Source organism: Saccharopolyspora karakumensis, from assembly GCF_004349225.1.
Classification (GTDB): domain Bacteria; phylum Actinomycetota; class Actinomycetes; order Mycobacteriales; family Pseudonocardiaceae; genus Saccharopolyspora; species Saccharopolyspora endophytica.
In genome coordinates this window covers 1-56,901 of sequence record NZ_SMLA01000027.1, presented here as the reverse complement: position 1 = coordinate 56,901, position 56,901 = coordinate 1, and the positions used below count along the sequence as shown (strand labels likewise).

Genomic DNA, 56,901 nt, shown 5'->3' with positions numbered 1-56,901 from the left:
AACTTCGCTCCGATGTCGCGGTTGCTGAGCCCGTGAGCCAGCTGGCGCAGGACGATGAGCTCCCGCTCGGTCAGTCGCGGATCGCTGGACGGCGAGTTCATCGATTCGACCATGGCGGCGGCCGAGCGGGAGTCGAAGGAGCTCTCCCGCCGGGCCACCGCGCGGATGGAGCGGACGAGCTCGGTGGTGTCGACGTCCTTGACGACGTAGCCCCGCGCACCGCGGTGGATGGCCTCGACGACCAGTCCGCCGTCGAGGAACGTCGTCAGCACCAGCACCCCGAGCCCCGGGTGCAGCTCGGTGAGCCGCCCGCACAGGTGCAGCCCCTCGGTGTTGTCGCCGGTGGAGAGCTTGAGGTCCAGCAGCACGACGTGCGGGCGGGCGGCGGCGACCACGTCGACGGCCTCGGCAGCGGTGGCGGCCTCGCCGACCACGTGCAGGTCCTCCTCGCGTTCGAGCACCGAGCGCAGGCCGTGCCGGACGATCGCGTGGTCGTCGACGAGCACGATCCGCACCTGACCGGTCGGGGTGCGCTGGTCGGGGACCGGCGGGGTCATGACATCACCTCCCGGGTCGAGGACAGCGGCACCCGCAGCTGCAACGCCACACCGCCCATCCGCGAGCGGCGGATGCCCAGCGTCCCGCCGAGCTCCTGCGCGCGGGCGGCCATGTTGGCCAGGCCGCGGTGCCGGCCCGCCAGATCGGTCGCCGAGGACAGCTTCAGCGATCGCCGCAACTGCGCGGGATCGCCCGTCCCGTCGTCGGAGATCGTCAGCCGCAACTGCCGCGGCTGGTAGACGAGCTGCACGACGGCCCGGCTCGCTCCGGCGTGCGAGACGACGTTGAACAGCGCCTCGCCGGTGAGCCGCAGGATCGAGCTCTCGTCCTCCGGTCGCAGCGGAGCGGGGCTGCCCGCCACCCGCACCTCCACCGTCAACTCGCTGGACAGGTGCACGGTGGACAGCTGCTTGAGAAGCACTGGCAGCGAACCCGGGGGTTCCTCGGCGCCGTGGTGCAGCGCGTAGATCGCCGCGCGCAGGCGTTCGACGGCCTGCTGGGTGAGTCCTTTGGCGGGGGCGAGCTTCTCGGCGACCTGCTGGGCCTGCGGGCCCATCTCGGCGAGTTCGGAGCGGCACACCTCGACGGTCATGCCGGCGCTGAGGACGTACTGGGTGACGGTGTCGTGCAGCTCGCGGGCGATGCGGTGGCGCTCGTCGTCGAGGGCCTGGCGCTGCATCGCCTCCACGAGGCGCCGCTGGGTCTCCTGCAGTTCGGCGTTGCGGGCGGCGAGGTCCCGGGCCTGCTGGGCGGCGGCCTCCGAGAGCTGTTCGGTGCGCCCGCGCAGCTGTGCGGCGGCGTGGAACAGGAACGAGTTGTGCACGGCGACGGCGGCCTGGTTCGCCAGCACCCGCATGATCGCCAGGTCGGTGTCGGCGACCTGCACGTCGCCCGGCCAGCCGACGATGCCGCCAACGGGCTCGTCGTCCAGGGTCATCGGCGCCCGCACCCAGCCGGGGCCGGCGGGGGCGAGCTCGATCTCCCACGGCCGGGCCCGGATCACGTCGAGCTGCTCGCGCGCTGCCGGTGGCAGGCGGTCCTCGTCGTCGACGAGTTCGCCGTGGTGCAGCAGCAGGAACCGCGGCCGGGCCGCGCGCAGGGCTCCGTCGGCGATGCCCAGCAGGAGCCGGTCGGCCTGCAGGTGCTCGGCGGCGGCGCGCACCACGGCCTCGACGAGCGTGCGGGGGCCTTCGACGGTGCGCACGAGCGCGCCGGAGATGCGGTCGAGGGCCTGCACCGCGCATTCGAGACGCTCGGCGGAGCGCACGTACTCCGGGTAGAACGAGCGCTTGCCGGAGCGCAGCCCGGTGAGGACGCCGAGGTCGTCGCCGAAGTCGCCGCCTGAGGTCCCGGCTTCACCGCTCACAGCGCCGCCCGGAACAGTCCCGCGATGTCGGTCGCCCGCGCTTCGCGCGGATTCGTCGTCAGGCAGGCGTCTTTGAGCGTGTTGCGGGTCAGCACCGGTATGTCCGCATCGGACACCCCGAGCGGGCGCAGCGTCTGCGGGACGCCGACGACGTCGGCCAGCTCCCGCACCCGGTCGGCGAGGGCGAAGGCCACCTCGACGGGCGGAACTCCTGCCGTGTCGATCCCGATCGCGGCGGCCAGCGGCACGTAGCGCGAGGGGTCGGCCTCGGCGTTGAAGCGGATCACGTGCGGCAGCAGCACCCCGTTGATGACCCCGTGCGGGGCGTCGAGCAACCCGCCGACCTGGTGGCTCATGGCGTGGGTGGCGCCGAGGATGGCGTTGGTGAAGGCCATCCCGGCCTCCAGCGCGCCCTGCGCCATGGCCACGCGAGGTTCGGCCTCGGTGGGCCGGAACAGGGTGCGGGCGAGGTTGCCGGTGATGAGCTTCGCGGCGTGCAGCGAGTGCTGCTCGGTGAGGGTGTTGTGCGCGCGGGAGACGTAGGACTCGATGGCGTGGGTGAGTGCGTCCAGGCCGGTGGCCGCGTTGAGCCAGTCCGGCATGCTGGTCAGCAGTCGCGGGTCGATCACCGAGATCTCGGGGACGAGGGCGCGGCTGAGGATGGTGATCTTGGTGGCGTTGGCGGTGTCGGTGATGATCGCGAACTGCGAGACGTCGGCACCTGTTCCCGACGTCGACGGCGCCATGACCAGCGGCGGGATCGGGTTGACCACCTGGTCCACACCTTCGTAGTCCAGGATCCGGCCGCCGTTGCCGGACAGGATCGCCACGCCCTTGGCCGCGTCGATCACCGAACCCCCGCCGACGCCGATGATCACGTCGGCGCCGGACTCGGCGTAGCGCCGGTGGGCGGCCTCGACCTCGTGGTCCTTGGGGTTGGGCGTGACGGCGTCCCACACGACCGCCCGCAACCCGACCGCGTCGAGGTGCCCGGCGGCCTCGGCGGCCCACCGGGCTTCGGTGAGGCCGCCGTCGGTGACCAGGAACGGGCGGCGCGCGCCCAGCCGCCGCGCGCAGTGCCCGAGCTCGGCCAGCGCACCGGGCCCGAACACGACCTCCGGGACGTGGAACTTCGCCAGGCCGGGCGAGTCGCCGCCCAGCGGCGTGATCTGGGGACCGGCCAGCTCGCCGACCTCGGCTTCGTTCGAGCTGGGCACCCGGCTTCGCACTGTCATCAGGCATCCTCCAGGCACCGGAGCGGGGTGTGCGCGGCGCGGACCACGACGATCACCGATCGGGCCGACGGGCCGAACCCCGACCCATCCTAGTCCGAAACGTGACTTGAACCACACCGCGAACCGCCGTCTGCCGGATTTCCGCTGACCGCGGGCGGCGCGGGTGCCGGCGGGACCCACCCGGTGGGGCGGGCCCCGCCGTCGCCCCCCGTGCGAACGACGCCGCCGATCAGGCGAGGCCGAACGCCTCCAACTCGGCGTCGGTGAGCAGCCGGGAGCGGATCAGGAACCGGACCCCCTCGGGAGCTTCCAGCGAGAACCCGCTGCCCCGGCCGCGCACGACGTCGATGGTCAGGTGCGTGTGCTTCCAGTACTCGTGCTGCGCCGCCGACATCCACACCGGGACCGCTTCCCCGTCCACCTCCAGATCTCCGAGGTGCACGTCCGAGCCGCCGGTGCGGAACTCCCCCGCCGGGTAGCACATCGGCGCGCTGCCGTCGCAGCACCCGCCGGACTGGTGGAACATCAGCGGACCGTGGTCGGCCCGGAGGCGGCGCAGCAGCTGCGCCGCCTCCGGGGTCACGGCGACCCTGGCGGGCTCCATCAGAAGAAGCCCAGCTTGTCCGGCGAGTAGCTGACCAGCAGGTTCTTGGTCTGCTGGTAGTGCTCCAGCATCATCTTGTGGTTCTCGCGGCCGATGCCGGACTGCTTGTAGCCGCCGAAGGCCGCGTGCGCCGGGTAGGCGTGGTAGTTGTTCACCCACACCCGGCCGGCCTGGATCTCGCGACCCGCGCGGTAGGCGGTGTTGGTGTCGCGCGACCACACCCCGGCACCCAGGCCGTAGAGCGTGTCGTTGGCGGTCTTGATCGCGTCGGCGTAGTCGTCGAAGCGAGCGACCGAGACGACGGGCCCGAAGATCTCCTCCTGGAAGATCCGCATCTTGTTGTGGCCCTCGAACACCGTCGGCTGCACGTAGTACCCGCCGGAGAGCTCGCCGCCGAGGTCGGCCCGCTCGCCACCGGTGAGGACCTTGGCGCCCTCCTGCTTGCCGATGTCGAAGTACGACAGGATCTTCTCCAGCTGGTCGTTGCTGGCCTGCGCGCCGATCATGGTTTCGGTGTCCAGCGGGTTGCCCTGCTTGACCGCCTTGGTGCGTTCCACGGCCTCGCCGAGGAACTTCTCGTAGATGCCGCTCTGGATCAGCGCCCGCGACGGGCAGGTGCACACCTCGCCCTGGTTGAGCGCGAACATCGTGAAGCCTTCGAGCGCCTTGTCGTAGAAGGCGTCGTTGGCCGCGGCCACGTCGTCGAAGAAGATGTTCGGGCTCTTTCCGCCCAGTTCCAGCGTCACCGGGATGATGTTCTCGCTGGCGTACTGCATGATCAGCCGCCCGGTGGTGGTCTCACCGGTGAAGGCGATCTTGCCGATCCGGTTACTGGAGGCCAGCGGTTTGCCCGCCTCGACGCCGAAGCCGTTGACCACGTTGAGCACGCCCGCGGGCAGCAGGTCGCCGATGATGTCGACCAGCACGTGGATCGAGGCCGGGGTCTGCTCGGCCGGCTTGAGCACCACGGCGTTGCCGGCGGCCAGCGCGGGAGCCAACTTCCAGACGGCCATCAGGATCGGGAAGTTCCACGGGATGATCTGGCCGACCACGCCCAGCGGTTCGTGGAAGTGGTAGGCCACCGTGTTGTCGTCGACCTCGCCGAGGCTGCCCTCCTGCGCGCGGATCGCTCCGGCGAAGTAGCGGAAGTGGTCGATGGCCAGCGGGATGTCGGCGGCCAGGGTCTCGCGGACCGGCTTGCCGTTCTCCCAGCTCTCGGCGACGGCCAGCCGCTCCAGGTTCGCCTCCATCCGATCGGCGATCCGGTTGAGCACGTTGGCCCGCTCGGCGACCGAGGTGCGCCCCCAGGCCGGGGCCGCGCCGTGCGCGGCGTCCAGCGCGCGCTCGACGTCGTCGGCGGTGCCCCGGGCGATCTCGGTGAAGTCCGCGCCGGTCACCGGCGTCGGGTTCGCGAAGTACCCGCCCTTGGCCGGGGCCACGTACTCACCGCCGATGTAGTGGTCGTAGCGGGATTCGTAGGCCACGACGCTGCCCTGCGTACCCGGCGCTGCGTACTTGGTCATGCGTTGCCTCCTGCACGAGAACTTCCGTTGTCGCGCGGAAGCGTGTCGCACCTCACGTTGCAACGAGGTTGCACCCCGGATCGCGCCCATCGGGTGCCTGACCGAACGGACGGTTTTGGTCCTGGTGGCGGGTGGCGCTCTTGTCCCCGGCGTCAGCGCGTGGTCATCATGACCACTCACGCGTCGACGCCGACGTCGGGACTGGAGGCAGGGTGCGCACCGAGGAGGATCCCACCACCGCGACGATGCTGGCCGACCCGCTGGAGTACGCATCGCTGCTGGGGCGCGTGTGGGACGCGGTGCTGCGCGGCGATCGCGCGCCCCGCTCACCGCGGACGCTGGTCTCGGAGTCCTGGCAGCGTTCGCTGGCCGCCGAGATCGACCCCGACTCCTGCGAGGCACCGGTGGTCTGCGAGCGCGACGAGGTCCGCGACATGCGCACCGAACACCCCCTGGCCGCAGCGATTCCCGTGCTGCGGCAGACCGTGCTCGACGTCGCCGATGAGGCGATGCACGTGATGATCGTGACCGACCGGGACGGGCTGATCCTCTGGCGCGAGGGCAACTCCGAGGTCCAGCGGCGCGCCGACCGGGTGCGGCTGAGCGAGGGAACCCGGTGGGCCGAGGAGGCCATCGGCACCAACGCGATGGGAACCACCCTGGCGGTGGGCAAACCGGTGCAGATCTACTCCGCCGAGCACCTGGTGCGCACCTACCACGACTGGACCTGCGCAGCGAGCCCCATCCACGACCCCGACACCGGTGACGTGCTGGGATCGGTGGACATCAGCGGACCGCTGCGGACCGTGCACCCGGCGATGGTGTCGCTGGTCAGCGCCGCCGCGCAGCTGGCCGAGAGTCACCTGCGCGCGCGGATGGCCGCGCGCGACGAGCAGCTCCGCGCCCGCAACATGCCGCACCTGCGGGCTCTGCGGGGCGAGGCGGGCGCGCTACTGACCCGCACCGGGCGGGTGCTGGCGGTGGAACCGGGCGCGTCGCTGCTGCCCGAGCGCGTCGACGTCACCGACGGCCGGGTCACGCTCGCCGACGGCCGCGAGGCGGTGCTGGAGCGGCTCGCCGAGGGATACCTGCTGCGGCTGCCCGGTTCGTCGGCGACGCGAACGCGTCCCCGTCCCGTGCTGTCGTTGTCGTTCCTGAACTCCGCGGGGCCGCGCGCGGTCCTCGACGGGCGCGAGGTCCCGCTGTCGTTGCGGCACGCGGAGATCCTGACGCTGCTGGCGATGCGCCCGGCGGGCCTGACCGCCGACCGGCTGGCGTTCCAGCTCTACGGCGAACGCGGCAACCCGGTCACCGCCCGCGCGGAGATCCACCGGTTGCGCACGCACCTGGGCGAGCACGTCATCGCCACCAAGCCCTACCGGTTGCAGGCGGCGGTCGACGCGGACTTCCTCACCGTGCGCCGCGCGCTGCACGACGGCGACATCCGCACCGCCTCGGAGACCTACCGGGGACCGCTGCTGGAAGCCAGCGAGGCGCCGGCGATCCGCGACGAGCGGGAGGAGCTGTTCGCCTCACTGCGCAACGCCGTCCTCGACCGCGGGGACGTGGCGGCGCTGTGGGCGCTGTTCCGCGACCACCCGACCGACGACCTGGAGGTGCTGGGCCAGCTCGCGCACCGGCTCCCCCACCACGACTCCCGCCGGCCGCTGGTCACCGCCCGGATGCAGCAGGTCCTCGCCGGCGAGCCCTGATCAGGCCCGCAGACCGGCGAGCATGACCTCCACGACCCGCTGGACCGACTCCACGCCTCCCGGGGTCGGCAGGTGCGAGGACAGCGCGCCCTCGACCATCTCGCAGATCAGGGCCAGGTCGTCCGGGCCGACATCGCTGCGGATGACGCCGGATTCCTGCGCCTCGCGCAGTCCCGGAGCCAGGATCGCGACCAGCTGACCGGCGTACCGGCGCTGGTCGGCGGGCGGGAGCTCGCGGAACAGCCGCACCAGCGGGCGCCGCGAGATCTGCTCGTCGAACAGCTCCTCCAGCACCTCGATGAAGTCGCATTCGGCGACGAGCTCGCGCAGCAGGTGCAGCTTGCTCTCGGCCACCGCGATCCCGAGGGCGTAGCGGTCGGAGAAGTGCCGGTAGACGGTGGCGCGGCCCAGTCCGGAGCGGCGGGCGATCTCCGACAGCGGCACCAGGTCGACGTCCTCGGCGAAGGCCTCGTCGGCGGTGCGCAGGATGGCTTCGCGGTTGCGGCGCGCGTCGGTACGGCGAGAGCTCAGCACCGCTCACCTCCGACAGGCCACACGGGGAACTAACTTACTAGCCAGTAGTGAGATCGTCGACCAGTTCAATGTCTCGTTTTGGCTCCATAGGCTCCCGGCTCAGTCGATGACGACGCCTGCCGTGGAGGTACCGCATGCCCGAACTCAGCCGCCGCACCCTGCTCGCCGGAACCGCTGCGGCGACAGGCCTGTCCCTGCTGGGCCCGCACGCGAACGCGGCCCGCCGCGTGCCCCTCACCCGCGAGGAGCACCGGGTGGTGGTCATCGGGTCCGGGTTCGGCGGTGGCGTCACGGCACTGCGGTTCGCCCAGGCCGGGGTGCCGGTGCTCGTGCTGGAACGGGGCAAGCGCTGGCCGACCGGCCCGAACGCCGACACCTTCCCCACCTTGGCCGCACCGGACGAGCGGTTCTTCTGGCTGGGTTCGGGACCGTCGCTGTTCGGGATCTCCCCGCCGCCGTTCGAGCGCTACACCGGCCTGCTGGAGCGGGTGACCGGCAACGGCATGGACATCATGTGCGCGGCCGGGGTCGGCGGCGGATCCCTGCTCTACCAGGGCATGACGCTGCAACCGACCGAAGAGGTCTTCAACGCGACCATGCCCGAGCGCCTCGACTACGCCCGGATGGACCGCGTCCACTACCGGCGGGTGGCCGAGATGCTGGGGATCGCCACCGCCCCGGACGAGCTGATCAACAGCGAGTCCTACGCCGCCTCGCGGATCTTCGCCCGCAACGTCGCGCGGGCCGGCTACTCGGTGGAGAAGATCCCGATGCCGATCGACTGGGACTACGCGCTGCGCGAGCTCCGCGGCGAGATGAAACCCTCCTACACCAACGGTGATTGCGCGTTCGGCGTGAACAACGGCGGCAAGCACTCCGTCGACGTCACCTACATCGCCCAGGCCGAGGCCACCGGCAAGGTCACCGTCGCCGAGCAGCACAACGTCACCGACGTGGCCAAGACCCGCGACGGGCGCTGGCAGGTCCACGTCGACCGGATCGCCACCGACGGCACCGTGCTGGAGCAGAAGATCATCACCACCGGTGCGCTGGTGATGGCGGCGGGCACGGCGGGCACCACCCGGTTGCTGATGCGCGCCGCCGCCAAGGACCAGATCCCGGACATGCCCGACGGTCTCGGTTCCAACTGGGGCTCCAACGGCGACCGCATCTACACCTGGACCAACTTCGCCGACGACTTCGGCGCGCCGCAGGGCGGCCCGGTGATCTACGGCAGCAAGGAGTGGGACGACCCGACGCTGGCCAACACTGTCATCCAGGCGTCGCTGCCACCGACGCCGAACCTGCGCACCACGATGCTGGTCGGTTACGGCGTCAGCTCCGGCCGCGGCCGGTTCGTCTACGACTCCGCGAAGGACGACGCCGTGCTGGACTGGCCGTCGCAGGCGGATTCGGTGCTGGCCGAGCGCATCGACGAACGCGTCGCCGCGATCGCGGGCAACGGCTCGGTCCGGCTCGACACCACCTCGCTGGTGCCCAACACCTGGCACCCGCTGGGCGGGGCGTCGATGAACGTGGTCTGCGACCTCGCCGGCCGGGTGAAGGGCCACCGCGGGCTCTACGTCCTCGACGGCGCCCTCATGCCGGGCAACACCGCCGCCTGCAACCCGTCTATGACCATCGCGGCCGTGGCCGAACGCGCCACCGACGAACTCCTCACCCAGGACGCCGGCGTCGTCTTCTAGCGGTCTGGCCCCGCGCCACCGAGTGGCGCGGGGCCGGCTCTCACCTCGCGGCGTGCGAGGCGTCGAGGAACTCCTCCCGGTGGATCTTGCGGGGAGCCATCCGCCGGCGCTTGAGCGCCTTGACCCCCGCCTCGACCATCCCCGGCGGACCGCACAGGTAGGCGCTGAGCCCCCCGGCAGGACCGGAAGTCCGCCAGCACGACGTCGGTCACGAGCCCGGTCGCACCCTCCCAGTCCTCTTCGGACAGGCACGGCCGGTACCCGAAGTGCGGGTGCTCGCGGGCCAGGTCCTCGAAGAACTCGACGTCGTAGGTCCTGCCTGCTCCGACCACCGTGGTAGAGGTGCAGTTCCGGTGCGAGGTCGTGGGCCAGCGCGTGCCGCACGATCGACTTCAGCGGCGCCAGCCCGGTGCCCCCGGCGGTGAGGATCGCCGGTTCCTCCTGCGCCACGGGCATTCCGAAGTCCCCGAGCGGCCCCTTGAGCTCGACGCGCTCCCCCACCGCCAAGCCTGCGAACATCCAGCCGTCGGTGGCGATCCCGCCGGGCGTGCGCCGGACGTGGAACTCCAGGCGCGAGGTCTCCGACGGCGGGTTGGCCATCGAGTACTGCCGCGCCAAACCCGTTCCCGGAACTCGGATCTCGGCGTACTGCCCGGGGTTGAAGGACATCGGTTCGTCGAGCTCGACGACCAGCCGCCGGATGTCCCGGGCGATGTCGTCGAGCACCACCACGGTCCCGGTGTGGTCGCGCAGCGGATGGCGCGGCACCCCGTCGTCGGGGTCGACCTGCTCGACGGGTTCCAGCACCAGCCCGGACATCGGCGTGGCCTGGCAGCCCAGGGCGATCCCGGGACTCCCGTTCGGCCGGGGTGAGCGTGTACTCCGAGGATTCGCGGTGGTCGACCTCGCCGGAGAGCACCTTCACCTTGCAGCTGCCGCACGTGCCCTGCGTGCAGGAGTGCGGCAACCAGATGTCCTCGCGCAGGCAGGACTCCAGGATCGACTGCCCCGCAGGGCACGTCGTCGACCGGTCCAGCGGATCGATGCGGACCTCGTGGGTCATCTCGGGCGCGGCCATCACACCTCCCACGCGGCGTGCAGCTCGACCGGGCCGCGGAAGCCCCAGCCCCAGAAGTCCACCTCGTGATCGATGGCGGCCTCCAGGTTCGGGATGGCCTCGAACAGCTCCTCCAGCGCGATGCGCACGACCTCGGTCGCGAAGTACGTTCCCGCGCAGGCGTGCTTGCCCGCCCCGAAGGCCAGGTTGGGAACCGGCGTGCGGTCCAGGTCCAACGCCGCTGGCGAGGCGTAGTCGTTCTCGTCGTGGTTGGCCGAGCCGTACGACATCTTGACGTCCTCCCCACGCCTAAGGCCGGGGGGTTCCAACCAGCGCTGACGCCGGTTTGGGTTCCTGCTTCACAGACCGGCCAGCACCGAGGTCTCCACAGGCTGTGCCCGCCCGGCGGCCAACACGTTCTTGGCTGCGTTGACGTCTGCGTGCGCGGTGTGTCCGCAACCGGTGCACCGGAAGACCGCTTGGCTATTGCGGTTTTCCGAGTCCACGTTGCGGCACACTGCGCACGTTTGCGACGTGTACGCAGCGGGCGCCTTCACGATCTCGCTGCCCGTGCAGCGCGCGGCGTTACGCAGGGCCAGTTCGAGCTTGTGCCAACCCTTATCGAGGATGGCGCGGTTCAGGCCCGACTTCTGGGCGACGTTCCGGCCGTGTTCTTCGACAGACCCGGACGCCGAGCTGATCATACTACGAGTACGCAGATCTTCGAGCGCGACCAGCGCGTTGCGGTCGGTGAGTTCGGCCGCGACCTGTGAGCAGAAGTCCGCGCGCCGGTCGCGCTCACGCCGCTTGATCCGGCGCATCGATTCGAGGGTCTTGCGACGGTTCGCGCTGCCGCACCTCTGCCGGGAGAGCTGCTGCTGCAACCTGCGGTACCGCTTAACCTCGCCAGACGAGATGAAGTCGCGATCGATGAGCTTGCCGTCGCTGGTCGCGACAGCAACGGCCACTCCCCGGTCGATACCGACTCCCGTACCGGGCATGGCGTGCTGCTCCGGGGTTTGCTCACCGTCGTCGACGAGGAACGACACGAACCAATCGGAGCCGTCGCGCGACACGGTCGCGGACCGCACGGCACCGCCGAGCTGGCAGGTCATGCGGAAATGCACCCACCCGAGCTTGGGGAGCTTTACCCGCCCCCACCGCTTGTTCAAGCGCTCAACCTCGATGAGCTTTCCCATCGGGAACCGGAACGACGGGTTCCAACGCTGCTTGCCGCGCCACTTCACCCGGAAGGTTCCGTGGTCCTTGCAGGCACGCTCCAGGTCTTTCAGCGTCTGCTGGAGGATGTGTGACGGCGCGGTCTTGAGCCAATCATGCTCGGTTTTGGCGTCGGCGAGCTGCCCGGCCTGCTCGTTGTAGTTCATCCAGGCACCGCGCTCGCGGTACCGGCGACGCTGGTCAAGGGCGGTGTTCCACACAGCACGGCAGATGTTGCCGAACTCCTCGCACTGCGCGGCCTGCGCAGTGGTGAGTTTCAAGCGGTAGCGGCGTTCTGAAAACATCGGTTCACCGCGCCTTCAGGTGGTCGACGAAGCGCCTGGTGGCTGACAGCGACGCACCGCCGACCGTGGCTGCGAAGTAGCTGTTGGTCCACAGCGTCGGCAGTTTCGACCGCAGCCACGGGAAGTCAATTCGCAGCACGCACGACCTACGACCCTTGACGGCCTTGACGAGCTTGTGCACGCCGTACTGCGGGTCGACTTCGACGATGAGATGAACGTGGTCCGGCATCGTTTCGAGCTCTACTAGCCACGCCCCCTTCGGTAGCCGCAGCCTGCCACCAGCCATAACAAGCCGGCCTGCGTTGTTGGTGAATCGCACAGCCTGACGACGATCACGATGAGACTTGTATCGAGGCACACCAACCGAGCACGCTCTTCCCACCAATGACTCGAAGTAGGACCGATATGCCCGATCGGCATCCCGCAAAGCCTGCTGCAAAATCGAAGCCGATACCTCGGCGAACCATCCACGTTTCGGCGTCTTCTTCGCATTAGTGATCAAACGCTTGGACAACTCCGACGCCGTCGGAAACATCTCACCCGCCGAATAGGCATCCCGACGCGCGGCGATGCGGTCGTTGAACACCACACGAGCGCACCCAAACGCCCGTACCAGCGCGGACTGCTGGCCCGGCGTCGGATACGGATGGAGGCGGCACCGAAGATACACACAGTGATCATCCGATCACCTGCTGACAAGGCCTCTTCCCTCGCCTCGGACTCGGCCACGGTCGCCGAGATCGCGGCCTGCTGGATCCTCACCAGCACTGGGTGCTTCGCCGCCGCCTATCGCACCGAGTACGGCTGCTCCCGTTCCGAAAAGCTGCAGAAGGAGGCGCCACACGCGTTGACTGTCGACATCGAGCTATCATTCGGGCGTGGTGGAAGAGGCTTTGCGCAGTTTGGATCGCTTGACCTTGCGGGAGCGCGCGCTGGTGGCGCTGCGCGAGGCGGTTCTGACCGGGCGGTACGGGCCGGGTGATCACCTCGGTGAGGTCGAGATCGCCTCGCAGCTGTCGATCAGCCGCGGCACGGTGCGCGAGGCGCTGCGCCATCTCCAGCAGGAAGGCCTGGTCACGCCCGGGGTTCGCGGCATGCTGCGGGTTCGCAGCCTGTCGGCTACCGAGATCGACGAGCTGTTCCGGGTCCGCTGCGCGCTGGAGGGCCAGGCGGTCGCCGAGATCGTCGAGTCGGACCGGCTGTCGCAGGTGGTCGGCGAGCTGCGCTCGGCGCTGGACAAGCTCGAGGCGGCCACCGGCGACCTCAGCGAGCAGCTGGAAGCCGACCTCGCCTTCCACGCCCAGCTCTGCGAGCTGTCGGGCAACTCGATCCTGCTCGACACCTGGCGCCACCTTGAGGGTCCGATCCGGGTGGTCGTGATGAGCGCGTCCACCGAGAACCGGCGCTTCCCGATGTCCGCCGACCACCACCGGCCGATAGTCGAGGCCGTCGAACGCGGCGACGCCCACACCGCCGTGCGCGTGCTCCGCGAGCACATGCAGGCCGCGGTCACGCTGCTCAACAGCAAGAGCTGAACCTGAGCGCGGGGCGGAAAATCCGTCCTTGACACGCCCCCGACCGGACTTATGATGACTGTCAACATTGACTGTTGACACTCAACATTCAGCCACCCGGTCAAGGAGGATCGCGATGGCAAGCTCCCCATCCCGGGCGTCGGTGCACGGCAGCCCGGAGAAGTTCAGAGTCGCCGTCGGCTGCGGGGTCGGCGCGACCATCGAGACCTACGACTTCATCGGCTTCGGAACCGCCGCCGCGCTCTACTTCGGCGACGCGTTCTTCCCCGGGTCCGACCCCCTGTCGGCCTCGCTGATGTCCTTCGCGACCCTCGGCGTCGGCTTCGCCGCGCGCCCGCTGGGCGGCATCATCGCAGGTCATCTTGGTGATCGGATCGGACGCAAGCCGGTGCTGGTGTCCTCGCTGCTGCTGATGGGCGTCGCCACCGTGCTCATCGGCTGCCTGCCCACCTACCAGCAGGTCGGTATCTGGGCGCCGGTGCTGCTGGTGGCCGTTCGCATCGTCCAGGGCCTCGCCTTCGGCGCGGAGTGGGGCGGCGCCATCCTGATGACCTTCGAGCACGCGCCCTGGCGCAAACGAGGTCTCTACACCGGCATCACCCAGGCCGGGTTCCCCGTCGGACTGCTGCTGGCGAACCTGGCGTTCCTGCTCAGCGCCGGACTCGGCGGCACGCTGACCTGGCGAGTCCCGTTCCTGCTCTCGGCGGTGCTGATCGTCGTAGGCGTCCTGATCCGCCTCAAGATCGACGAGTCGCCGGAGTTCGAGGAGCTCAAGGACTCCGGCGAGGTCGCGCGCAACCCGATCCTGGAGGTGCTGCGCGACGACTGGCGCAACGTGCTGCGCACGTTCTGCCTGCGCGTGGTCGAGACCGCGGGCTACGCGGTGTCGGTGACGTTCATGCTGTCCTACTTGGAGCTCGACACCTCGCCCACCTCGGGGTCTTTGAGCCTGCTGGCGCTGACCACGGCCGCGGGGGTCGGGATCCTGGCCACCGCGCTGTGGGGGCACTTCTCGGACGTCTTCGGCAGGCGCCCGATCTACCTGCTGGGATGCGTGGCCGCCGTGGCGTGGGGCGTGCCGATGTTCTTGATGGCCAACACCGGCTCCGCGGTGCTGATCGTGATCGCCTTCGTGATCAGCTACGCGATCTGCCAGAACTCGCTGGCAGGCGTCCAGGGCGCCTGGTTCTCGGAGCTGTTCGAGGCCAAGACCCGCACCGCCGGGGCATCGCTGGCCTACCAGATCTCCGCGGTCGTCTCGGGTTTCACGCCGATGATCGCCACCGCCCTGTACGCGCAGGCCGGCTGGCTCGGACCGGCGCTGCTGTTCAGCGGCTACGGCGTGCTGGGCCTGGTCGCGGCGGTGCTCACCCGCGAGACGTGGGGTCCTGTCCAGAAGGCGGAGGTCGCGGCGGTCGAGCGCGCCGCCACAGGCAAGGAGGAAGCAGTTGTCTGATCGAACGCGCAGGATCGCGGAGTCGGCGCGCCGCATCCGCAGGAACGCCCTGGACATGGGCGAGCTCCAGGGCCAGGGCTACATCGCCCAGGCGCTCGGGGTCGCCGACGTGCTGGCGGTGATGTACTCCGACCAGCTGCGGTTCCGGCCCGAAGACCCGGAGTGGGAGGACCGCGACCGGTTCCTGCTGTCCATCGGTCACTACGCGATCGCGCTGTACGCGGCGCTGGCCGAGGCCGGGGTGATCGACACCGACGAGCTGCAGACCTACGCCTCCGACGACTCGCGGCTGCCGATGTCGGCCATGGCCAGCTACACCCCCGGGGTGGAGATCTCCGGCGGCTCGCTCGGGCACGGACTCGGCGTGGCGGTCGGGATGTCGATCGGCTTGCGCCACAAGGGGAATCCGGCTCGGGTGTACAACCTGCTCTCGGACGGCGAGCTGGACGAGGGTTCCACCTGGGAAGCGGCGCTGGCCGCCTCGCACCACGGGTTGGACAACCTGATCGCCCTCGTCGACGTCAACGCGCTGCAGGCCGACGGCCCGACGGTCGACGTGCTGCGCACCGAGCCGATCCAGGCCAAGTGGGAGTCCTTCGGCTGGAACGCCGTCCGCGTGGACGGCAACGACATCGACGCCCTGGTGGCAGCGCTGGACGAGCTGCGCGCGCACCGCGGTTCGCCGTCGGTGCTGATCTGCGACACCCGGGTCGGCCGCGGTGTCCCGTTCCTGGAGACCCGGGAGAAGGCGCACTTCATGCGGGTCGAACCGCACGAGTGGCAACTGGCACGCGACCACCTGCAGGAGGCCGGCGCATGACGACCGCGACCAAGAAGGCCACCACGTCGGCGATGATCGCCTCGTTCGCCGACGAGGGCCTGAAGACCACCAAGGCCCCGTTCGGGTACGCGCTCGCCGGACTCGCCGAGCAGCGCCAGGACGTCGTGGGGCTCTCGGCGGATCTCGCCAAGTACACCGACATGCACGTCTTCCGCGAAGCCCACCCGGAGCGCTTCTTCCAGATGGGCATGGCCGAGCAGTCTCTGCTGGCGGCGGCCGCGGGGATGGCCGAGGTCGGCCTGACGCCCTTCGCCTCGACCTATTCGGTGTTCGCGACCCGGCGCGCCTACGACTTCCTGTGCTTGGACATCGCCGAGCCTGGGCTCAACGTCAACGTCATCGGCGGACTTCCGGGGCTGACCACCGGTTACGGTCCGAGCCACCAGGCCACCGAGGACGTCGCGATCCTGCGCGGCATCCCGGGGCTGACCATCGTGGACCCGTGCGACTCGGTGGACATCGAGCAGGCGGTCCCGCAGCTGGCCGATTCCCCCGGCCCCACCTACCTGAGGTTGCTGCGCGGTGCGGTGCCGACGGTGCTCGACGAGTACGACTACCGGTTCCAGCTGGGCAAGGCCGCTGAGCTGCGCACCGGCCGGGACGTGCTGATGATCTCCAGCGGGCTGATGACGATGCGCGCCCTGTCTGCGGCAGGCGAGCTCGCCGCCGATCACGTCGACGTGGCCGTGCTGCACGTGCCGACCATCAAACCCCTCGACCGGCGAGCGATCCTGGCCGCCGTCGGGCGGGACCGGCTGGTCGTGACGCTGGAGAACCACACGGTCGTCGGTGGTCTGGCCGAGTCCGTCGCGTCCTGCCTGGCCTTCGCCGGGGTCGCTGAGCGCATCGTGCCGATCGGCCTGCCCGACGAGTTCCTGGCCGCGGGGGCGCTGCCCACGCTGCACGACCGCTACGGGCTCTCGGTGCCGCAGATCCGCGAGCGCGTGCTCACCGAGCTCGGCTGACTCACCTAGGAGATCGCATGACCAACAACCGCACAGCCATCGTCACCGGAGCCGGTTCACGTCGCGGCATCGGGCAGGGCATCGCCCACGCGCTGGCCGGGCAGGGCTGGAACATCGCCGTCCTCGACGTCGACGAGGCCAGCGCGAAGGACACCGCCAACGCCGTCGCCGAGACGCACGCCGTGGCCGCGGTCAGCGCGGGCTGCGACGTGACCGACCGGGCAGCCGTGGACGCCGCCGTGTCCGTCGTGGAATCGGAGCTGCCGGAGATCGGTGCGCTGGTCAACAACGCCGGGATCACCTCACCCGTCCCGTTCCTGGAGGTCTCCGACGAGGAGTGGGACCGCGTCTTCGAGGTCAACGTCCGGGGAAGCTACCTGATGACCAAGCGTGTCGTCGGTGGCATGGCCGAGCGGGGCTTCGGCCGCGTCGTCAACCTCTCGTCGGTGTCGGCGGAGCGCGGCGGCGGGGTGTTCGGCGGCGTCGCCTACTCGGCGGCCAAGGCCGGACTGCTCGGGTTCTCCCGCGCGCTGGCCCGCGAACTGGGCCCGTCGGGTGTCACGGTGAACTCGGTGGCCCCGGGCCTGATCGACACCGACATCACGGCGGGCAAGCTCGACCCGGAGCGCAAGGCCGCGATGATCGCCGACATCCCGACTCGCCGCGCGGGCCGCGTGGCCGACGTCGCCGACGTCGTCGCGTTCCTGTGCCGACCGGAATCGGGCTACCTCACCGGTGTCACCTACGACATCAACGGCGGCTCGCACATCCACTGACCGGCCGGTGGGGTCCGCGCTTCGGCGCGGGCCCCACCGCTGGCATACTCCCGCCGGTGCGCAGGACGTTCCCCATCGCCGCCGTGTCGGCAGCGCTGCTGGCCGTGGTGCTCCTCGCGGGCCCGTCGATCACGCTGCACACCCAGGTGCTGAACCGCGAGACCTCCGGGGACGCGGGCGTGACCTACGAGCACTCGGGCGCACGGTGGTCCAGCGACCTCCTCCTGGTGAAGGTCCTCACGGTCACCGACACCCGCTGCGAACTCCGGCTGGGCCCCGACGCCGCGTCCTACCACTACCCCGTCGAACTCGCCTTCGGCTCCGAACCTCCGGCGCTGCGCGAGGTCACCTGGTTCCCCGACGCCGTCGAGATCACCGTCACCAGCGGAGAAACCCTCCGCGTCCCAGCCGACAACTTCCGCAGCGTCCGGTGACTCATCCCTCCCACCCGAGGGTCCCGAAGGAACGCGATTCGAGGTGACCGCGCAGGCCGGAGGCCGGGTAGCCGATGATGTCGCCGGGCAGCGCGTCGAGCGCGAACCACCCGAGCTCGTAGCACTTCTCAGGCTCCCGGTTCTGCCGGAGGTCGTTCTCGTCGATGCGAACCCCGACCTCCTCCCGCGCCTCCCGAACCGCGGCCTGGACCAGCGACTCCCCCGCATCGACCTTCCCCGAGGGAAGGTGCCACAACCCGTCCCCGAAGCTCCCGCGCCTGCGGCTGAGCAGCACACGCCCACCCCGCACCATGATCACGTGAGCATCGACCACCATCCGATGAACCACCACCCGATCCTCCCGCACCCCGAGTAGCACCAACGTCCCGACTTCCGCTGCGACCCGGGCTCAACCGAGCGCAGCTGACATGTCGGGCATCGCCAGTACGGTCCCGGCATGGACATCGGTTGCGACCCGACGCTCGACTGCGACGACGGCGGATCCCGAGGGCAACGAGTTCTGCGTGGGGCCCGGTCCGCGCTCATGAGGACCGGTGACGACGGGACTCGGCTGGTGGTTCTTCGCGGGCCTTCCGGCGCTGGGAAGTCCTCTGCGGCGCGCGCATTGCGTCGCCGGGCCGGTCGCGGCGTGGCCTTGGTGGAGCAGGACTACCTGCGCCGGATCCTGCTGCGCGAGCACGATCGGCCTGGTGGGGCGAACATCGAGTTGATCTCGAACACCGTTCGGTTCGCGCTGGATCGCGGGTTCCACGTGATCCTCGAAGGAATCCTGTCGGCTGCCCGCTACGGGGCGATGCTGCGTTCCCTCCGCGACGACCACGCGGGCCGGAGCTTCTTCTACTACTTCGACATCAGCTGGTCGGAGACCTTGCGGCGGCACGCGACGCGACCGAAGTCCGCGGAGTTCGGGGCCGCGGAGATGAGCGAGTGGTTCGACCAGGCGGGTCGGCTCGACCTGGTCGACGAACGCACTGTCTCCGAGACGCTCACCCTGGATGAGATCGTTGGACGAATTCAGCGAGAGGCTTTCTAGCGGTTGCAGGTGCCGCCGTCATTCGCCGAGCCGGACGACTCCTGCTGTCAGGCGCTTCACTCGGTCGGTGTCGCGGATGCCGTCGATCTCCACGATGCGGCCGTTCACCACGGTGAACGCCATGATCGACACCGGACGTCCGGACCTGGCGGTGACCACGCCCGGCAGGCCGTTGACGAGCACCGGGTGGAGCTCGGCACCGCGACTGGCGCGGGACTGCCGGGCGATCTTCTCCGCCCCTCGGTGCACCGCGGGCCGCCTTTCGCCGCCGTAGTCGGCGCGGAAGACGACGTCCGGGTCGAGCAACCGCACCAGCGCGTCGAAGTCACCGGCGTTCGCGGCGGTGAAGAACGCGTCCACGACCGCGCGCTGCCTGCCGATGTCCTGGTCAGGACTGGGTGGCGCGGCACCCCGGACGCGTCGCCGCGCGCGACTCGCGAGCTGCCGGGCCGCCACCGGGGTGCGGTCCACCAGCCGCGCGACCTCGTCGAAGGGCAGGTCGAACATGTCGTGCAGCACGAAGGCCAACCGCTCGGCCGGGCTGAGCGACTCCAGCACCACGAGCAGCGCGAGGCTGACCGAGTCGGCGAGCAGCGCCCGCTGCTCCGGATCCTCGCCCTCGACGGCGGAGACCACGGGGTCCGGCAGCGGGGTGGCGGCGGTGTCGACGAGCTCCTCGCGCCGACGGCGACGCGACCGCAGCAGGTGCAGCGCTTCGCGAGCGACGACCGTGGTCAGCCAGCCTTCGAGGTTGGCGATCTCGTCGGGCTCGGCTCGGCTGAGGCGCAGCCAGGCGTTCTGCACCGCGTCCTCGGCGTCGGTCACGGATCCGAGCATCCGGTAGGCCACCGCGCGCAGCTGCCCTCGCTGCTGCTCGAACCGCTGAACGAGCCGATCGTCTTCCGCCACCTGTCACACCGTCCCTCCGGCCGGGCTCATCACTGTGAACCCACCGATCCGCAGGATGTGACCACGAAGGAGAAGACCATGCCCGACAACGCCAGTGGTTTCGTCAGCGTCAGGTACATGGTCGATGACGTCGACAAGGCCGTCGACTTCTACGCGCGCCATCTCGGCTTCACCGTCCGGAACGATTTCGCGCCGGCGTTCGCCGACGTCACCAGGGGTGACCTCCGATTGCTGCTGAGCGGTCCGGCCAGCTCGGCGGGCCGGGCGATGCCGGACGGCGCGGTCCCCGGGCCCGGCGGGTGGAACCGGATCCACCTTATCGTCGACGACCTCGCCGCCGAGGTGGATCGGCTGCGCGCCGAAGGTGTTGATTTCCGCAATGACGTCATCAGCGGTCCGGGCGGTCAGCAGGTCCTGCTGCGCGATCCGTCGGGCAACGTGGTGGAGCTGTTCCAGGCCCGGTGACGCGTTGGCGCTGTTTCCCCGCCGTACTCAACGTATAGCGCACCCGGGGGCTTGCGGCAAGCCCCCGGGCATGCCGCAGAATCTCCGATCTGAAGCCGTGAGCTGCGAGGATGTCGCGGCACGGTGTGACCGGGGTTGAAAGATGATCGACGTCGTTGTCGCCGGTGCCGGTCCGACCGGTCTGATGCTGGCGGCGGAGCTGCGGCTGCACGGGGTGGGCGTGGTCGTGGTGGACAAGGCCGCGGAGCCCACGGACTTCGTGCGGGCGTTGGGTCTGCACGTGCGCAGCATCGAGGTCCTGGACCAGCGGGGCATGCTGGAGCGGTTCCTGGCCGAAGGGACGAAGTACCCGCTCGGAGGGTTCTTCGCCGCCGTCTCCAAGCCCGCGCCCGTGCGGCTGGACACCGCGCACGGCTACGTGCTGGGCATCCCGCAGACCACGACCGAGCGGCTGCTGGCCGAGCGAGCCGCGGAGCTGGGAGTTGACGTCCGGCGGGGCTGCGAGCTGGTCGGGCTCGATCAGGACGAGGACGGGGTGACCGCCGAGCTCGCGGACGGCTCGCGGTTGCGGGCGCACTACCTCGTCGGTTGCGATGGCGGTCGCAGCACCGTCCGCAAGCTGTGCGGCATCGGGTTCCCCGGCGAACCGTCCAGAGTGGACACCTTGCTCGGCGAGATGAAGGTGACCGCGTCACCGGAGACGATGGCCGCGGTGACCGACGAGGTCCGCAAGACCCAGAAGCGCTTCGGCGTCGGCCCTCTCGACGGCGAGTGGTGCCGGGTCGTCGTGCCCGCCGCCGGTGTGGCCCAGGACCGTTCGACGCCGCCGACACTCGAGGAGCTCACCGGTCGGCTGGAGGCGATCGCGGGCACCGACTTCGGCGCGCACTCCCCTCGCCGCCTCGCCCGCATCGGCGACGCGACCCGGCAGGCCGAGCGCTACCGCTCGGGTCGCGCGCTGCTCGCGGGCGATGCCGCGCACATCCACCCGCCGGTCGGCGGCCAGGGGCTCAACCTCGGTCTCCAAGACGCGTTCAACCTCGGCTGGAAGCTCGCCGCGGAGATCGCCGGGTGGGCACCGGCGGACCTGCTCGACAGCTACCAGGACGAACGGCACCCGGTGGCCGCCGCCGTCCTGGACAACACGCGCGCGCAGATGCAGCTGATGGCCACCGACCCGGGCGCGCGGGCGGTGCGGCGGCTGGTGTCGGAGCTGATGGACTTCGACGAGGTCAACCGGCACCTGACCGAGAAGATCATCGCGCTCGACGTGCGCTACGACTTCGGCGGGGAGCACGACCTGGTCGGCAGGCGCATGCGCGATGTCGAGCTCGGGCCGGGTCGCCTCTACGAGCTGATGCGAGCCGGGCGCGGACTGCTGCTCGACCGGACCGGCGAGCTCTCGGTCGACGGCTGAGACGACCGGGTCGATCACGTCGGCGTCGGCGACGAGCTCGACCTGCCCGCCGTCCTGCTGCGCCCGGACGGTCACGTGGCGTGGGTCGGAGACGATCAGCAGGACCTCCTCCCCCACCTGTCGACGTGGTTCGGGAAGTGACTCATTTCTCCCGTCGACACGCCCATGTTGGTGTCGGTGGACGAGTCAGACCCAAGATGTAGAGTGTCGCTCGCTGGTGGTTCACCGGGCCCGCGCGGGTCCGGTGTGGCAACAGGGAACCCGGTGCGAATCCGGGACTGCCCCGCAGCGGTGAACGGGAACGACCGCCGTCATCACGCACTGGATGCCACGCGTCCGGGAAGCGACGGCCAGTAGGACCGGTCTTGCAGACGAGACCGGACGCCCGTGAGTCCGAAGACCTGCCATCGGCGCGCGCACGCCCGTGCGCGCCGTCCGGGACCTCGCGGGAGGGTCCACGCGGACATGCGATGGTCTTCGCTTCCGTCGCGTCCTCGCGTGCTGCCGCCGGTTCCGGGCATTCCTTCCGAGCTCGCGAGGAGAGAGTCCCGGTGACCGACACCGCACTGTCCGAACCCATCCCGCTCACCGGCGGCCGCGTGTCCACTGTGGTCGAGCAGTCCTGCGCGGGACTCGCCGACGTGGACCCGTCGGCGGTGCTCGCCGAGGTCGAGCGCAACGTCTACCCCGGCATCGGCGACGCCGAACTCGGCGAGGCGCTGATCATGTCGGCGCGCACGCTGGTGGAGTCCGAGCCGAACTACTCCCTGGTCACCGCCCGGCTGCTGCTGGACAAGCTGCGCGGCGAAGCGCTGAGCCACCTGGCCGGTGCGCCGCAGCAGACCGACCAGGAGCAGATGCGCGACCGCTACGCCTCCTACTTCACCGACTACGTGCGGAGGGGCATCGAGCTGGGCCGGCTCGACCCGGAGCTGGCCCGCTTCGACCTGTCCCGGCTGGGCGCGGCGCTGGAGGCCGAGCGCGATCTCGCCTTCGACTTCCTGGGGCTGCAGACCCTCTACGACCGGTACTTCCTGCACCACGACGGCGTCCGCTTCGAGCTGCCGCAGGCGTTCTTCATGCGGGTGGCGATGGGCCTCGCGCTGCGCGAGGACGACCGCGACGCGCGTGCCATCGAGTTCTACCGGCTGCTGTCGTCGTTCGACTTCATGTGCTCGACGCCGACGCTGTTCAACTCCGGCACGACCCGCCCGCAGCTGTCGTCGTGCTTCCTGACCACTGTGGACGACGACCTCCAGTCGATCTTCAGCTCCTACCGCAACAACGCGCTGCTGGCCAAGTACTCGGGCGGGCTGGGCAACGACTGGACACCGGTGCGCGGCATCGGCGCCCACATCCACGGCACCAACGGCGAGTCGCAGGGGGTGGTGCCGTTCCTGAAGATCGCCAACGACACGGCGGTGGCGGTCAACCAGGGCGGCAAGCGCAAGGGCGCGGTGTGCGCGTACCTGGAGACCTGGCACATCGATGTCGAGGAATTCCTGGACCTGCGCAAGAACACCGGCGACGACCGCAGGCGCACCCACGACATGAACACCGCGAACTGGGTGCCCGACGAGTTCCTGCGCCGCGTCGAGGCCGACGAGCCCTGGACGCTGTTCTCCCCGGATGAGACGCCCGAACTGCACGAGCTCTACGGCTCGGCGTTCGCCGAGCGCTACCGGGACTACGAGGCGGCGGCCGATCGCGGCGAGATCCGCGTGTTCCGGCGGGTGCGGGCGGTGGAGCTGTGGCGGCGGATGCTGACCATGCTGTTCGAGACGGGGCACCCGTGGATCACCTTCAAGGACCCGTGCAACCTGCGCTCGCCGCAGCAGCACACCGGCGTGGTGCACTCGTCGAACCTGTGCACCGAGATCACCCTGAACACCGCCGCCGACGAGGTCGCGGTGTGCAACCTGGGGTCGGTGAACCTCGCCCGGCACGTCACCGCCGACGGCCTGGACCGCGACCGGCTCGCTGCGACCGTGCGCACGGCCGTGCGGATGCTGGACAACGTCATCGACATCAACTTCTACACGATCCCCGAGGCCGAGCGCTCCAACAGCCGGCACCGGCCGGTGGGGCTAGGTCTGATGGGATTCTCCGACGCGCTGCTGAAGCTGCGGATCCCGATGTCGTCGGATGACGCCGTGGAGTTCGCCGACCGCAGCATGGAGGAGATCAGCTACCACGCCATCGATGCCTCCAGCCGGCTCGCCGAGGAGCGCGGGCGCTACGCCTCGTTCGAGGGCTCGCTGTGGAGCCGGGGAATCCTGCCGCTCGACTCGCAGGAGTTCGTTCAGGAAGCCCGCGGGAGCGCGGATCTGGACCGGAGCTCGACGCTGGACTGGTCGTCGCTGCGGGAGCGGGTACGCGGCAGCGGCATGCGCAACTCCAACGTGATGGCCATCGCGCCGACCGCGACCATCGCCAACATCTGCGGCGTCGGTCAGTCGATCGAACCGCTGTACCGCAACCTGTTCGTCAAGTCGAACATGTCCGGCGACTTCACCGTCGTCAACCCGCACCTGGTGGCCGACCTCAAGCGGGACGGGCTGTGGGACGAGGCGATGGTGGCGGACCTGAAGTTCTACGACGGCTCGCTCGGGCCGATCGACCGCGTCCCGGACGAGCTGAAAGCCCTCTACGCCACGGCGTTCGAGATCGAGCCGCGCTGGCTGGTCGAGGCCGCGGCCCGCAGGCAGAAGTGGATCGACCAGGCGCAGTCGCTGAACCTGTACCTGGCCACGCCCAGCGGGCGCAAGCTCGACGAGCTCTACCGGCTGGCCTGGCGCAAGGGCCTCAAGACGACCTACTACCTGCGCTCGTCCAGCGCGACCCACGTGGAGAAGTCCACGCTGCGCGGTACCGACGGCAAGCTCAACGCCGTTCCCGCGGCGGCCTGCTCGGTCGAGGACCCCGATTGCGAGGCCTGCCAGTGATCCCCCAGGAGAAGGAGCTCATGAGCACCACCACCGGACTCGGCACCATCGACCGCGACGGCGGGCGGGTCGACGTCTCCGAGAAGGCGATGATCAACTCCCGGGCGGACGTCAACCAGCTGCTGCCGCTGAAGTACGGCTGGGCCTGGGACAAGTACCTGGCGGGGTGCAACAACCACTGGATGCCCACCGAGGTGTCGATGCAGGCCGACATCGCGCTGTGGAAGTCCCGCGACGGGCTCACCGAGGACGAGCGCACCATGCTCAAGCGCAACCTCGGGTTCTTCGCGACCGCGGAATCGTTGGTGGCCAACAACATCGTGCTCGCGGTCTACCGGCATCTCACCAACCCGGAGTGCCGGCAGTACCTGCTGCGGCAGGCCTTCGAGGAGGCCGTGCACACCCACACGTTCCAGTACATCTGCGAGAGCCTGGGGCTCGACGAGGGCGAGCTGTTCAACGCCTACCGGGAGATCCCGTCGATCGCCGACAAGGACGCGTGGGCGCTGCGCTACACCCAGAACCTGGAGAACCCGGAGTTCACGACCGGCACGCCGGAGGCCGATCAGGCGTTCCTGCGCGACCTCATCGCGTTCTACGTGATCTTCGAGGGCATGTGGTTCTACACCGGGTTCGCGCAGATCCTGTCGCTGGGCAGGCGCAACAAGATGGTCGGGATCGCCGAGCAGTACCAGTACATCCTGCGCGACGAGTCGATCCACCTGAACTTCGGCATCGACTGCATCAACCAGATCAAGCTGGAGAACCCGCACCTGTGGACCGCTGAGTTCCAGCAGGAGGCGCGCACGATGCTCCGCGAGGCCTGCGAGCTGGAGAACGCCTACGGCCGGGACACCATGCCCCGCGGGATGCTCGGGCTGAACTCCGAGGTGTGCGAGCAGTACATGCGGTTCATCACCAACCGCCGCTGCGCGCAGCTCGGCCTGGAGCCGGTCTTCCCGGAGACCGACAACCCGTTCCCGTGGATGTCGGAGACGATGGATCTGAAGAAGGAGAAGAACTTCTTCGAGACCCGGGTGACGGAGTACCAGTCGGGCGCGGCGCTCACCTGGGACTGACGCACCCGGGGGCGGTTCGGGTCCGAACCGACCGGACTTCGATCACCGACGGTTCGGACCAGAACTGCCCTCCGGATCAGGGGCGGGTGCGGTGGGCTGCGTCGGTCATGTTGCGCAGCGCCGGTTCGACCTGCGGGTAGTCGCGGGTCTTGAGACCGCAGTCCGGGTTGACCCACAACCGGTCGGCCGGGACGGCCTTGAGGGCGGCCCGCAGGAGTTCCTCCATCTCCTCCTCGTCCGGCACTCGGGGTGAGTGGATGTCGTAGACGCCCGGCCCCACGCCCCGGTCGAAACCGACCTCGTTGAGGTCGGCGAGGACCTCCATGCGGGAGCGGGCAGCCTCGATGCTGGTGACGTCGGCATCGAGCGCCACGATCGCGTCGATGACGTCGCCGAACTCCGAGTAGCACAGGTGGGTGTGGATCTGGGTCGCCTCGGCGATCCCGGAGGTGGCCAGGCGGAACGACTCCACCGCCCACTCCAGGTAGGCCGGTCGCTGCTCGGCCCGCAGCGGCAGCAGCTCGCGCAGCGCGGGCTCGTCGACCTGCACCACGCGGATACCGGCGGCCTCCAGGTCGCGGACCTCGTCGCGGATGGCGAGCGCGACCTGCCGGGCGGTGTCGGCCTGCGGCTGGTCGTCGCGGACGAACGACCACGCCAGCATCGTGACGGGCCCGGTCAGCATTCCCTTGACCGGCTTGTCGGTGAGCCGCTGCGCGTGCGCCGCCCACTCGAAGGTCATCGGGTCCGGTCGCCGCACGTCGCCGAACAGGATCGGCGGCCGCACGCACCGGGAGCCGTAGGACTGCACCCACCCGTTGTCGGTGGCGGCGAAACCGTCGAGCTGCTCGGCGAAGTACTGCACCATGTCGTTGCGCTCGGGTTCGCCGTGCACCAGCACGTCCAGGCCGATGTCCTCCTGCAGCGCGATGACCCGCTCGACCTCGTCGCGCATCCGCTGCCGGTAGGTGGCCGCGTCGATGCGCCCGGCGCGCAGCGCGGCCCGCGCCTTGCGGACGTCGGTGGTCTGCGGGAACGATCCGATCGTGGTGGTCGGCAGCGGCGGCAGGCGGAGCGACTTCTGCTGCGCTTCCCGCCGCTTCGCGTAATGGGTGCGACGGGAGTCCTGGGGGCGCAGCGAGTCGAGTCGCGCGCGAACGCGGTTGTCGCGCACCCGCTCCGCCCGCACCCGGTCGGCCACCGCCGCTCGCGCCTCGATCAGCTCGGTCTCGACGACCTCGCGGCCCTCGCGCAACGCCCGTCCGAGGGTGACGACCTCGCGGACCTTCTGCGCGGCGAACGACAGCCACGGCTTGACCTGCGGATCCAGATTGGTCTCGGCCTCGACGTCGTAGGGCACGTGCAGCAGCGAGCAGGACGTGCCGATGCTCACCTCACCGGCCGAGCCGAGCAGCGTCGCCGCCGCCGTCATGCACCGGTCGAGGTCGGCGCGCCAGATGTTGCGGCCGTCGATCACCCCCGCGACCAGCGACTTGTCCCGCAATCCGGGCGTGGCGGCGACTCGGTCCGCAGTGGACGGATCGGTGACCAGGTCCAGGGCGACGCCCTCGATCGGCGCGGCGGCGAGAACGCCGAGCGCGTCACCGGGATCACCGAAGTAGCAGGCGGTGAGGATCGCGGGGCGTTCGGCGAGGTCGCCGAGGCGCCGGTAGGTGTTGCGCAGCGCCTCGAGCTCCTGCGGCGTGCGGTCGGCGGCCAGCGCGGGCTCGTCGAGCTGCACCCACCGGGCACCGGCCCGGTGGAGTTCACCGAGCAGCTGCTCGTAGGCGTCGGTGAGTTCGGCGAGCTTGTCCAGCGGGTCGAAGCCCTCTTCGGAAGGTTTGGACAGCAGCAGGAAGGTCAGCGGCCCCACCAGCACCGGCCGGGTCTCCACCCCGAGCTCGCGCGCCTGGAGGAACTGCTCGACGGCGGTGCGGTCGGTGAGCGAGAAGCGCGTGTCCGGGCCGATTTCGGGGACCAGGTAGTGGTAGTTGGTGTCGAACCACTTCGTCATCTCCAGCGGCGGCACGGCCTCGGTACCGCGGGCCATGGCGAAGTAGGTGTCCAGCGCGCCGAGCCCCAGCTCGGCGTAGCGGCGCGGAACGGCGCCGAAGGTGACGGCGGTGTCCAGGACGTGGTCGTAGTAGGAGAACGTGTTGCCCGGCACCGAGTCGAGGCCGGCTTCGGCCAGACCTCGCCAGGTGTCCTCCCGCAGCCGGCGCGCGACCTCCCGCAGGTCCGCTTCGCCGCTGCGGCCCGCCCAGTAGGACTCCAGGGCGCGCTTGAGCTCCCGGTGCGGTCCGATCCGGGGATGTCCGAGTACGGTGGATCCGATCTTGCTGGTCAACGCTCTCTCCTCGCGAGCTCGACGTGATCGGTCGAGGACTTCGCGACGGGCACGCGCCGACCAGCGGACGCACGTCGCCCGCTGATCGTCCGCCAGGCCCTCCCGCGAGACCTCGGACCAGCGCGCACCGTCGGTGCGCGCGCGGGTGGCAGGTCTTCGGACTCGCGGGCACCCGGTCTCGTCTGCAAGACCGGTCCTACTGGCCGTCGCTTCCCGGACGCGTGACGTCCAGTGCTCATGACGGCGGTCGTTCCCGCTCACCGCTGCGGGGCAGTCCCGGATTCGCACCGGGTTCCCTCTTGCCTCGTCCCATCGCGCTCAACCGCTCGACCGGACGAACCACCAGCACCCTCAGGCTAACCATCCGCGGGCACGAAACAACCCCGCGCAGCTCCCGGCGGGGTCCCCGTCTCGGCTCTGAGCTCCCGTTCGACACCCGGAGGAGATCCCGATCACGCCGTGCTCAGCCGGTCTTGGCGGCACCGATGGTGAAGGGCGTGCCGAACGGGTCCTTGATCTCGGCGATGCGGCCGTAGGCCATGTCGTAGGGCGGCTGGACCACGCCGCCCGCGCCGGCGGCGCGTCGTGCGGTGGCGTCGGCGTCGTCGACCATGAACAGCGTGCCCCAGGACGAAGCGGTGGCCGACGGGTCGCCGAAGATGCCGCCGATCTCGTGGCCGTCGGGGCGGCGCAGGAACGTGAAGTCACCTTCGCCGAGGTGCCCTTCGCTGTCCGTGCTCAAGCCGAAGACCTTCGAGTAGAACTCGCGCGCCGGCCCCGGGTCCGGGGTGACGAGATCGTTGCGCAGCAACGTGTTCGGCTCGTTGACGAGGCGGGCCCCGATGTGGCGATTGCCGTGCCAGAGCCCGAACTGCCCGCCGACCGGGTCCTTGAGGATCGCCATCCGACCCTTGTCCATCACGTCCATGGGCGGGGTGATCACCTGACCGTCGGCGGCCTCCGCCTTGGACACGGTGCCGGCGACGTCATCGGTGGCGAAGTAGACGTTCCACCAGAACTCGGTCGCTCCCGGGTCGTGGTGGGGCATGAGCGCGGCGACTTCCCTGCCCCGGAGCAGGCACATCGTGTAGCGGCCCATCTCCTCGGACCCCACGTCGAACTCCCATCCGAAGACGGCGCCGTAGAACTGCATCGCACGATCGAGGTCCGGGATCCCCAGATCGATCCACGCGGGCGTCCCGTTGGGCTGCACCGCAATCACTTCCGCCATGACTCCTCCTCCGCTTCCGGGAACTGCCACGACGGTAACCAGCAGCCCCGACAAATCGCCTACCGAGCGCGGGAGCGTCACCCCGGGTGACGCGGACGAGCTCTCAGGACTTGATCGGGGACCACGCCCGCAGCCACGTGTCGGGATTGCTGAGGTCAGGGGTGGCCGTCGCGTTGCGCACGACCGGAACGCGCATCAGCACCCCGAAGTTGTCCGGGTCGACGATCCGGTGCTTGAGCCGCTCGTGGTTGCGCTCGCGCAGCTCGGGGTCGGTCAGGCAGCGGACCGCGCCGAACCCGCCGCGGGTGAACACACCGCTGCACAAGGTCAGGCTGCGCCGCACGTTGTAGGGGTTCGGGAAGCGCGCCAGCATCCCCACGTCCTCGATCAACCGGTCGTCGTGCAGCGTCGGGCGGTACTGCCGGGACTCCTCGGCGACCTCGAAGACCTCCCCGTGCCCGAGGTCGTCGACCTCGACCTGGCGCACCGGCAGGCCGAAGCGCACCTGGCGCCGCATCGGGTTCATCGCCGGGCTGCCCAGCAGCACCAGGTGCGCCTGCAGGTCGTGGGGGTCGATGCGGCGGGCGATGTCGAACCGCACGTCCGAGGCGGGGTTCAGCGCCCGGACGTGCCCGTAGAGCTCGATCAACGAGTCCCCGTCGGCGTAGGAGGACATCCCGATGTAGTTGCGCCGCTCGGGCGAGGCCAGCGGCGAGAGGTTCCGAGCCGGAACGCGCCCGGTGAGGATGCGCACCGGGCCGCCGTCGGGGAACCTCCAGAAGTCCGAGAACCCCTGCGCCGAGGCGGGTTCCTCCGCGTGGGACCGCAGCGCGTCGAGCTCCTCCTTGAGCGTCGCCCGGAGCAGGCGCTCCTGCTCGGTGAGCGAGGCCGTCGAGGGCAGTTTCCCGTTCCTCGAGGGGTTCTCGGACGCGAAGAAGGTCGCGTAGTCGCCGAGCCGGGGCGGTGGCGGCACCTTCACGCCGCCTTCCCACTGCGAGACGCTGGAGACGGCTACGCCGAGCACCCGCGCCAGCTTCCCCTGGGTCAGGCCGTGTGCCTGGCGCAGCTCCCGCAGCCGTGCGCCGAGTCCGGCCCGCTGTGCGCTCACCATCGCCGCCTCCTCGCGATCAGGACTTCGGTGCCCACTCGTAGAGCCGGTTCGCCGGGTTCTGCAGGTCGGGTGTGCCGGTCACGTGCCGCATCACCGGAACCCGCATCAGCACCCCGAAGCGGTCGAGGTCCTCGACGTTGTCGTGGAGGTAGGCGAGGTTGCGGACCTTGGCCTGCGGATCGGTCAGGCAGCGCACCGCGCCGAAGCCTCCTCTGGTGAACACCCCGCTGCAGAAGGTGAGCGTGCGGCGAATGTTGTTCGGGTTCGGGATCCGCGCGAGCATTCCGACGTCCTCGACGAGCTGATCGCCGCGGAAGCCCGGTTTGAGCCTGCGCTCGCCGTCGATCTCGAACACCGAACCGTCGGGGACGTCCTCGTCGGGGACCTGCCGGACCGGCCACTCGGCGGTCAGCCACTCCACCCACGGGTTGGCCGCGCCGCTGCCCAGGAACACCAGGTGGGCGCGCAGGTCGTCGTCGCCGAGGTTCTCGAGCCGGATCTCCACCTCGGAACGCGGGTTGGCCGCGCGCACCGTCCCGAACAGCTCCACCGCGGCGTCGAGGTCGGCGCAGCGGGCCAGCGACAGGAAGTTCGGCTCGCTGGGGGTGCCCAGCGGCGACCAGTGCTTCTCGCTGAGCCCGCCGGTGACGATGAGGACCCGCCCCCCGTCGGGGAAGTGCCAGAAGTCCTGCCCCGCTTCGACTTCCACGGGTCCGCGCATCTCGTCCAGCGCCGTTCGCAGGTGGTCGAGCTCCCGCTTGAGCCGCAGGCGTTCTTCGCGCTGCTCGCCGGTGAGCTGGTTCTCCGGTGGAACACCTCCGGTGGTGGCGCCCGCGGCGAAGAACGTCGCGTAATCGGCCAATCGGGTGAGCGGAGGGAGTTTCGCCCCGCTCTCCCAGGAGGAGATGCTCGACACCGCGACTCCGAGGGACCGGCCCAGTCGAAGTTGCGTCATACCGCGGGATTCGCGCAGCTCGCGAAGTCGCGAGCCGAGCCGTCCGGTTCCGCCCTGGTTCCCGGGACGGGCCATCGCGCCGTCTCCTTCACTCCGTTCGGATAATTTCACCAAACTTCACTGAACCGCTGAAGACCAGCAGATACTGACACCTCGGGGGCATAACGGCAAGTCGCTGCCCCACAAAGACATTGACGGTCTGTTGGAGTGATCGCATACTGACGGCGTCGCGTTTCACTCGGCGGAGAAGAACTTCAACGAAGAAGTGAAATTTCACCGCGCGGAGCGGGCGCTCGGCGTCTCGGATCCATCGGAGGCGCGGCCGACGGATCGTCGGCCGGACATGCGAACGCCCCCGGAAATCGTTTGGCCACGACCGGGGGCGCTGCGCGCACTCACGATCACCCTCACAACGGGAAACACCCGTGAAGGGAGCTCGCATGTTCACAATACTCCCGGAGGTGCTAGCGGCAAACGACCCACCGGTCGTCACCCCTGACACCGTTTCCTCCGTCCTGCAAGGAATGCTGATCGGCATCCTGGTCGCGCTGTTCGCGGCGGCGGTGGTGCTGGCCCGGGCGATGTCCGGCCTGGCGACCATCGCCCGGTCGGTGCTCGGCCCGCCCGCGGCCGTGTTCACCGTGCTGTCGGTGCTCGCCCTCGTCCTCCTCGCCGGGAACGCAGGGGCCGTTCCATGATCCACCGACCCGATCCGCACCTGGCGGGCCCGCCGAACCTCGGGTCCGCCTCCGGTGCGATCGGAGCACGGACCTGCGAGTTCGCCGCGGAAGGCAACTCGTCGGTAACAGATCGGACCGACCCCTCCCGATTTGTCCGAACCTCATTGCGCGGGTGCGTGACCTCGATTACGTTCCGGCCCATGCCTGCCGCGATCTCCTCAGAATTCCGCTCGGTCCCCGACATGCTGCGCGATCGCGTCCAGCGGTCGGGCGACAGCGAAGCGTTCCGCTACCCGGAAGGCGAGCAGTGGCGCTCGCTGACCTGGTCGCAGACCTGGGAAAGGGCGCGGGCGATCGCGCTGGGCCTGCACGCGATCGGCCTGGGGTCGCAGCAGCGGTGCGGGATCCTGGCCGGCACGCGGATGGACTGGATCCTCGCCGACATGGGCGTGATGTGCGCCGGCGGCGCCACCACGACGATCTACCCCACCACCACGGCCGAGGGCTGCGCCTACATCATCTCCGACTCCGGTTCGACGATCGTCTTCGCCGAGGACGACGAGCAGATCGCCAAGCTGCGCGAGCAGCGGGAGAACCTGCCCGAGCTGACCCGCGTCATCACCTTCGACGGCACCGCTGACGGCGACTGGGTGCTGAGCCTGGCCGACCTGGAGGCCCAGGGCCGCGCCGAGCACGAGGCCGAGCCGGAGCTGTTCGACCAGCTCGTCGAAGCGGTCGGCATCGACGACCTGGCGACGCTCATCTACACCTCCGGCACCACCGGCAACCCCAAGGGCGTGCGGCTCGCCCAGTCGAACTGGGTCTACGTGGCCGAGGCGATGCACGCCACCGGCGAGATGACCGCCGAGGACGTGCAGTACCTGTGGCTGCCGCTGTCGCACGTGTTCGGCAAGGTCCTGCAGGTCGGCCAGATCCGCACCGGCTACCTGACCGCGGTGGACGGCCGGATCGACAAGATCGTGGACAACCTCGGCGAGGTGCGGCCGACGTTCGTGGCCGGGGCGCCGCGGATCTTCGAGAAGATCTACAACAAGGTCGTCGTGCAGGCCAAGGAGGGCGGCGAGCTCAAGTACAAGATCTTCCGCTGGGCCTGCGCGGTGGGCCTGGAGATCTCCCGGCTCCAGCAGGACGGGCAGCAGCCGGGCCTGGGGCTGAAGGTCCAGTACGCGGTCGCCGACAAGCTCGTGTTCTCCAAGCTGCGCGAGAAGTTCGGCGGCAGGTTGCGGTTCTTCATCTCCGGGAGCGCCGCGCTGGCACCGGACATCGCTCGCTTCTTCCACGCCGCGGGCGTGCTGATCGCCGAGGGCTACGGGCTGACCGAGACCACCGCGGCCAGCTTCGTCAACCGCACCAACGACTTCCGCATCGGGACCGTGGGCCAGCCGCTGCCCGGCACCGAGGTCCGCATCGCCGAGGACGGCGAGGTGCTGCTGCGCGGCGGCGGTGTGATGCGGGGTTACCACAACATGCCGGAGGCGACCGCCGAGGTGCTCACGGCCGAGGGGTGGTTCCACACCGGTGACATCGGCGAGCTCGACGACCAGGGCCGGTTGCGCATCACCGACCGCAAGAAGGACCTGATCAAGACCTCCGGCGGCAAGTACGTGGCGCCGCAGTCGGTGGAGGGCAAGTTCAAGGCGCTGTGCCCCTACGTCAGCAACGTGGTGGTCTTCGGCGACAAGCGGCCCTACTGCGCCGCGCTGGTGACCCTCGACGAGGAGTCGATCGTCGAGTGGGCGCAGGCCAACGACCTGGGCGGGCTGTCCTACGCGGAGCTGGCCGCGCACCCCAAGGCGCACGAGATGGTGGCCGCCGCGGTCGAGGACCTCAACGCGACGCTGAACCGGCACGAGACGATCAAGAAGTTCACGATCCTGCCGCGCGAGCTGACCATCGAGCACAACGAGGTCACGCCGAGCCTGAAGATCAAGCGGAAGGCCGTGGCGGACAACCACGTCGAGGCCCTCGAGGAGCTGTACCCGAACACGGTGGAGACGCTGTAGGGAATCGCGCGAACGGGCCACGCCGATGAGGCCAGATCCTCCGGCGTGGCCCTTTCGCATGTCGGTGGGCGGTCGCACCATCTACAGACGTGTCGAGACTTGGCCGCCTGTGGAAGGGCGCGGTGCGAACGTGGGAGGTGTGCCGCGAGGCCGAGGAGCGCAGGCAGTTGCTGTGCCGGCCGTGGGAGGAGCAGATCCTGCACTGGTCGCGGCAGGAGGACGGCTGGGTGCTGCACGGCGAGTACCTGCCGCCCGACACGCGCTGGCGCTACGGCTCCACCAAGTGGGGCTGGTGCCCCCGGGCCGACGGCTGATCGCAACGGCTTCGGCGAAACGGGACCACTACTCCGTCAGCGTGGCATGTGTTGTGCCTACCGATCAGTAGCCTTACTGTACAGGAATGAACAGGACTGGACAGGTTCCCTTCGGGAAACGTGACCGGTTGATCGCCGAGCTCACCGAGCAGATCCGCTCGGGGCGGCTCGCGCGCGGTGAGCAGTTGCCGGGCGAGAACCAGATCGCGGAGAAGTACCAGGTCAGCCGGGGCACCGTGCGCAGCGCCCTGTCGGAGTTGCAGCGCCAGGAGCTCATCGCCACTCGCAGCGGCGTCGGCTCCTTCGTCGCCTTCGACGGGGTCACGCTCGACCAGACGGTCGGCTGGGCCACCGCGCTCGCCGACTCCGGGTTCGACATCAGCACCGAGCTGCTGGGCATCGAGCTCACCACCGACGCCGAGCTCACCGAGCGCTTCGGGCTCGACGAGTTCATCGCCATACGCCGCCTGCGCCGGGACCGGGCCGTCGGACCGGTGTCGGTGGAGACCTCCCTGATCCCGGCGATCGGAGAACTGCGCGAGCTGCCCGAGGAGGGGCTGCTCGAAGGCTCCATAACAGCCACCCTGCTCTCGGCCGGGCTGGTCGCCGGCTCCGGCGACCAGCGCATCGGCACCCACGCGCTGTCGGCCCGGATGGCCGCGCTGCTCGAACGCCCCGAGGGCGAGCTGTTCCTGCAGGCGGTGCGCACCAGCGTCACCGCCGACGGCCAGCTCGTCGAGCAGGTCACCAGCCTGCTCGACCCGAACCGGTTCCAGTTCCACCTGACGTTTGGCCGCCCATGAGCACACGCGACCGCGCGCTCGGCGCTTTCTACGGACTGGCGATCGGCGATGCCCTGGGCATGCCGACGCAATCGATGTCCCGCGAGGACATCGTCACCCACTACGGCTTCATCCGATCGCTGCGCGACGCCGTCGCCGAGCAGCCGATCTCCCCGAACCTGCCCGCCGGGACCATCACCGATGACACCGAGCAGGCCGTGCTCGTCGCCGACCTGCTCATCGGTGGCTCCGGCACGATCGACCCGATGGTCTTCGGGAAGGGGCTGCTGGACTGGGAAGCCGGGATGGTCGCGAGGGGCCTGGCGGACCTGCTCGGGCCGTCCACCAAGCGCGCGCTGAAGCTGCTCGAATCCGGCACCGATCCGGAGGAGGCCGGCCGCGGCGGCACCACCAACGGCGCGGCCATGCGCATCACCCCGGTCGCCATCGCCACGCCCCCCGAGCTCGGCGGTCTCGTGGAGGCGGTCGCGGCGGCCAGCAAGCTCACGCACAACACCAACGTCGGCATCGCGGGCGCATCCGCCGTGGCCGCCGCCGTGTCGGCGGGCATCGACGGCGCCGACCTGTCGACCGCGCTCGACCAGGGCGAGCACGCCGCCGCGCTCGGCGCCCGCAAGGGCTGGTGGTGCGCGGGTGGCGACATCGCCTGCCGAATCCGGTGGGCTCGTCGCTGGGTTCGGGGCATGGACCGAACCACTCTGTCCTACGCTGTTTCCAAGGTCATCGGAACGTCCGTCGCCGTCCAGGAGTCGATGGTCGCCGCCTTCGCCCTCGCCGAAGCGCTGGGGGACACACCGGTCGAGGCGCTGACCACGGCCGCGGGTCTCGGCGGTGACACCGATACGATCGCCGCCGTGCTCGGCGCGATCCTCGGTGCGCAGCACGGGCTTTCCGGTTTCCCCGTGGACCTGCTCACCAAGGTGCGCGAGGTCAACGCCCTCGACCTCGAACCGGCCGTGGACGGCCTGCTCGAATTGAGAAGATCCAGCAGCTGAAGGAGATCGCATGGTCCGCGCGGCCGAGAACGCGGAAAGCGCCCTGGAGACTCGGGGGATCGAGCCGGTCCCGGAGGAGGAGCGCACCGGTCATCCGATGCAGCTGTTCTGGGTCTGGTTCGCCGCCAACATCTCGATCCTGGGCTTACCCCTGGGCGCGACGCTCGTCGCCGAAGGTCTGGCGTTCTGGCAGGCGGCGATCGTCGCGGTGATCGGCTCGGTCGGCTCGTTCGCGATCGTCGGCGTGGTCTCGATCGCCGGACGACGCGGCGGCGCACCGGGTTTGACGCTCTCCCGCGCGGTCTTCGGCGTGCACGGCAACGCCGGGCCGACCGTGGTGTCGCTGATCTCCCGCCTGGGCTGGGAGACCGTCAACACCACCACGGCCGCGTTCGCGCTGCTGTCGCTGTGCGCGATCCTGTTCGGCACCGCCGGTGAGGCCAAGGCGACACCGGTGCTGACGATCCTGTGCATCGCGGTCTTCGAGCTGCTGACGATGGTGGTCTCGGGTCTCGGCCACAAGGTCCTGGTGGCCGTGCAGCGTTGGGCCACGTGGGTTTTCGGTGCGCTGAACATCGTGGTCGCGATCAGCCTGGTCGCCACCATCGACTGGCACGCGGTCGGCGCGGCCTCCCCCGCCCCGATCGGCGTGGTGATCGCGGGCATCGGCACGATCGCCGCCGGTACCGGCATCGGCTGGGCGAACGCCTCGGCGGACATGTCGCGGTACCAGTCCCCCGCCGTCAAGGCCGGTTCGCTGGTCGCCTCGGCCGCCGTGGGCGCGGGCATCCCGCTGATCCTGCTGATCTCGCTGGGATCCCTGCTGTCTGCGGGTGATCCGGCGCTGGCCGAGGCCGGCGACCCGGTGGCGGCGATCCGCGCGATGCTGCCCGCCTGGATGGCCGTTCCGTACCTGATCGCCGCGGTCGGCGGACTGCTGCTGTCCAACCACCTCTCGGTGTACTCGGCGGGGCTGTCGACGCTGACCATGGGCATCAACATCAAGCGGGTCTACGCGGTCGCCGTGGACGTGGTCGTGACCTTCCTCGGCTCGATCTACTTCATGCTCGTCGCCGACAGCTTCTACGACCCGTTCGTCACCTTCATCAGCCTGCTGGCCATCCCGATCACCGCGTGGCTGGGCGTGTTCCTGACCGACATGCTGCACCGCACGACCTACGACCCGGCCGGGCTGATGGACATGCGCAGCACCAGCTCCTACTGGTACCGGGGCGGGGTCGAACCGCGCGCGTTCTTCGCGTGGGCGCTGGCCATCGTGGTCGGATACCTGTTCAGCAGCAACGATTTCTTCACCGGCCTGCTCGCCGAGACCTGGCTGGGCGAGAACGGGCTGGGCTGGGTGATCACCTTCGTGATCTCCGCCGGGGTCTACGCGCTGCTGGGCGGCAGCCGCAAGGCCGCGGCATGACCGGCCGTCTGGTGCACACCGGGCAGGTCGTGCTGGACCTGGTGATGCGGGTGCCGTCGCTGCCTCCGCCCGGCGGTGACGTGCTCGCCGAGAGCACCGAGCTGCTGCCGGGCGGCGGCTTCAACGTGATGGCCGCCGCCGCTCGATCGGGCGCCGAGGTGGTCTACGCGGGGGCTCACGGCACCGGGCGCTTCGCCGATCAGGCGCGAGAGGCGCTGCGCGCCGAGGGGATCGAGGCCGCGCAGCCGCAGCAGCCCGACTCGGACAACGGGATCTGCGTGGCGCTGGTGGAGCCCGGTGGTGAGCGCACGTTCGTCACCGGCGTCGGCGCGGAGGGGCGGCTGCTGCCGGAGCAGCTGGCGAAGGTGCGCACCGAGGCGGCCGACATCGTCTACCTCAGCGGCTACAGCCTGCTGCACCGCTCCAACCGGGAGGCGCTGCTGGCCTGGCTGCCGGGGGTTCGTTCGCGGGTGCTGCTCGATCCGTGCCCGCTGGTCGCCGACATCCCCGCCGACGTGCTCGACGCGGTCCTGCCGAGAGTGGACGTGCTCAGCTGCAACGCCGAGGAGGCCCGAGTCCTCGCGGGCGCGACCGACTCCGAGGTCGCGGCCGGGAAGTTGGCCGGGCGGCTGGGCGGTTCGGCCGCGGTCGTCCTGCGCGACGGCCCGTCGGGCTGCCTGCTCACCGCCGGCGGTGCGACGCAACGCATCTCGGGCTTCCCGGTCACCCCGGTGGACACCAACGGCGCCGGGGACGCCCACTGCGGTGTCCTGGCCGCGATGCTCCTCGAGGGCGCGGACCTGCCCACCGCCGCGCTGCGGGCCAACGCGGCGGCCGCCCTGTCCGTCCAGCACCAGGGCCCGGCCACCGCACCGCAGCGCCAAGAGCTCGACGAGTTCCTCACCGAGCGCACCTGACCCCGAGCACGACCGCGACCACGAGGCACCCCGCACCGACACCGACCAGCGAACCGGATTCGGTGAGCACGGCACCGAAGCCACCGGCGAGGGTGATGACGGCCTTGCTGATCCCGGCCGCCTGACCGGCGCGTTCCTCCTCGACGACGGCCTGCGAACCGGCCAGCGCCAGCGCGTTCGCCACACCCAGCGCGAATCCCGCGAGGCTGACCGCCACGAGGTCTGCGGGATCGAGGAGGACCAGGACCAACCCGGCCGCAACCGCGCAGACCGCCATGACGCGCTCCGCTCGTGCGAGGTCCACGCGCCCGGCGAGCGGTCCGGCGCAGGCCATGAGGACTGCCGGGAGCAGCAGCGCGACGCCCGCACCGATCGCGGACATGCCCCGCTCGGCCTGCAGGACCGCGGGAACGGTGACCAGCACGCCCACCGTCGCGGCGTTGGACACCGCACCAGCGCCGGTCAGCGCGAGGTACCGGGCGTTGCCCAGCAGAGCAGGGCGCGGTGCGCCGCGGCGCGCTCGCGCGAATCCGAGCAGCAGCAGGACGGTCCCGCCCAGGACGAGCGCGGACTCAGGACCGAACTCCGGCAGTCGATCGACCAGCAGCGCCGCGCCCGCGCAGGCCGCCGTGACGGTCACCAGACCCGGCCAGTCCATCGGAGTCGCGCGCCGGGCCTGCTCCGCGCGGGAGGTGGCGGCCAGGAGCGCCGCCAGCAGTGCGAGTGCCGCGCTGGCCGCGAAGATCGCCCGCCAGGACAGCGCGTGCGCCAGGGTGCCCCCGACCAGCGGGCCGACCGCGGTCGCGAGCCCGGCCGTCCCGAGCGCGACACCGATCGCCCGGCTCCGGGCGTGGACCGGAAACGCGGTGCTCAGCAACGAGACCCCCACCGGCATGATCAGCGCCGCGCCCGCTCCCTGCGCCACCCGCAGCGCGATCAGCGCCGGGGAGGACGGCGCCCACGCGCAGCCGAGCGCGGCCAGCCCGAACAGCAGCAGCCCGGTCACCAGCGCGTTCCGCCTTCCGAAGCAGTCACCGGCCCGCCCGGCGGCGGGCATCGACGCACCGGCGGCCAGCAGGTACGCGGTGACCACCCACGACTGCGCGCCCACGAGCTCGCGGCCGATCTCCGGCAGCGCCGGGTTCAGCGCGAGGGCGTCGAGCTGGACGCATCCCGCGCCTGCGGACACCGCGGCGAGCGCGCGGCAGCGCCTGACATCGGACATGGCATACCCCTCGTGCCGCGCCCGCGATCGGGCGCATCCAACAGCGGAGGCGCGAAGGGGAATGTCGTACCGAAGAGGGTGCGGGGAGGCGGTTTCGGTCGCCGGACGCCGGTCGGTTCACGGCGGGGAACACCTCGAACGAGGGCGGTTCGATGCTAGCAGTCAGCGCGGCCGACGCGGTGCGGTTCCCAGCCGCGGGGGGTCGGTCGGATCGGGACGCCACTGCGGGGTCCCACACGACTCCGGGCGGCACCAGCTCGGTGCCGTCGAACATTGCCCGCACCTCGTCCCGGGTGCGGAAGGTGACCTGGGTGGCGGTGTTCTCGGCGAAGTACAGCTCGACGCGGGCGGCCTCCTCCTCGCGCTCGTCGGCGGTGAGCGTGGAGATCACCACGGCGCTCCACGGCGCGAGCGCGTCGCGGTAGCGGTGCATCCCGGTCTGCACCTGCGGGGTGATGTAGTGCAGGACGGCCACGGTCAGCAGTGCCACCGGGCGCGAGAAGCCCAGCAGTCGCGCGGTTTCCGCGGTTCCCAGCACCGCGTCACCCGGATTTCCGCTGAAATCCGGCACCCGGGTGCGGGAGGTGGGAAGCTGGTGCGGGAGGTGTTGTGGTGATCCGGTTGGCCGGGGAAGACGATCTGCCGCTGCTGCGGGAGGTGGAGCGCGCGGCGGGCAGGCCGTTCGCCGACGTCGGGATGGACCTGGTGGCCTCCGACGAACCCCCGTCTCCGGCGGTGCTACAGGAATTCCAGGAGGCCGGGCGCGCCTGGGTCGCGGTCGTCGAGGACGTTCCGGTGGCGTACCTGATCGCCGAGATCGTCGACGGGTGCGCGCACGTCGAGCAGGTCTCCGTTCATCCGGACCACGCCGGTCGGCGGATCGGTTTCCGCCTCATCGAGACCCTCGCGGCCTGGGCGCGGGATCGAGACCTGCCGGCGCTGACGCTGACCACCTTCACCGAGGTCGCCTGGAACGGGCCCTACTACCTGCGCTGCGGGTTCCGGTACCTGACCGACGACGAGCTCACCCCCGGCCTGCGGGAGATCCGGGCCGCCGAGGCGGTCGCCGGACTGGACGCGTGGCCGAGGGCCTGCATGCGACGCGACCTGTAGGGGGATCTTGCGGGGCCCGGTCCGGGCTTGCAGACTTCGTCGTCATGTCGAATTCCATACGTTTTGCCCTGTTGTCGGCGTTGATCGCCGTGGTGACGGCGCTCGGGCTCGTCGCTCCGGCGGGTGCGGCGCGCGAGATCGACCCGCGGCCGAGCACCGAGGACCTGGCCCGCCAGCTGCTCGACCTGCAGGTTCGCAGCCGCGGTGAGGTCCGGGTGACACCGATCGGCGCCAGCAACCAGCAGCGGCCGGTGTGGAGCGCGCGAGTCGGGCACGGTCCGCAGCGCATCCTCTACGTCACCCAGCAGCACGGCGACGAACCGCTGGGAACGCCTGCGGCCCTGGAATTCCTGCGCGAGGTCGGCATCGGCAACGATCAGCACCAGCGCCGGCTGCGCGAGCAGGTGACCGTCGACGTGGTGGTGCGCGCCAACCCCGACGGCCACGAGCACAACTGGCGCTACAACTACGACCCGGACGCCGATCCGGAGTTCGGCGAAGCGGGCAAGGGCTACGACATCAACCGCTACCACGACCCCGCGGTGGCACCGGAGGACAACCCGGCGACCGAGGCCGGTCTGATCAGGCGGCACCACGCCGAGTTCAAGCCGCACATCTCGGTCGACTACCACATGCAGGGCCGCTACGTCGGCGGCGACGGACGTGAGATCACCGCGTCGTTGATGTGGCCGACGACTCCGGGCGTCGCCGAAGAACCGCTGAACCTGGCCAAGCAGGTCTCCGTGGTCGCGCGGTCCGCGATGGACGCCGGTGGTGCCAACGTCTCCCAGTACCCGGGCGGCGACTACCAGGGAATCGCCCGCAACGCCTACGGCCTGCTGGGCAGCGGCAGCGTGCTCATCGAGCTCAGCGACATGGGCCCGGAGCACGAGCAGTTCCAGATCGCCTCGGCGCTGGAATCCATGCACGCCATTGCCGAGGCGACGGCTGACGGCTCGGTCACCTCGGTCGACCCCGCCGAGGCGGACACCATCCCGCCCCGCGGCGAGCCCCTCCCGGCGACGACCACCCGCGCCGCCGACTGACGGACTTCGCGCGGGATTCGCAGTCCCACCGCGAATCCCGCGCGACCTCCGAATCCCTCACCCCGCCAGGGGTTTCACGACTGCCGCTCAGGCGTTGACGATGCGTCGCAGCCACGCGGTCCGGGCTTCGGCGGCGGACATGCTCAGCCGGGCACCGGGGAACATCCGGAAGCCGTGGAAACCGCCTGGCCAGACGTGCAGTTCGGCGACCCCACCGGCCTGCCAGATGCGGGTGGCGAAGGCGACGTCCTCGTCGCGGAAGGTCTCCGCTGACCCGACGTCGATGAACGTCGGCGGCAGCCCGGACAGGTCCTCGGCGCGCGCGGGGGCCGCGTAGGGCGAGACGGCCTCTCCACCGCGGGAATCGCCGAGCAGCGCGGTCCAGCCGACCTCGTTGGCCTGCTGGTCCCAGATGCCCAGCCCGCGCATCTGGTGCGCCGACGGGGTGTCGTTGCGGTCGTCGAGCATCGGCGCCTGCAGCAGCAGCCCGATGGTCTTCGGCCCGTCGAGGTCCCGGCTCATCAGCGCCACTCCGGCGGCCAGTCCGCCGCCCGCGCTGCCGCCGGTCATGACGATCCGCTCGGTGTCGAAACCGTTGTCCGCGCCGTGCTCGGCGATCCAGCTCAGTCCGGCGTAGCAGTCCTGCACCGGGGCGGGGTGCGGGTTCTCCGGCGCCACCCGGTAGTCCACCGACACGATCGCGCACCCCAGCTCACGCCCCCACTCGCCGGCCATGACGTCGAGGGCCTGCCGGTGATCGCCCATGATCATGCCGCCGCCGTGGATCGAGTAGACCACCGGCAGCGGACCGGTCGCCTCGGACGGGCACACGATCACCAGCGGCACCTCCGGAGCGCCCTGCGGCCCGGGAACGGCGCGGTGCTCAACGGTGAACCCGACGGCCTCGAGCTGCTCGTCGGTGGTGAACTGCCGCGACATCTCCCGCAGCTTCGGGACGTCCTCCAGCTTGAATCCCATCCCGGTGCTGGGCATGGCCTCCAGGAAGACCTCCAGCTCCGGGTCGAAGGGGACCGGCGGCGCAGCCTCGCTCATCACGCATTCCTCACAGCTCTCGACGCGGCCGGTCGCACCGCGTTCCTCGAACGATTCAACCACCGCCCGCAACCGATTTCAGCGCGCCGCACGGGCGGTGACCAGTACGGCCTCGACGGGCCGGTCCTTGCCGGGCAGGAACGCCGCGATGCTCAGCGCCGCCAGGGCGGCGAGGCAGCCGATTCCCATGATCACCTGGAAGCCCGCCTGCGACGGCACGGTGATCGGCCCGAAGTCGGTGGTCATCTGCGCCAGCACGGCACCGGCCACCGCGCTGGACACCGAGGTCCCGATGGAGCGCATCAGCGTGTTGAGGCTGTTGGCCGCAGCGGTTTCCGACACCGGCACGGCACCCATGATCAGCGCGGGCATCGCACCGTAGGCCAGGCCGATTCCGGCGCCGATGACGCTGGAGACGACGATCAGCTGCCACAGCTGCGACATGAACACCACGCCCAGCCCGTACCCGGCGGCGACGACCACGGCACCGATCATCAGCGTCACCTTCGGCCCGCGGGCCTTCGAGGTGCGGGCCGAGACCGGCGACATCGCCATCATCACCAGGCCGGAGGGCGCCATCACGACGCCGACGGCGAGCATGGTCTGCCCGAGACCGTAACCGGTGCCGGTGGGCAGCTGCAGGACCTGCGGGAGCACCAGGGACATCGCGAACATGGCGAAGCCGAAGACCGCCGAGGCGATGTTGGTCAGCAGCACCTGGCGGCGGGTGATGGTGCGCAGGTCCACCAGCGGCGCGGCCACGCGCAGCTCCCACCAGCCCCACACGCCGAACACCACGACGCCCGCCGCGGCGAGCCCGAGCGTGGTCGCGCTCCCCCAGCCCCAGCTCGCGCCCTTGGACACGACCAGCAGCAGGCAGATCAGCCCGGCCGAGAGCCCGAGCGCGCCGAGCGGGTCGAAGCGCCCGCCGGAGCGCACCGGCGACTCGGGCACGAAGGTCACGACGAGCGCGGTGGCCAATGCGCCGAGCGCGGCCGAGGTCCAGAACAGCACGTGCCAGTCGGTGCGCTCGGCGAGGAACGCGGCAGCGGGCAGGCCCAGCGCGCCGCCGACGCCCAGCGAGGCGCTCATCAGCGAGGTCGCCGAATCGAGCCGCTCGGCGAGCAGCTCGTCGCGCATGATGCTGATGCCCAGCGCGATCACACCGGAGGACAGCCCCTGCATGACGCGGCCGATCACGATCATCGGCAGCGAGCTGCTCATACCGCAGATGGCCGAACCGAGGATGAGCATCGCCAGGCTGATCAGCAGCATCCGCCGCTTGCCGTGCATGTCGCCGAGGCGTCCGACGACCGGGGTGGCCACGGCGCCGGCGAGCAGCGTCGCGGTGACCGCCCAGGCGGTGTCGGACGCGGACGCGTGCAGCAGGCCCGGGAGCATCGGCACCAGCGGGATCACCGTGGTCTGGGTCATCGCGACCGAGATGCCGGCGAAGGCCAGCACCAGGACCACGAGGTTCGATCGATCTTCCCCTGGAGCAGCGGATTTCTCCGATTTGCCGGGAATTGCTCGCATGCTCGGGGAACCTCTCGTTTCGAACTGTCCGGTGTTGTCCCCGATACCCTAATTCAGTCAGTTGACTTAATCCAGTCGGCCCCACTAGTTTCAGGTCAGCACGACCACGATCACGAGGAAGGTCGGCATGACCAACACGCTGCGCCCGGCCGACGAGGCGGAGATCCCGGAATACCCGATGACCCGCGCGTCGGGTTGCCCCTTCGATCCCCCGCCGCAGCTCAAGGCCCTGCAGGAAGAGACCCCGATCCACCGGGTGCGGCTCGCCGACGGCACCACGCCGTGGCTGGTGACCCGCTACGCCGACCAGCGCGCGGTGCTCGCCGACCCGCGCATCAGCTCCGACGCCGACCGGCCCGGTTACCCGCGCGGCGTGCCCGCGCCGCCCGGCGGCTCGAAGATCAGCTTCATCCTGATGGACGACCCGGAGCACGCGCGGCAGCGCCGCATGGTGACCGCGCCGTTCACCGTCAAGCGCATCGAAGCGATGCGACCCGCGGTGCAGAGGATCGTCGACGACCAGATCGACGCGCTGCTCGCCGGACCGAAACCGGTGGACCTCGTCGAGGCGTTCGCGCTGCCGGTGCCGTCGCTGGTGATCTGCGAGCTGCTCGGCGTCCCCTACTCCGACCACGACTTCTTCCAGGACAACAGCAAGGTCATCATCCGCAGGGACGCCACGCCCGAGCAGCGCGCCGAGGCGATGGGCGACCTCACCGGCTACCTGGACGACCTCGTCGGCCGCAAGCTCGACAACCCCGGCGACGACCTGCTTTCCGGGCTGTGCGCACGGGTCGAGGCCGGTGAGCTGGAGCGCTCGGACGTCGCGCAGATGGGCGTGCTGCTGCTCATCGCCGGGCACGAGACGACCGCCAACATGATCGCCCTGGGCACCCTCGCGCTGCTGGAGCACCCGGAGCAGCTGGCACTGCTGCGCGAGACCGAGGACCCGCAGGTCGTGGCCGGCGCGGTCGAGGAGTTGTTGCGCTACCTGCACATCACGCACAACGGACGACGCCGGGTCGCGCTGGAGGACATCGAGGTCGGCGGGCAGCTGATCCGCGCGGGCGAAGGCGTCATCATGCCCAACGACATCGGAAACCGGGACCCGGAGGTCTTCGACGACCCCGACCGCCTCGACCTCACCCGCGACGCCCGCAGGCACGTCGCCTTCGGCTTCGGCGTCCACCAGTGCCTCGGCCAGCCGCTGGCCAGGATGGAGCTGCAGGTCGTCTACAGCACGCTGTACAAGCGGATCCCGACGCTGCGGGCCGTTCCCGGGCTCGACGAGATCCCGTTCAAGCACAACGGCGCCGTCTACGGCGTCTACGAGCTGCCCGTCACCTGGTAAACCCGAAAACCCCACCGCGAAACGGAAAACCCGCTCATGAAGGTCACCATCGACCAGGACAGGTGCGTCGCCTCCGGCCAGTGCGTCATGGCCGCCGAGGACGTCTTCGACCAGCGCGACGAGGACGGCATCGCGGTGCTGCTCACCGACTCCCCCAGCGCCGAGCTCGCCGACGACGTCCACCACGCGGCCGCGGTCTGCCCGGCCCTGGCCATCACCGTCGAGGACTGAAGGAGGTCCGCGGCGATCGTCGGCACGATCGCCGCGGACCTCGTCAACCCAGACCTCGGAGGCTGTTTCGACGATGAGCCGGAGCTCGGCGATCCGATCCTCGCAGGTGAGGGCGTTGTCCTCCACCGCGGACGAGAAACCGCACTGCGGGGACGGGCAGAGCTGGTCGAGGTCGATGTCGCCCGAACCCGAGCGCGCGCTGCCCGTGAGTCAGGAGCGGTGGAAACCCGCGTAGTCCTGGCTGGCCGCTTCGTCGCAGAGGGCCGCGTAGTGGGCGAGGCCGCCTGCGTAGGGCATGAAGACCCGGGGTTTGCCCGGGACGTTGGCGCCGAGGTACCAGGAGCTCTTCGCCTGCGGGAGCAGCGTCCGGTTCGCCGCCGCCTGGACTTCCTCGGCCCAGGCCCGCTCGGCCTCCTCAGTGGCCTCGATCCGCTCGAACCCGTTGTCGCGCAGATCTTTCAGGCAGCGCGCGATCCAGTCGACGTGCTGCTCGATCGAGGTCGGCATGTTGGTCAGCACCGACGGGCTGCCCGGCCCGGTGATGATGAACAGGTTCGGGAACCCCGCCACCTGCAGGCCCAGGTAGCTCTGCGGACCGTCCCGCCACTTCTCCGCCAGCGTGCCGTTCGCGCCGCGGACGTCGATGCCGAGCATCGGGCCCGTCATCGCGTCGAAGCCGGTCGCGAACACCAGCGCGTCCAGCGGGTACTCGGCCTCGGTCGTGCGCAGTCCGCCCCGGGTGATCTCGACGATCGGCGTCTCGCGGACGTCGACGAGGGTGACGTCGTCGCGGTTGTAGGTCTCGAAGTATCCGGTGTCGATGGGCGGGCGCTTGGCGGCGAACGGGTGGTCGTGCGGCAGCAGCCGCTCGGCGACCTCCGGATCGCGCACGGTCTCCCGGATCTTCTCCCGGATGAACTCCGCAGCGGTGTCGTTGGCGTCCTGACTGCTCAGCAGGTCGTTGAAGGCCGCGCGGAAGCGCAGGCCGCCCCGCTGCCAGGCCGCCTCGTAGACCTCCCGCCGCTGCTCCGGCGGGGTGTCCACGGCGTTGCGCGGCGAGATGCGGAACGGGTGGCCGTTGCCGGTTTCCCGTTGCAGCGCGCGGATCTCGGCGTACTCCGCGCGCACGGAGGCCTGGAACTCCTCGTCCAGCGGCGCGTTGCGCGCCGGGACGCTGAAGTTCGGGGTCCGCTGGAACACCGTGAGGTGCGCGGCCTGCTCGGCGATGACGGGGATCGCCTGGATGCCGGTCGACCCGGTGCCGATGACACCGACCCGCTCGCCGGTGAAGTCCACGTCCTCGTGCGGCCACCGACCCGTGTGGTACCACTCGCCGGCGAAGCCGTCGAGGCCGGGGATCTCCGGCACGTTCGCCGAGGACAGGCATCCGACCGCGCTGATCAGGAAACGCGCGGAGAGCTCGTCTCCCCGCTCGGTGAGCACCGTCCAGCCGTCGTCGAAGGACGCCGCGGTGACCCGGGCCCCGAATCGGATGTCGCGGCGCAGGTCGAAGCGGTCGGCGACGTGGTTGAGGTAGGCCAGGATCTCCGGCTGGCGCGGGTACCGCTCGCTCCAGCGCCACTCCTGCTGCAGGTCGTCGTCGAAGGAGAAGGAGTAGTAGTAGCTCTCGGAGTCGCAGCGGGCGCCCGGGTAGCGGTTCCAGTACCAGGTCCCACCCACCCCGTCGCCTGCTTCCAGGACCACCGCGGACATGCCGAGCCCGCGCAGCCGGTGGAGCATGTAGAGACCTGAGAACCCGGCACCGATGACGATCGCGTCCAGCATGCGGCCTCCTCGTCTACCTGCTGCGCAGGGCTTTTCGGCGAGCCGTTCACCACGCTAACCGTTCGAACCGGGCATGGCCATGGTGAAGCAGACCGCCGTTCCCTCCAGCACCGTCGTGCCGTCGTCGCGGCTGACGGTGGTGGTCAGCTTCGTGATGGGCTTGTCGTCGCGGACCTCGTCGACCTGCACGCGGCCGGTGATGGTGTCGCCCGGCCGGACCGGTGCGGTGAAGTTCCAGTTCACGTTGAGGAACACCGTTCCCGGTCCGGGAAGCTTCTCGGCCACCACGGCGTTGAGCACCGCGCTGGTCACCCCGCCCTGCACCACGATCTCGCCGAACTGCGAGGACTCGGCCGCCTCGACGTCGTAGTGCAGCGGGTTGCGGTCGCCGCTGATCTGGGTGAACAGCCGGATGTCGGTAGGTCCGATGGTGCGGGACAGCTCGGCGGTCTCGCCGACCTCGGGTTTGCCGTTGGGCCACACGTCGCTCATCACGCCTCCGTAGATCTGCCGGACTACCCCGTGATTACCAGCGCGAGCGGCGCGGTTCCACTCACCGCGCCCGGCGCGAGCCGAGCCTGCCCATCGCGATCGCGCCGACCAGCGGTCCCGGCGCCAGCAGCAGGAACGCGAACCGCCAGCCCACGGCGTCGGCCAGCAGCGGGACCAGCTGGATGCTGACCACGGTCAGGGCGAACCCGATCGCTGTCTGGGCGGTCAGCGCGGTGCCCACGAATCGCGGGTCGGCGGCCTCGCTCAGCGACGTGGAGAACACGCCCGAGTCGGCGATCACCGCCGCACCCCACACCACGCAGAACACCACCAGCACGCCAGGCCCGGCGTCGAAGGCCAGCGGCGAGAGGACGCAGCACGCACCGCTGATCACCAGCGCGGCCACCGCCGCCGGGGAACGTCCGTAGCGGTCGGCGCCCCACCCGCCGAGCAGGCAGCCGAGGGCACCGGCGATGCCGATCGTGACGAACACCGTGATCCCGGTGGAGGCGGGCAGGTTCCGGCCCGCCTCGCTGGCCAGCAGGAACGTCGGGATCCACGTCCACAGCGCGTAGAGCTCCCACATGTGCCCGAAGTAGCCGAGGTTGGCCAGCCGGGGACCGCGCTCGGTGAACATCGTCAGCGCGTAGCGCGGGTTGTGCACCGCCGCCGAGGCGGCGAGGTGCGGTCCCGGCCGCACGACGGTCACCGCCACCAGCGCCCCGAGGAGCCCGGTGCAGGCGGCGGCGACCAGCACCGCGCGCCACGGCAGCGATCCGAGGCCGCCGATGAGGTGCGGCAGCGCCGAGCCGATGGTCAGCGCCGCGATCAGCAATCCCATCGCAAGGCCGCGTCCCCGGCTCGGCGCCCAGGAGGCCATCAGCTTCATCCCGACCGGGTACACCCCGGCCAGGCACATGCCGGTCAGGAAGCGCAGCGGGATCGCGGCGGCCATGCCGTCCACCACGCCCGCGAGCAGCAGCGTCCACCCGGCGGCGAGCGCGGCGCTGGTGGCCAGCAGCAGGTGCGGGCGGATCCGGTCGGCGAGGTTCAGCAATGACGATCCGACGGCACCCGCGACGAACCCGAGCTGCACCGATCCGGTCAGCCACACCGCCGCAGCGGCGCTGATCCCCCACTCCTGGCGCAGCGTGGGAACCACGGCGGACACGGAGAACCACACGGCCAGACCGAAGACCTGGACCACGGCGATCGCGCCGCGCTGCACACCTGAACGCATGCCCCGCAGTCTGCCCCACCGAACGCGGTTGACCCGACGGGCGCGGGGTGCTTGTGTCGGAGCGTGCTGGACAAGGAACGGATCGTGGAAGCGCTCGCCGCCGAGTGGGACGCGCTGGACCGGCTGCTGACCGGGCTCGACGACGCGCAGTGGGAACTGCGCACGCCGCTGCCGGGCTGGCGGGTGCGGGACGTCGCCGCGCACCTCATCGGCACCGAGCTGGTGCTCAGCGGTGAGCCGACCCCGGACGCCGGCGGGGACGTCGAGTCCTTGCCGCACGTGCACAACGACATCGGCGCCCGCAACGAGCGCTACGTGGCGCACTTCCGGTCGCAGTCCCACGAGACCGTGCTGGCGAAGTTCCGGGAGGTCACAGCCGCGCGGCTGGCGTCGCTGCGCGCGATGCCGGACGAGGAGTTCCACGCACCGGCGATGACCCCGGCCGGTCAGCAGACCTACGCGCGGTTCATGCGGATCCGGGTGTTCGACTGCTGGATGCACGAGCAGGACGTCCGGGACGCCGTCGGCCTGCCCGGTGGTGAGCGGGGCGCGTGCGCGGAGCTGTCGGTCGACGAGATCACCACGGCCCTGGGCTTCGTCGTCGGCAAGCGCGGTGGCGCACCGGACGGCGCCAGCGTCACCTTCGACCTCGGTTCCCGCGCTCTGCACGTCGCGGTGGACGGCCGGGCGGAGGTCGTCGAGTCGCTGCCCGGGGACGCCACGGTCCGCATCACGCTGCCGCTGGGCGTGTTCACCCGGCTCTGCGGCGGCCGCGTCGATCCCGAGAAGGCCTTGCCCTCCGTCGATTTCGACGGAGACGAGGTGCTCGGCGAGCAACTCGTCAGGCACCTCGCCTTCACCATCTAGTCGAGGTGGAAGACCTCCTCGACGGGCCGCATCGCCTCGTCGGGCGCGACGGTCCCGTCGAAGAGGTCGCCCATCTGCGCCTGCCAGCGGGCGTTGACGTCCGTCTCCGCCATGGCCGCGCGGGACGTCTCGAAGTCCTCGCACTCCAGGTAGCCGATGAGGGTTCCGTCGGGGCGCAGGAACAGCGAGTAGTTGCGCCAGCCGGTGTCGTGCAGCGCCTGGCGCATCTCCGGCCACACCGCGCGGTGCCGCTGCCGGTACTCGTCGACCTTGTCGGGTTTGACGTGCAGGACGAAGCAGATCCGCTGCGTCACCTGGCCCACCCTTGCTCCTGCTCGATCTCCTCCAGCGTCAGCCCCTCGGTCTCCGGGCCCCAGAGGACGCCGATGACACCGCTGATCACGATGAACGCGGTCAGGATGCAGGCCAGCGTCTGGAACCCGGTGGCGGTGATGATCGGCACGAAGAAGCTCCAGAAGCCGAGCCCGATGCGCACGACGGCGAACATCAGCCCCTGGGCGGTGCTGCGCAGCTTGGTCGGGAACAGCTCGCCGGACCAGATCTGGAAGAAGTGCTGGGCGCCGAAACCACCGCCGATGCCGATGGCCACGATGTAGCCGAGCGCGGTGCCGAAGTTCAGCGGCAGCACGGCCAGCAGCAGCATGCCTCCCGCCTGGATCACGGTGGACAGCGCCAGCATCAACCGCCTGTTGAACCGGTCGTTGAACGGCATGAACACCAGCACGGTGAACACCGCGACCAGCAGGAAGTACAGGCACTGCAGGCCGACGCCGGCGGCGTCGCTCTGGCTGCCGAACGCCTTGAGCAGGTACGGGGTGTAGAAGCCGTTGGTGCCGGCGAAGAGGTTCCAGACGCCGTACATGCCGATGAGCATCAGCGACAGCCGCAGGCCCTTGCCGGTGAGCAGCGGCCGCAGCGCGGCACCCCACTTCACCGGGCCGGTGTCGGTGGTTTCCTGCTCCCAGCGCGCGGATTCGCCGATGCCGTGGCGCATCCACCAGGTGATCAGCGCGGCGACGAACAGGCTCGCGAACAGCAGCCGCATGCCGAGCATCCCGAGCGGCTGCAGGGCGAGCCCCAGCGCCAGGGTCACGATCGGCCCCAACGACCACAGGACTTGGGACAGGCCGCCGAGCTTGCCGCGCTTGCGGGCCGGGGAGAACTCGGTGATCAGGCTCCACGAGGCCGGGATGTCGGCGCCGACGGCGAGGCCGACAAGGATGTAGCCGACGAACAGCATCCAGGTGTCGACGGCGAAGATCAGCCACAGCGTGCCGAACATGTACAGCAGCAGGTCGTAGGCGTAGATCTTCTTGCGGCCGTACCGGTCGCAGATGTAGCCGCCGACGAGCGCGCCCACGCCTGCCGAGATGGCGTTGGAGCTCAGCGCGCCGAGCAGGCCGACGGTGCTGTCGGTGAGCCCGTACGCCTGGACCCACACGCTCAGCGCGACGGAGCCGGCGACGATGGAGCCCGCGTCGATGTAGCCGGCCATCGCCGCTACGAACGACCATTTCCAGTGCTGCCCTGACGAGGCGTGCTCGCTCTGACGGACGCCTGCGGATGAAGTCATCGTTGTCCTTCATGCAGCTCATCGACGTCGTCCGCACCCGGGACGCAGACGGTGCTTGAAACGTTTTATGCAGCGAGCACACTAGAGAGCAGCCCCACACCCGTCAAGCGTCCGAACGGACGAGCACCTTTCTCGCAAAACCTCTTCGGGGAATTGACGCCCGCCAGGTCGCCCGCCTACCGTGAACGACAGGTTTAAACGTTTCAAGCACTGGCGATGCGCACTGGAGCGACGATGGCCGACCGCAAGACCGTCAAGGCGGCGCTGACCGCGCAGCGGATCGAAACCCCCTCCTGGGCCTACGGGAACTCCGGGACGCGGTTCAAGACCTTCCTGCAGGAGGGCGTTCCGCGCGACCCGTTCGAGAAGCTCGATGACGCCGCCCAGGTGCACGCCTTCACCGGCATCGCCCCCAGCGTCGCGCTGCACATCCCCTGGGACCGGGTCGACGACTACACCGCGCTGGGCGCGCACGCCGAATCCCTCGGCTTGACCCTGGGCGCGATCAACCCGAACACCTTCCAGGAGGACGAGTACCGGCTCGGCAGCATCTGCAACCCCGACCCGGCGGTGCGCCGGAAGGCGCAGGCCCATCTGCTGGAGTGCGTCGACATCATGGACGCCACGGGTTCCGACGCGCTGAGCCTGTGGTTCGCCGACGGTCTCAACTACCCCGGCCAGGACTCCCTCGCCGAGCGCCAGCAGCGCCTGTCGGAGGCCCTGCGCGCGGCCTACGACCGGTTGGGCGAGGACCAGCGGATGCTGCTGGAGTACAAGTTCTTCGAGCCCGCGTTCTACGCCACCGACGTCCCGGACTGGGGCACCTCCTACGCCCACTGCCTGGACCTGGGCGAGCGCGCGCAGGTGCTGGTCGACACCGGGCACCACGCGCCGGGCACCAACATCGAGTTCATCGTGGCGTTCCTGCTCGGGCGCGGGCGGCTGGGCGGTTTTCACTTCAACAGCCGCTTCTACGCCGACGACGACCTGATGGTCGGCGCCGCGGATCCGTTCCAGCTGTTCCGGATCATGCACGAGATCGTGCGGGCCGGAGCCCTGGAGGAATCGGCGAACGTCGCGTTCATGCTCGACCAGTGCCACAACCTGGAGCCGAAGATCCCGGCGCTGATCCGCTCGGTGCTCAACGTCCAGGAGGCCACCGCCAAGGCCCTGCTGGTGGACGGCGACGCCCTGGCCGGGGCGCAGCGCGAGGGCGACGTCCTCGGCGCCAACGCGGTGCTGATGGACGCCTACAACACCGACGTCCGCCCGCTGCTGGCCGCAGTCCGCGAGGACATGGGCATCGACCCCGATCCCATCGCCGCCTACCACCGCTCCGGCTACGCGGAGAAGATCATCGCCGGCCGCGAGGACGGCACCCCCGCGGGCTGGGGCGCCTGAGCAGTTCCCGTTCCGCCGAGCACGGAGAGGTTTGACATGAGCTCGACGCATCCCGAAGTGGCTGCGCTGCTTGCGCGTTCGCACGAACTGGGCGCGGACCCCCGCAACACCAACTACGCCGGGGGCAACGCCTCGGCCAAGGGCGAGGCCGCGGACCCGGTGACCGGCAGGCCGGTCCCGCTGATGTGGGTCAAGGGGTCCGGCGGCGATCTGGGGACGCTGACCGAGGCGGGGTTGGCGGTGCTGCGGCTGGACCGGCTGCGGGCGCTGGCCGAGGTCTACCCGGGCGTGGACCGCGAGGACGAGATGGTCGCCGCCTTCGACCACTGCCTGCACGGCAAGGGCGGCGCGGCACCGTCGATCGACACCGCCATGCACGGACTGGTCGAGGCCGCCCACATCGACCACCTGCACCCCGACGCCGGCATCGCGCTGGCCACCGCCGCCGAGGGTGAGGCGTTGACCGCGGAGTGCTTCGGCGACCTGGTCGCGTGGGTTCCGTGGCGGCGTCCCGGTTTTCAGCTCGGACTGGACATCGCCGCGATCAAGGAGGCGAACCCGCGAGCCATCGGCGTGGTGCTGGGCGGCCACGGGATCACCGCGTGGGGCGCGACCAGCGAGGAGTGCGCGCGCAACTCGCTGCACATCATCCGCACCGCGGAGAAGTTCATCGCCGAGCGCGGCGGGCCCGAGCCGTTCGGACCGGTGATCGAGGGCTTCGAGCCGCTGCCGGAGGAGCAGCGCAGGCGGCGCGCGGCCGAGCTGGCTCCGGTGCTCCGCGGTCTGGCCTCCACCGACCGCCCGCAGGTCGGCCACTTCGACGACGCGCCGGAGGTGCTGGAGTTCCTGGCGCGCGAGAACCACCCGCGCCTGGCAGGTCTGGGCACGTCGTGCCCGGACCACTTCCTGCGCACCAAGGTCCGCCCGCTGGTGCTCGACCTGGGTCCCGACGCCGAGTTCGACGAGGTGGTGGCCCGGCTGAAGGAGCTCCACGAGAGCTACCGGGAGGACTACCGCGCCTACTACGACCGGTTCGCCGAGCCCGATTCGCCTGCGATGCGCGGTGCGGATCCGGCGATCGTGCTGGTGCCGGGGATCGGCATGTTCTCCTTCGGCAAGGACGCGCAGACCGCGCGGGTGGCCGCCGAGTTCTACCGCAACGCGATCAACGTGATGCGCGGCGCGGAGTCGATCTCCACCTACCAGCCGATCGACGAGGCGGAGAAGTTCCGCATCGAGTACTGGGCGCTGGAGGAGGCCAAGCTCGCCCGGATGCCCGAGCCCAAGCCGCTGGCGACCCGCGTCGCGCTGGTCACCGGGGCGAGCTCGGGGATCGGAAAGGCCACCGCGCAACGGCTCTCGGCCGAGGGCGCGTGCGTGGTGCTGGCCGATCTCGACCTCGACAACGCCCAGGCGCTGGCCGAGGAGCTCGGCGGACCGGACAAGGCCGTCGCGGTGCAGGTCGACGTCACCGACGAAGACCAGATCACCGAGGCCTTCCGCGCTGCGGCGCTGGCCTTCGGCGGCGTGGACCTGGTGGTCAACAACGCCGGCCTGTCGATCTCGAAACCGCTGCTGGAGACCACGGTCGCCGATTGGGACCTCCAGCACGACGTGATGGCGCGCGGCTCGTTCCTGGCCTCGCGGGAGGCGGCGCGGGTGATGGTCGCCCAGGGCACGGGTGGCGACATCGTCTACATCGCCAGCAAGAACTCGGTGTTCGCGGGCCCGAACAACGTCGCCTACGGCGCGACGAAGGCCGATCAGGCGCACCAGGTGCGGCTGCTGGCCGCGGAGCTGGGCGAGCGCGGAATTCGCGTCAACGGCGTCAACCCCGACGGCGTGGTGCGCGGTTCGGGCATCTTCGCCGGTGGTTGGGGCGCGCAGCGGGCGAAGGTCTACGGCGTGGAGGAGGACGAGCTCGGCGAGTTCTACGCCCAGCGCACCATCCTCAAGCGCGAGGTGCTGCCCGAGCACGTGGCGGCAGCGGTGTTCGCGCTGGTGGGCGGGGACCTCACGCACACCACGGGCCTGCACGTGCCGGTCGACGCGGGTGTCGCCGCGGCGTTCCTGCGCTGAGGGAGTGCGCCGATGACAACGGAGTCGCCGACGTTCGCCGCGGTGGACCTGGGCGCGTCCAGCGGGCGGGTCGTCCTCGGACGGCTCACCGCCGGGCGGCTGGAGACCGCGGAGGTGCACCGCTTCGCCAACGGCCCGGTGCCGCTGCCGGACGGGCTGCACTGGGACGCGGTCGGGCTGTTCCGCGAGGTGCTCACCGGGCTGCGCGAGGCCGGTGGGCCGGTGTCGGTCGGGGTGGATTCCTGGGCGGTCGACTACGGGCTGCTGGATTCCTCGGGCTCGCTGGTGGGCGAGCCGTTCCACTACCGGGACTCGCGGACCGATGCGGTCGCTCAGTCCTTCGTGGACTCCTTCGGCGCTCCGGAGCTGTTCGCCCGCAACGGTGTTCAGTTCCTCCCGTTCAACACGATCTTCCAGCTGGCCGCGTCGAAGGGCGCGGCGCTGGAGGCGGCGGAGGTGCTGCTGCTGATCCCGGACCTGATCGGGTACTGGCTGACCGGGCAGGTGGGGGCGGAGCTGACCAACGCCTCCACCACCGGTCTGCTGGACGCGCGGACGCACGAGTGGTCACCGGAGCTGGCGCGGGCCGCGGGCATCGACCCGTCGCTGCTGCCTCCGCTGCGCGGACCGGGCGAGGTCGTGGGCGAGCTGCTGCCGTCGGTGGCCGGGGAGACCGGCCTGACCGGCACTTCGGTGGTGGCGGTCGGTTCGCACGACACCGCTTCGGCGGTGGTCGGGGTTCCCGCCCGGTCCCCGAACTTCGCCTACGTGTGCACCGGCACCTGGTCGCTGACCGGCCTGGAGCTGCCCGCCCCGGTGCTCACCGAACAGGCCCGCCGCGCGAACTTCACCAACGAGCTCGGCATCGACGGCACGGTCCGCTTCCTGCGCAACATCATGGGCCTGTGGCTGCTCCAGGAGAGCCTCCGGACCTGGGGCCTGGCCTCGGAAGACCTGCCCGGACTGCTGGCCGAGGCGGCGCGGGCGGAACCGCTGACGGCGGTCGTCGACGCCGAGGACATCCGGTTCCTGGCACCCGGCGAGATGCCGGCCCGCATCGCCGAGGCCTGCCGCGAGACCGATCAGCCGGTGCCGGAGACGCGGGGCGCGGTGGTCCGCTGCATCCTCGAAAGCCTCGCCCTGGCCCACCGCCGCGCCGTCCGCGAGGCCGCCGAGCTCGCCGGCCGGGACGTCGACGTCGTCCACCTCGTCGGCGGCGGCGCCCGCAACGAACTGCTCTGCCAGTTCACGGCCGACGCCCTGGGCATCCCCGTCGTGGCGGGTCCGGTCGAAGCCACGGCGACCGGAAACCTCCTCACCCAGGCCAAAGCCGCCGGCCAGGTCGCCGACCTCCCCGAAATCCGCCACCTCGTCGCGCACTCCCACCC

The 56,901-nt window shown here is 70.3% G+C and carries 49 protein-coding genes, 6 pseudogenes and 2 riboswitches (1 of these 57 only partly in view); of the genes and pseudogenes, 28 read left to right on the top strand and 27 right to left on the bottom strand.

What is annotated here, in order from left to right; genetic code table 11:
- The 5 genes from E1202_RS18165 to adh form a co-directional block, all read right to left on the bottom strand.
- Nucleotides 1-557: the 5' portion of a MadR family response regulator transcription factor gene (locus E1202_RS18165; protein ID WP_132684339.1), read on the bottom strand. It extends 112 nt beyond the left edge of the window; the window shows 557 of its 669 coding nt (coding positions 1-557); the start codon lies at nucleotides 555-557; its stop codon lies beyond the left edge, outside the window.
- On the bottom strand, nucleotides 554-1,924 hold the full coding sequence (locus tag E1202_RS18160; RefSeq protein WP_235878596.1) for a MadS family sensor histidine kinase: 1,371 nt from the start codon (nucleotides 1,922-1,924) through the stop codon (nucleotides 554-556). The genes E1202_RS18165 and E1202_RS18160 overlap by 4 nt, the downstream gene beginning before the upstream one ends.
- Nucleotides 1,921-3,159: an iron-containing alcohol dehydrogenase gene (locus E1202_RS18155; protein ID WP_132684338.1), complete on the bottom strand. Its 1,239-nt coding sequence runs from the start codon at nucleotides 3,157-3,159 to the stop codon at nucleotides 1,921-1,923. Before E1202_RS18155 ends, E1202_RS18160 begins: the two co-directional genes overlap by 4 nt.
- A gap of 229 nt (nucleotides 3,160-3,388) precedes the next feature.
- Nucleotides 3,389-3,763 carry a DUF779 domain-containing protein gene (locus tag E1202_RS18150; protein WP_165943900.1) on the bottom strand — a complete coding sequence of 125 codons (375 nt, stop codon included), beginning with the start codon at nucleotides 3,761-3,763 and terminating at the stop codon, nucleotides 3,389-3,391.
- The gene (gene adh / locus E1202_RS18145) at nucleotides 3,763-5,286 is read right to left on the bottom strand and encodes an aldehyde dehydrogenase (RefSeq protein ID WP_132684337.1); all 1,524 of its coding nucleotides are present in this window, start codon (nucleotides 5,284-5,286) and stop codon (nucleotides 3,763-3,765) included. Before adh ends, E1202_RS18150 begins: the two co-directional genes overlap by 1 nt.
- A 212-nt stretch (nucleotides 5,287-5,498) precedes the next feature.
- On the opposite strand from adh, the gene E1202_RS18140 reads away from it, so the two are divergent.
- Entirely contained in the window at nucleotides 5,499-6,998 is a 1,500-nt protein-coding gene (locus tag E1202_RS18140; RefSeq protein ID WP_408006735.1) for a helix-turn-helix domain-containing protein, read from the top strand.
- On the opposite strand, the gene E1202_RS18135 is transcribed toward E1202_RS18140, so the two are convergent.
- Entirely contained in the window at nucleotides 6,999-7,532 is a 534-nt protein-coding gene (locus tag E1202_RS18135; protein WP_235878594.1) for a TetR/AcrR family transcriptional regulator, read from the bottom strand.
- A 134-nt stretch (nucleotides 7,533-7,666) separates the two neighbouring features.
- On the opposite strand from E1202_RS18135, the gene E1202_RS18130 reads away from it, so the two are divergent.
- Nucleotides 7,667-9,238, top strand: coding sequence for a GMC oxidoreductase (locus E1202_RS18130; RefSeq protein WP_132684336.1), 1,572 nt, complete (start codon nucleotides 7,667-7,669; stop codon nucleotides 9,236-9,238).
- 363 nt (nucleotides 9,239-9,601) lie between these two features.
- Here the strand turns inward: E1202_RS18130 and E1202_RS32240 are convergent.
- The 6 genes and pseudogenes from E1202_RS32240 to E1202_RS32225 form a co-directional block, all read right to left on the bottom strand.
- Nucleotides 9,602-10,057 (bottom strand): annotated as a pseudogene (locus E1202_RS32240) (FAD-binding oxidoreductase); the annotation flags it as partial.
- 88 nt (nucleotides 10,058-10,145) lie between these two features.
- Nucleotides 10,146-10,301 (bottom strand): annotated as a pseudogene (locus E1202_RS32235) (2Fe-2S iron-sulfur cluster-binding protein); the annotation flags it as partial.
- Between the two features lie 14 nt (nucleotides 10,302-10,315).
- Nucleotides 10,316-10,585 (bottom strand): cytochrome P450 family protein, encoded by a 270-nt coding sequence (locus E1202_RS18120; protein WP_207918728.1) that lies wholly within the window; start codon nucleotides 10,583-10,585, stop codon nucleotides 10,316-10,318.
- 69 nt (nucleotides 10,586-10,654) lie between these two features.
- Nucleotides 10,655-11,818: an RNA-guided endonuclease InsQ/TnpB family protein gene (locus tag E1202_RS18115; RefSeq protein WP_132684335.1), complete on the bottom strand. Its 1,164-nt coding sequence runs from the start codon at nucleotides 11,816-11,818 to the stop codon at nucleotides 10,655-10,657.
- Between the two features lie 4 nt (nucleotides 11,819-11,822).
- Nucleotides 11,823-12,077 (bottom strand): annotated as a pseudogene (gene tnpA / locus E1202_RS32230) (IS200/IS605 family transposase); the annotation flags it as partial.
- Between the two features lie 291 nt (nucleotides 12,078-12,368).
- A pseudogene (locus E1202_RS32225) lies at nucleotides 12,369-12,488 on the bottom strand (helix-turn-helix domain-containing protein); the annotation flags it as partial.
- 241 nt (nucleotides 12,489-12,729) lie between these two features.
- On the opposite strand from E1202_RS32225, the gene E1202_RS18105 reads away from it, so the two are divergent.
- The 6 genes from E1202_RS18105 to E1202_RS18080 all read left to right on the top strand — a co-directional run bounded on the left by E1202_RS18105 (nucleotide 12,730) and on the right by E1202_RS18080 (nucleotide 17,825).
- A complete protein-coding gene (locus E1202_RS18105) occupies nucleotides 12,730-13,353 on the top strand; it encodes a GntR family transcriptional regulator (protein WP_235878592.1) in 624 nt (207 codons plus the stop codon).
- Between the two features lie 115 nt (nucleotides 13,354-13,468).
- Complete coding sequence (locus E1202_RS18100) at nucleotides 13,469-14,809, top strand: MFS transporter (RefSeq protein ID WP_132684333.1); 1,341 nt, start codon at nucleotides 13,469-13,471, stop codon at nucleotides 14,807-14,809.
- Entirely contained in the window at nucleotides 14,802-15,629 is an 828-nt protein-coding gene (locus E1202_RS18095) for a transketolase (protein WP_132684332.1), read from the top strand. Before E1202_RS18100 ends, E1202_RS18095 begins: the two co-directional genes overlap by 8 nt.
- The gene (locus E1202_RS18090; protein WP_132684331.1) at nucleotides 15,626-16,615 is read left to right on the top strand and encodes a transketolase family protein; all 990 of its coding nucleotides are present in this window, start codon (nucleotides 15,626-15,628) and stop codon (nucleotides 16,613-16,615) included. Before E1202_RS18095 ends, E1202_RS18090 begins: the two co-directional genes overlap by 4 nt.
- A 17-nt stretch (nucleotides 16,616-16,632) precedes the next feature.
- Nucleotides 16,633-17,391, top strand: a complete 759-nt coding sequence (locus E1202_RS18085) for an SDR family NAD(P)-dependent oxidoreductase (protein WP_132684330.1) — start codon at nucleotides 16,633-16,635, stop codon at nucleotides 17,389-17,391.
- A gap of 56 nt (nucleotides 17,392-17,447) precedes the next feature.
- Nucleotides 17,448-17,825: a hypothetical protein gene (locus E1202_RS18080; protein ID WP_132684329.1), complete on the top strand. Its 378-nt coding sequence runs from the start codon at nucleotides 17,448-17,450 to the stop codon at nucleotides 17,823-17,825.
- A gap of 1 nt (nucleotide 17,826) precedes the next feature.
- Here E1202_RS18080 and E1202_RS18075 read toward each other — a convergent pair whose 3' ends face one another.
- A complete protein-coding gene (locus tag E1202_RS18075) occupies nucleotides 17,827-18,162 on the bottom strand; it encodes an NUDIX domain-containing protein (protein WP_235878591.1) in 336 nt (111 codons plus the stop codon).
- Nucleotides 18,163-18,282: 120 nt separating this feature from the next.
- Here E1202_RS18075 and E1202_RS18070 point away from each other — a divergent pair, with 120 nt between their 5' ends.
- Nucleotides 18,283-18,879: an AAA family ATPase gene (locus E1202_RS18070; RefSeq protein ID WP_328590996.1), complete on the top strand. Its 597-nt coding sequence runs from the start codon at nucleotides 18,283-18,285 to the stop codon at nucleotides 18,877-18,879.
- Between the two features lie 18 nt (nucleotides 18,880-18,897).
- Here the strand turns inward: E1202_RS18070 and E1202_RS18065 are convergent, their stop codons facing one another.
- Nucleotides 18,898-19,788, bottom strand: a complete 891-nt coding sequence (locus E1202_RS18065) for a sigma-70 family RNA polymerase sigma factor (RefSeq protein ID WP_132684327.1) — start codon at nucleotides 19,786-19,788, stop codon at nucleotides 18,898-18,900.
- Between the two features lie 78 nt (nucleotides 19,789-19,866).
- On the opposite strand from E1202_RS18065, the gene E1202_RS18060 reads away from it, so the two are divergent.
- The 4 genes and pseudogenes from E1202_RS18060 (at nucleotide 19,867) to E1202_RS18045 (ending at nucleotide 25,694) form a co-directional block, all read left to right on the top strand.
- The gene (locus E1202_RS18060) at nucleotides 19,867-20,253 is read left to right on the top strand and encodes a VOC family protein (RefSeq protein WP_132684326.1); all 387 of its coding nucleotides are present in this window, start codon (nucleotides 19,867-19,869) and stop codon (nucleotides 20,251-20,253) included.
- Between the two features lie 142 nt (nucleotides 20,254-20,395).
- Nucleotides 20,396-21,811 (top strand): annotated as a pseudogene (rox, locus tag E1202_RS18055) (rifampin monooxygenase).
- A gap of 60 nt (nucleotides 21,812-21,871) precedes the next feature.
- Nucleotides 21,872-22,093, top strand: a riboswitch (cobalamin riboswitch).
- A gap of 47 nt (nucleotides 22,094-22,140) precedes the next feature.
- A complete protein-coding gene (locus E1202_RS18050) occupies nucleotides 22,141-24,615 on the top strand; it encodes a ribonucleoside-diphosphate reductase subunit alpha (protein ID WP_132684325.1) in 2,475 nt (824 codons plus the stop codon).
- 20 nt (nucleotides 24,616-24,635) lie between these two features.
- Nucleotides 24,636-25,694: a ribonucleotide-diphosphate reductase subunit beta gene (locus E1202_RS18045; RefSeq protein WP_132684324.1), complete on the top strand. Its 1,059-nt coding sequence runs from the start codon at nucleotides 24,636-24,638 to the stop codon at nucleotides 25,692-25,694.
- Nucleotides 25,695-25,770: 76 nt separating this feature from the next.
- Here the strand turns inward: E1202_RS18045 and metE are convergent, their stop codons facing one another.
- The 4 genes from metE to E1202_RS18025 form a co-directional block, all read right to left on the bottom strand.
- Complete coding sequence (gene metE, locus E1202_RS18040; protein WP_132684323.1) at nucleotides 25,771-28,041, bottom strand: 5-methyltetrahydropteroyltriglutamate--homocysteine S-methyltransferase; 2,271 nt, start codon at nucleotides 28,039-28,041, stop codon at nucleotides 25,771-25,773.
- Nucleotides 28,042-28,171: 130 nt separating this feature from the next.
- A riboswitch (cobalamin riboswitch) is annotated at nucleotides 28,172-28,400 on the bottom strand.
- A gap of 104 nt (nucleotides 28,401-28,504) precedes the next feature.
- Nucleotides 28,505-29,272 carry a VOC family protein gene (locus tag E1202_RS18035; RefSeq protein ID WP_132684322.1) on the bottom strand — a complete coding sequence of 256 codons (768 nt, stop codon included), beginning with the start codon at nucleotides 29,270-29,272 and terminating at the stop codon, nucleotides 28,505-28,507.
- 103 nt (nucleotides 29,273-29,375) lie between these two features.
- Complete coding sequence (locus E1202_RS18030) at nucleotides 29,376-30,383, bottom strand: helix-turn-helix domain-containing protein (RefSeq protein WP_132684321.1); 1,008 nt, start codon at nucleotides 30,381-30,383, stop codon at nucleotides 29,376-29,378.
- Nucleotides 30,384-30,399: 16 nt separating this feature from the next.
- Nucleotides 30,400-31,413: a helix-turn-helix domain-containing protein gene (locus E1202_RS18025; RefSeq protein WP_132684320.1), complete on the bottom strand. Its 1,014-nt coding sequence runs from the start codon at nucleotides 31,411-31,413 to the stop codon at nucleotides 30,400-30,402.
- A gap of 365 nt (nucleotides 31,414-31,778) precedes the next feature.
- On the opposite strand from E1202_RS18025, the gene E1202_RS18020 reads away from it, so the two are divergent.
- The 7 genes from E1202_RS18020 (at nucleotide 31,779) to E1202_RS17990 (ending at nucleotide 38,500) form a co-directional block, all read left to right on the top strand.
- A complete protein-coding gene (locus E1202_RS18020; protein ID WP_132684319.1) occupies nucleotides 31,779-32,036 on the top strand; it encodes a hypothetical protein in 258 nt (85 codons plus the stop codon).
- A 182-nt stretch (nucleotides 32,037-32,218) separates the two neighbouring features.
- Nucleotides 32,219-34,042, top strand: coding sequence for an AMP-dependent synthetase/ligase (locus E1202_RS18015; protein ID WP_132684318.1), 1,824 nt, complete (start codon nucleotides 32,219-32,221; stop codon nucleotides 34,040-34,042).
- Nucleotides 34,043-34,131: 89 nt separating this feature from the next.
- The gene (locus E1202_RS18010; RefSeq protein WP_132674619.1) at nucleotides 34,132-34,356 is read left to right on the top strand and encodes a hypothetical protein; all 225 of its coding nucleotides are present in this window, start codon (nucleotides 34,132-34,134) and stop codon (nucleotides 34,354-34,356) included.
- Between the two features lie 86 nt (nucleotides 34,357-34,442).
- Entirely contained in the window at nucleotides 34,443-35,159 is a 717-nt protein-coding gene (locus E1202_RS18005; RefSeq protein ID WP_132684317.1) for a GntR family transcriptional regulator, read from the top strand.
- Complete coding sequence (locus E1202_RS18000; RefSeq protein ID WP_132684316.1) at nucleotides 35,156-36,154, top strand: ADP-ribosylglycohydrolase family protein; 999 nt, start codon at nucleotides 35,156-35,158, stop codon at nucleotides 36,152-36,154. Before E1202_RS18005 ends, E1202_RS18000 begins: the two co-directional genes overlap by 4 nt.
- Before the next feature lie 10 nt (nucleotides 36,155-36,164).
- Nucleotides 36,165-37,583, top strand: coding sequence for a purine-cytosine permease family protein (locus E1202_RS17995; protein ID WP_132684315.1), 1,419 nt, complete (start codon nucleotides 36,165-36,167; stop codon nucleotides 37,581-37,583).
- Nucleotides 37,580-38,500, top strand: a complete 921-nt coding sequence (locus tag E1202_RS17990; RefSeq protein WP_132684314.1) for a PfkB family carbohydrate kinase — start codon at nucleotides 37,580-37,582, stop codon at nucleotides 38,498-38,500. The genes E1202_RS17995 and E1202_RS17990 overlap by 4 nt, the downstream gene beginning before the upstream one ends.
- On the opposite strand, the gene E1202_RS17985 is transcribed toward E1202_RS17990, so the two are convergent.
- Together E1202_RS17985 and E1202_RS33000 are read right to left on the bottom strand one after the other, a co-directional pair.
- Nucleotides 38,484-39,725: an MFS transporter gene (locus E1202_RS17985; RefSeq protein ID WP_132684313.1), complete on the bottom strand. Its 1,242-nt coding sequence runs from the start codon at nucleotides 39,723-39,725 to the stop codon at nucleotides 38,484-38,486. The two genes, E1202_RS17990 and E1202_RS17985, sit on opposite strands and share 17 nt — an antisense overlap.
- A 289-nt stretch (nucleotides 39,726-40,014) precedes the next feature.
- A pseudogene (locus E1202_RS33000) lies at nucleotides 40,015-40,215 on the bottom strand (hypothetical protein); the annotation flags it as partial.
- A 122-nt stretch (nucleotides 40,216-40,337) separates the two neighbouring features.
- On the opposite strand from E1202_RS33000, the gene E1202_RS17975 reads away from it, so the two are divergent.
- Both E1202_RS17975 and E1202_RS17970 read left to right on the top strand, forming a co-directional pair.
- A complete protein-coding gene (locus E1202_RS17975; protein ID WP_132684311.1) occupies nucleotides 40,338-40,838 on the top strand; it encodes a GNAT family N-acetyltransferase in 501 nt (166 codons plus the stop codon).
- A gap of 71 nt (nucleotides 40,839-40,909) precedes the next feature.
- Nucleotides 40,910-41,884: a M14 family zinc carboxypeptidase gene (locus E1202_RS17970; protein WP_328590995.1), complete on the top strand. Its 975-nt coding sequence runs from the start codon at nucleotides 40,910-40,912 to the stop codon at nucleotides 41,882-41,884.
- An 87-nt stretch (nucleotides 41,885-41,971) separates the two neighbouring features.
- Here the strand turns inward: E1202_RS17970 and E1202_RS17965 are convergent, their stop codons facing one another.
- Nucleotides 41,972-42,937, bottom strand: a complete 966-nt coding sequence (locus tag E1202_RS17965; RefSeq protein ID WP_132684309.1) for an alpha/beta hydrolase — start codon at nucleotides 42,935-42,937, stop codon at nucleotides 41,972-41,974.
- A gap of 78 nt (nucleotides 42,938-43,015) precedes the next feature.
- Nucleotides 43,016-44,473, bottom strand: a complete 1,458-nt coding sequence (locus tag E1202_RS17960; RefSeq protein ID WP_132684308.1) for an MFS transporter — start codon at nucleotides 44,471-44,473, stop codon at nucleotides 43,016-43,018.
- Nucleotides 44,474-44,600: 127 nt separating this feature from the next.
- Here E1202_RS17960 and E1202_RS17955 point away from each other — a divergent pair, with 127 nt between their 5' ends.
- Nucleotides 44,601-45,824: a cytochrome P450 gene (locus E1202_RS17955; RefSeq protein WP_132684307.1), complete on the top strand. Its 1,224-nt coding sequence runs from the start codon at nucleotides 44,601-44,603 to the stop codon at nucleotides 45,822-45,824.
- Between the two features lie 36 nt (nucleotides 45,825-45,860).
- Nucleotides 45,861-46,055: a ferredoxin gene (locus tag E1202_RS17950; RefSeq protein WP_132674593.1), complete on the top strand. Its 195-nt coding sequence runs from the start codon at nucleotides 45,861-45,863 to the stop codon at nucleotides 46,053-46,055.
- A gap of 210 nt (nucleotides 46,056-46,265) precedes the next feature.
- Here the strand turns inward: E1202_RS17950 and E1202_RS17945 are convergent, their stop codons facing one another.
- From E1202_RS17945 to E1202_RS17935, 3 genes are all read right to left on the bottom strand, one after another.
- Nucleotides 46,266-47,840, bottom strand: coding sequence for a flavin-containing monooxygenase (locus E1202_RS17945; RefSeq protein WP_132684306.1), 1,575 nt, complete (start codon nucleotides 47,838-47,840; stop codon nucleotides 46,266-46,268).
- 54 nt (nucleotides 47,841-47,894) lie between these two features.
- Nucleotides 47,895-48,332 carry a MaoC family dehydratase gene (locus E1202_RS17940; protein WP_132684305.1) on the bottom strand — a complete coding sequence of 146 codons (438 nt, stop codon included), beginning with the start codon at nucleotides 48,330-48,332 and terminating at the stop codon, nucleotides 47,895-47,897.
- Between the two features lie 61 nt (nucleotides 48,333-48,393).
- Nucleotides 48,394-49,572, bottom strand: a complete 1,179-nt coding sequence (locus tag E1202_RS17935) for an MFS transporter (RefSeq protein WP_132684304.1) — start codon at nucleotides 49,570-49,572, stop codon at nucleotides 48,394-48,396.
- A gap of 63 nt (nucleotides 49,573-49,635) precedes the next feature.
- On the opposite strand from E1202_RS17935, the gene E1202_RS17930 reads away from it, so the two are divergent.
- Nucleotides 49,636-50,439, top strand: coding sequence for a maleylpyruvate isomerase family mycothiol-dependent enzyme (locus E1202_RS17930; protein ID WP_235878588.1), 804 nt, complete (start codon nucleotides 49,636-49,638; stop codon nucleotides 50,437-50,439).
- Here E1202_RS17930 and E1202_RS17925 read toward each other — a convergent pair.
- Together E1202_RS17925 and E1202_RS17920 are read right to left on the bottom strand one after the other, a co-directional pair.
- Entirely contained in the window at nucleotides 50,436-50,753 is a 318-nt protein-coding gene (locus E1202_RS17925) for an L-rhamnose mutarotase (RefSeq protein WP_132684356.1), read from the bottom strand. The two genes, E1202_RS17930 and E1202_RS17925, sit on opposite strands and share 4 nt — an antisense overlap.
- Complete coding sequence (locus E1202_RS17920; protein ID WP_132684302.1) at nucleotides 50,750-52,033, bottom strand: MFS transporter; 1,284 nt, start codon at nucleotides 52,031-52,033, stop codon at nucleotides 50,750-50,752. Before E1202_RS17920 ends, E1202_RS17925 begins: the two co-directional genes overlap by 4 nt.
- Before the next feature lie 234 nt (nucleotides 52,034-52,267).
- Between E1202_RS17920 and rhaI the strand changes: the two genes are divergently transcribed.
- From rhaI to E1202_RS17905, 3 genes are all read left to right on the top strand, one after another.
- Nucleotides 52,268-53,434: an L-rhamnose isomerase gene (rhaI, locus tag E1202_RS17915; protein WP_132684355.1), complete on the top strand. Its 1,167-nt coding sequence runs from the start codon at nucleotides 52,268-52,270 to the stop codon at nucleotides 53,432-53,434.
- Between the two features lie 36 nt (nucleotides 53,435-53,470).
- The gene (locus E1202_RS17910) at nucleotides 53,471-55,513 is read left to right on the top strand and encodes a bifunctional aldolase/short-chain dehydrogenase (RefSeq protein WP_132684301.1); all 2,043 of its coding nucleotides are present in this window, start codon (nucleotides 53,471-53,473) and stop codon (nucleotides 55,511-55,513) included.
- Nucleotides 55,514-55,525: 12 nt separating this feature from the next.
- A partial coding sequence (locus tag E1202_RS17905) for a rhamnulokinase (RefSeq protein WP_132684300.1) occupies nucleotides 55,526-56,901 on the top strand: 1,376 nt, incomplete at its 3' end.

Coding starts and splice junctions, on each gene's coding strand:
- E1202_RS18155 (WP_132684338.1), bottom strand. CDS start 3,159: ATGACAGTGCGAAGCCGGGTGCCCAGCTCGAACGAAGCCGAGGTCGGC.
- E1202_RS18150 (WP_165943900.1), bottom strand. CDS start 3,763: ATGGAGCCCGCCAGGGTCGCCGTGACCCCGGAGGCGGCGCAGCTGCTG.
- adh (WP_132684337.1), bottom strand. CDS start 5,286: ATGACCAAGTACGCAGCGCCGGGTACGCAGGGCAGCGTCGTGGCCTAC.
- E1202_RS18130 (WP_132684336.1), top strand. CDS start 7,667: ATGCCCGAACTCAGCCGCCGCACCCTGCTCGCCGGAACCGCTGCGGCG.
- E1202_RS18120 (WP_207918728.1), bottom strand. CDS start 10,585: ATGTCGTACGGCTCGGCCAACCACGACGAGAACGACTACGCCTCGCCA.
- E1202_RS18115 (WP_132684335.1), bottom strand. CDS start 11,818: ATGTTTTCAGAACGCCGCTACCGCTTGAAACTCACCACTGCGCAGGCC.
- E1202_RS18100 (WP_132684333.1), top strand. CDS start 13,469: ATGGCAAGCTCCCCATCCCGGGCGTCGGTGCACGGCAGCCCGGAGAAG.
- E1202_RS18090 (WP_132684331.1), top strand. CDS start 15,626: ATGACGACCGCGACCAAGAAGGCCACCACGTCGGCGATGATCGCCTCG.
- E1202_RS18085 (WP_132684330.1), top strand. CDS start 16,633: ATGACCAACAACCGCACAGCCATCGTCACCGGAGCCGGTTCACGTCGC.
- E1202_RS18075 (WP_235878591.1), bottom strand. CDS start 18,162: ATGGTGGTCGATGCTCACGTGATCATGGTGCGGGGTGGGCGTGTGCTG.
- E1202_RS18070 (WP_328590996.1), top strand. CDS start 18,283: ATGGACATCGGTTGCGACCCGACGCTCGACTGCGACGACGGCGGATCC.
- E1202_RS18060 (WP_132684326.1), top strand. CDS start 19,867: ATGCCCGACAACGCCAGTGGTTTCGTCAGCGTCAGGTACATGGTCGAT.
- E1202_RS18050 (WP_132684325.1), top strand. CDS start 22,141: ATGGTCTTCGCTTCCGTCGCGTCCTCGCGTGCTGCCGCCGGTTCCGGG.
- E1202_RS18045 (WP_132684324.1), top strand. CDS start 24,636: ATGAGCACCACCACCGGACTCGGCACCATCGACCGCGACGGCGGGCGG.
- E1202_RS18035 (WP_132684322.1), bottom strand. CDS start 29,272: ATGGCGGAAGTGATTGCGGTGCAGCCCAACGGGACGCCCGCGTGGATC.
- E1202_RS18030 (WP_132684321.1), bottom strand. CDS start 30,383: ATGGTGAGCGCACAGCGGGCCGGACTCGGCGCACGGCTGCGGGAGCTG.
- E1202_RS18025 (WP_132684320.1), bottom strand. CDS start 31,413: ATGGCCCGTCCCGGGAACCAGGGCGGAACCGGACGGCTCGGCTCGCGA.
- E1202_RS18020 (WP_132684319.1), top strand. CDS start 31,779: ATGTTCACAATACTCCCGGAGGTGCTAGCGGCAAACGACCCACCGGTC.
- E1202_RS18015 (WP_132684318.1), top strand. CDS start 32,219: ATGCCTGCCGCGATCTCCTCAGAATTCCGCTCGGTCCCCGACATGCTG.
- E1202_RS18005 (WP_132684317.1), top strand. CDS start 34,443: ATGAACAGGACTGGACAGGTTCCCTTCGGGAAACGTGACCGGTTGATC.
- E1202_RS18000 (WP_132684316.1), top strand. CDS start 35,156: ATGAGCACACGCGACCGCGCGCTCGGCGCTTTCTACGGACTGGCGATC.
- E1202_RS17995 (WP_132684315.1), top strand. CDS start 36,165: ATGGTCCGCGCGGCCGAGAACGCGGAAAGCGCCCTGGAGACTCGGGGG.
- E1202_RS17990 (WP_132684314.1), top strand. CDS start 37,580: ATGACCGGCCGTCTGGTGCACACCGGGCAGGTCGTGCTGGACCTGGTG.
- E1202_RS17985 (WP_132684313.1), bottom strand. CDS start 39,725: ATGTCCGATGTCAGGCGCTGCCGCGCGCTCGCCGCGGTGTCCGCAGGC.
- E1202_RS17965 (WP_132684309.1), bottom strand. CDS start 42,937: ATGAGCGAGGCTGCGCCGCCGGTCCCCTTCGACCCGGAGCTGGAGGTC.
- E1202_RS17960 (WP_132684308.1), bottom strand. CDS start 44,473: ATGCGAGCAATTCCCGGCAAATCGGAGAAATCCGCTGCTCCAGGGGAA.
- E1202_RS17955 (WP_132684307.1), top strand. CDS start 44,601: ATGACCAACACGCTGCGCCCGGCCGACGAGGCGGAGATCCCGGAATAC.
- E1202_RS17950 (WP_132674593.1), top strand. CDS start 45,861: ATGAAGGTCACCATCGACCAGGACAGGTGCGTCGCCTCCGGCCAGTGC.
- E1202_RS17945 (WP_132684306.1), bottom strand. CDS start 47,840: ATGCTGGACGCGATCGTCATCGGTGCCGGGTTCTCAGGTCTCTACATG.
- E1202_RS17940 (WP_132684305.1), bottom strand. CDS start 48,332: ATGAGCGACGTGTGGCCCAACGGCAAACCCGAGGTCGGCGAGACCGCC.
- E1202_RS17935 (WP_132684304.1), bottom strand. CDS start 49,572: ATGCGTTCAGGTGTGCAGCGCGGCGCGATCGCCGTGGTCCAGGTCTTC.
- E1202_RS17920 (WP_132684302.1), bottom strand. CDS start 52,033: ATGACTTCATCCGCAGGCGTCCGTCAGAGCGAGCACGCCTCGTCAGGG.
- rhaI (WP_132684355.1), top strand. CDS start 52,268: ATGGCCGACCGCAAGACCGTCAAGGCGGCGCTGACCGCGCAGCGGATC.
- E1202_RS17910 (WP_132684301.1), top strand. CDS start 53,471: ATGAGCTCGACGCATCCCGAAGTGGCTGCGCTGCTTGCGCGTTCGCAC.